Annotated in this window: 46 protein-coding genes (2 of these 46 cut by a window edge); 21 read left to right on the forward strand and 25 right to left on the reverse strand. The window is 66.7% G+C overall.

Features of this window, described 5'->3' with window-relative positions:
• The 3 genes from E1263_RS00250 to E1263_RS00260 form a co-directional block, all read right to left on the reverse strand.
• Positions 1-457 carry the 5' end (the start) of a sensor histidine kinase gene (locus E1263_RS00250; protein ID WP_132164001.1) on the reverse strand. 866 nt of this gene lie to the left of the window's left edge, so only the first 457 of its 1,323 coding nucleotides appear in the window; the start codon lies at positions 455-457; its stop codon lies off the left edge, out of view.
• On the reverse strand, positions 454-1,137 hold the full coding sequence (locus E1263_RS00255) for a response regulator transcription factor (RefSeq protein ID WP_132164003.1): 684 nt from the start codon (positions 1,135-1,137) through the stop codon (positions 454-456). Before E1263_RS00255 ends, E1263_RS00250 begins: the two co-directional genes overlap by 4 nt.
• A gap of 127 nt (positions 1,138-1,264) precedes the next feature.
• Entirely contained in the window at positions 1,265-2,107 is an 843-nt protein-coding gene (locus E1263_RS00260) for a helix-turn-helix transcriptional regulator (RefSeq protein WP_132164005.1), read from the reverse strand.
• A 162-nt stretch (positions 2,108-2,269) separates the two neighbouring features.
• Here E1263_RS00260 and E1263_RS00265 point away from each other — a divergent pair, with 162 nt between their 5' ends.
• The 4 genes from E1263_RS00265 (at position 2,270) to E1263_RS00280 (ending at position 6,059) form a co-directional block, all read left to right on the forward strand.
• A complete protein-coding gene (locus E1263_RS00265; RefSeq protein ID WP_132164007.1) occupies positions 2,270-3,031 on the forward strand; it encodes an SDR family oxidoreductase in 762 nt (253 codons plus the stop codon).
• Positions 3,032-3,170: 139 nt separating this feature from the next.
• Positions 3,171-3,998, forward strand: coding sequence for a DUF4397 domain-containing protein (locus E1263_RS00270; protein ID WP_132164009.1), 828 nt, complete (start codon positions 3,171-3,173; stop codon positions 3,996-3,998).
• Positions 3,995-4,687, forward strand: a complete 693-nt coding sequence (locus E1263_RS00275; RefSeq protein ID WP_165956404.1) for a class F sortase — start codon at positions 3,995-3,997, stop codon at positions 4,685-4,687. Before E1263_RS00270 ends, E1263_RS00275 begins: the two co-directional genes overlap by 4 nt.
• A gap of 37 nt (positions 4,688-4,724) precedes the next feature.
• Positions 4,725-6,059, forward strand: coding sequence for a TIGR01777 family oxidoreductase (locus E1263_RS00280; protein ID WP_132164013.1), 1,335 nt, complete (start codon positions 4,725-4,727; stop codon positions 6,057-6,059).
• Between the two features lie 4 nt (positions 6,060-6,063).
• On the opposite strand, the gene E1263_RS00285 is transcribed toward E1263_RS00280, so the two are convergent.
• Both E1263_RS00285 and E1263_RS00290 read right to left on the reverse strand, forming a co-directional pair.
• Positions 6,064-6,795, reverse strand: coding sequence for an anti-sigma factor (locus E1263_RS00285; RefSeq protein ID WP_132164015.1), 732 nt, complete (start codon positions 6,793-6,795; stop codon positions 6,064-6,066).
• On the reverse strand, positions 6,776-7,351 hold the full coding sequence (locus E1263_RS00290; protein ID WP_238161006.1) for a sigma-70 family RNA polymerase sigma factor: 576 nt from the start codon (positions 7,349-7,351) through the stop codon (positions 6,776-6,778). The genes E1263_RS00285 and E1263_RS00290 overlap by 20 nt, the downstream gene beginning before the upstream one ends.
• A 143-nt stretch (positions 7,352-7,494) precedes the next feature.
• Between E1263_RS00290 and qcrB the strand changes: the two genes are divergently transcribed.
• From qcrB to E1263_RS00305, 3 genes are all read left to right on the forward strand, one after another.
• Positions 7,495-9,048, forward strand: coding sequence for a cytochrome bc1 complex cytochrome b subunit (gene qcrB / locus E1263_RS00295; RefSeq protein WP_132164017.1), 1,554 nt, complete (start codon positions 7,495-7,497; stop codon positions 9,046-9,048).
• Between the two features lie 82 nt (positions 9,049-9,130).
• A complete protein-coding gene (locus E1263_RS00300) occupies positions 9,131-10,465 on the forward strand; it encodes a glycoside hydrolase family 43 protein (RefSeq protein ID WP_132164019.1) in 1,335 nt (444 codons plus the stop codon).
• Between the two features lie 11 nt (positions 10,466-10,476).
• The gene (locus tag E1263_RS00305) at positions 10,477-11,904 is read left to right on the forward strand and encodes a family 43 glycosylhydrolase (RefSeq protein ID WP_132164021.1); all 1,428 of its coding nucleotides are present in this window, start codon (positions 10,477-10,479) and stop codon (positions 11,902-11,904) included.
• Positions 11,905-11,918: 14 nt separating this feature from the next.
• Here the strand turns inward: E1263_RS00305 and E1263_RS00310 are convergent, their stop codons facing one another.
• The 6 genes from E1263_RS00310 to E1263_RS00335 all read right to left on the reverse strand — a co-directional run bounded on the left by E1263_RS00310 (position 11,919) and on the right by E1263_RS00335 (position 19,156).
• Entirely contained in the window at positions 11,919-14,087 is a 2,169-nt protein-coding gene (locus tag E1263_RS00310; protein WP_165956406.1) for a family 43 glycosylhydrolase, read from the reverse strand.
• A 115-nt stretch (positions 14,088-14,202) separates the two neighbouring features.
• Positions 14,203-15,174 carry a galactofuranose ABC transporter, permease protein YjfF gene (yjfF, locus tag E1263_RS00315; RefSeq protein ID WP_132164025.1) on the reverse strand — a complete coding sequence of 324 codons (972 nt, stop codon included), beginning with the start codon at positions 15,172-15,174 and terminating at the stop codon, positions 14,203-14,205.
• A complete protein-coding gene (locus E1263_RS00320) occupies positions 15,171-16,184 on the reverse strand; it encodes an ABC transporter permease (RefSeq protein ID WP_132164027.1) in 1,014 nt (337 codons plus the stop codon). The genes yjfF and E1263_RS00320 overlap by 4 nt, the downstream gene beginning before the upstream one ends.
• Complete coding sequence (locus E1263_RS00325; protein WP_132164029.1) at positions 16,181-17,692, reverse strand: sugar ABC transporter ATP-binding protein; 1,512 nt, start codon at positions 17,690-17,692, stop codon at positions 16,181-16,183. Before E1263_RS00325 ends, E1263_RS00320 begins: the two co-directional genes overlap by 4 nt.
• A gap of 33 nt (positions 17,693-17,725) precedes the next feature.
• Positions 17,726-18,703 (reverse strand): ABC transporter substrate-binding protein, encoded by a 978-nt coding sequence (locus E1263_RS00330; protein WP_132164031.1) that lies wholly within the window; start codon positions 18,701-18,703, stop codon positions 17,726-17,728.
• A gap of 135 nt (positions 18,704-18,838) precedes the next feature.
• A complete protein-coding gene (locus tag E1263_RS00335) occupies positions 18,839-19,156 on the reverse strand; it encodes an aldo/keto reductase (protein ID WP_132164033.1) in 318 nt (105 codons plus the stop codon).
• Positions 19,157-19,647: 491 nt separating this feature from the next.
• Here E1263_RS00335 and E1263_RS00340 point away from each other — a divergent pair, with 491 nt between their 5' ends.
• Positions 19,648-23,895 carry an amino acid adenylation domain-containing protein gene (locus E1263_RS00340; protein ID WP_132164035.1) on the forward strand — a complete coding sequence of 1,416 codons (4,248 nt, stop codon included), beginning with the start codon at positions 19,648-19,650 and terminating at the stop codon, positions 23,893-23,895.
• 60 nt (positions 23,896-23,955) lie between these two features.
• On the opposite strand, the gene E1263_RS00345 is transcribed toward E1263_RS00340, so the two are convergent.
• The 3 genes from E1263_RS00345 to E1263_RS00355 form a co-directional block, all read right to left on the reverse strand.
• Positions 23,956-25,173 (reverse strand): glycoside hydrolase family 5 protein, encoded by a 1,218-nt coding sequence (locus tag E1263_RS00345; protein WP_132164037.1) that lies wholly within the window; start codon positions 25,171-25,173, stop codon positions 23,956-23,958.
• 149 nt (positions 25,174-25,322) lie between these two features.
• Positions 25,323-25,979 (reverse strand): response regulator, encoded by a 657-nt coding sequence (locus E1263_RS00350; RefSeq protein WP_132164039.1) that lies wholly within the window; start codon positions 25,977-25,979, stop codon positions 25,323-25,325.
• Positions 25,976-27,124 carry a sensor histidine kinase gene (locus E1263_RS00355; protein WP_132164041.1) on the reverse strand — a complete coding sequence of 383 codons (1,149 nt, stop codon included), beginning with the start codon at positions 27,122-27,124 and terminating at the stop codon, positions 25,976-25,978. The genes E1263_RS00350 and E1263_RS00355 overlap by 4 nt, the downstream gene beginning before the upstream one ends.
• A gap of 169 nt (positions 27,125-27,293) precedes the next feature.
• On the opposite strand from E1263_RS00355, the gene E1263_RS00360 reads away from it, so the two are divergent.
• On the forward strand, positions 27,294-29,453 hold the full coding sequence (locus tag E1263_RS00360; protein ID WP_132164043.1) for an MMPL family transporter: 2,160 nt from the start codon (positions 27,294-27,296) through the stop codon (positions 29,451-29,453).
• Positions 29,454-29,553: 100 nt separating this feature from the next.
• The gene (locus tag E1263_RS00365; RefSeq protein WP_132164045.1) at positions 29,554-29,766 is read left to right on the forward strand and encodes a hypothetical protein; all 213 of its coding nucleotides are present in this window, start codon (positions 29,554-29,556) and stop codon (positions 29,764-29,766) included.
• Between the two features lie 15 nt (positions 29,767-29,781).
• Here E1263_RS00365 and E1263_RS00370 read toward each other — a convergent pair whose 3' ends face one another.
• Positions 29,782-30,345, reverse strand: coding sequence for a TetR family transcriptional regulator (locus E1263_RS00370; protein WP_132164047.1), 564 nt, complete (start codon positions 30,343-30,345; stop codon positions 29,782-29,784).
• Between the two features lie 80 nt (positions 30,346-30,425).
• Between E1263_RS00370 and E1263_RS00375 the strand changes: the two genes are divergently transcribed.
• Together E1263_RS00375 and E1263_RS00380 are read left to right on the forward strand one after the other, a co-directional pair.
• The gene (locus tag E1263_RS00375) at positions 30,426-31,490 is read left to right on the forward strand and encodes a saccharopine dehydrogenase family protein (protein ID WP_132164049.1); all 1,065 of its coding nucleotides are present in this window, start codon (positions 30,426-30,428) and stop codon (positions 31,488-31,490) included.
• Positions 31,491-31,583: 93 nt separating this feature from the next.
• Positions 31,584-31,946: a nuclear transport factor 2 family protein gene (locus tag E1263_RS00380; protein WP_132164051.1), complete on the forward strand. Its 363-nt coding sequence runs from the start codon at positions 31,584-31,586 to the stop codon at positions 31,944-31,946.
• Here the strand turns inward: E1263_RS00380 and E1263_RS00385 are convergent, their stop codons facing one another.
• Entirely contained in the window at positions 31,947-32,888 is a 942-nt protein-coding gene (locus tag E1263_RS00385) for an AraC family transcriptional regulator (RefSeq protein WP_132164053.1), read from the reverse strand. It lies immediately after the preceding gene.
• 133 nt (positions 32,889-33,021) lie between these two features.
• Between E1263_RS00385 and E1263_RS00390 the strand changes: the two genes are divergently transcribed.
• The gene (locus E1263_RS00390) at positions 33,022-33,498 is read left to right on the forward strand and encodes a cupin domain-containing protein (RefSeq protein ID WP_132164055.1); all 477 of its coding nucleotides are present in this window, start codon (positions 33,022-33,024) and stop codon (positions 33,496-33,498) included.
• Here the strand turns inward: E1263_RS00390 and E1263_RS00395 are convergent.
• Genes E1263_RS00395 through E1263_RS00410 form a run of 4 tightly spaced genes read right to left on the reverse strand, consistent with a single transcriptional unit; the run spans position 33,495 to position 36,760 of the window.
• The gene (locus tag E1263_RS00395; RefSeq protein ID WP_132164057.1) at positions 33,495-33,827 is read right to left on the reverse strand and encodes an EthD domain-containing protein; all 333 of its coding nucleotides are present in this window, start codon (positions 33,825-33,827) and stop codon (positions 33,495-33,497) included. The two genes, E1263_RS00390 and E1263_RS00395, sit on opposite strands and share 4 nt — an antisense overlap.
• 4 nt (positions 33,828-33,831) lie before the next feature.
• Positions 33,832-34,776, reverse strand: a complete 945-nt coding sequence (locus tag E1263_RS00400) for a fumarylacetoacetate hydrolase family protein (protein WP_165956407.1) — start codon at positions 34,774-34,776, stop codon at positions 33,832-33,834.
• A complete protein-coding gene (locus E1263_RS00405; protein ID WP_132164059.1) occupies positions 34,773-35,561 on the reverse strand; it encodes a cyclase family protein in 789 nt (262 codons plus the stop codon). Before E1263_RS00405 ends, E1263_RS00400 begins: the two co-directional genes overlap by 4 nt.
• A complete protein-coding gene (locus tag E1263_RS00410; protein WP_132164061.1) occupies positions 35,558-36,760 on the reverse strand; it encodes an MFS transporter in 1,203 nt (400 codons plus the stop codon). Before E1263_RS00410 ends, E1263_RS00405 begins: the two co-directional genes overlap by 4 nt.
• 113 nt (positions 36,761-36,873) lie before the next feature.
• Here E1263_RS00410 and E1263_RS00415 point away from each other — a divergent pair, with 113 nt between their 5' ends.
• Positions 36,874-37,482, forward strand: coding sequence for a TetR/AcrR family transcriptional regulator (locus tag E1263_RS00415; RefSeq protein WP_132164063.1), 609 nt, complete (start codon positions 36,874-36,876; stop codon positions 37,480-37,482).
• A gap of 3 nt (positions 37,483-37,485) precedes the next feature.
• On the opposite strand, the gene E1263_RS00420 is transcribed toward E1263_RS00415, so the two are convergent.
• Positions 37,486-38,319, reverse strand: coding sequence for a helix-turn-helix domain-containing protein (locus E1263_RS00420; RefSeq protein ID WP_132164065.1), 834 nt, complete (start codon positions 38,317-38,319; stop codon positions 37,486-37,488).
• Between the two features lie 101 nt (positions 38,320-38,420).
• On the opposite strand from E1263_RS00420, the gene E1263_RS00425 reads away from it, so the two are divergent.
• Positions 38,421-39,320, forward strand: coding sequence for an alpha/beta hydrolase (locus tag E1263_RS00425; RefSeq protein WP_132164067.1), 900 nt, complete (start codon positions 38,421-38,423; stop codon positions 39,318-39,320).
• 24 nt (positions 39,321-39,344) lie between these two features.
• Here the strand turns inward: E1263_RS00425 and E1263_RS00430 are convergent, their stop codons facing one another.
• Genes E1263_RS00430 through E1263_RS00440 form a run of 3 tightly spaced genes read right to left on the reverse strand, consistent with a single transcriptional unit; the run spans position 39,345 to position 42,793 of the window.
• The gene (locus tag E1263_RS00430) at positions 39,345-40,103 is read right to left on the reverse strand and encodes a VOC family protein (protein WP_132164069.1); all 759 of its coding nucleotides are present in this window, start codon (positions 40,101-40,103) and stop codon (positions 39,345-39,347) included.
• A 2-nt stretch (positions 40,104-40,105) separates the two neighbouring features.
• Positions 40,106-41,353 carry an amidohydrolase family protein gene (locus E1263_RS00435; protein WP_132164071.1) on the reverse strand — a complete coding sequence of 416 codons (1,248 nt, stop codon included), beginning with the start codon at positions 41,351-41,353 and terminating at the stop codon, positions 40,106-40,108.
• Positions 41,354-41,365: 12 nt separating this feature from the next.
• Complete coding sequence (locus E1263_RS00440) at positions 41,366-42,793, reverse strand: FAD-dependent monooxygenase (protein ID WP_165956408.1); 1,428 nt, start codon at positions 42,791-42,793, stop codon at positions 41,366-41,368.
• Positions 42,794-42,902: 109 nt separating this feature from the next.
• On the opposite strand from E1263_RS00440, the gene E1263_RS00445 reads away from it, so the two are divergent.
• The 3 genes from E1263_RS00445 to E1263_RS00455 all read left to right on the forward strand — a co-directional run bounded on the left by E1263_RS00445 (position 42,903) and on the right by E1263_RS00455 (position 44,850).
• The gene (locus tag E1263_RS00445) at positions 42,903-43,502 is read left to right on the forward strand and encodes a TetR/AcrR family transcriptional regulator (RefSeq protein ID WP_132164074.1); all 600 of its coding nucleotides are present in this window, start codon (positions 42,903-42,905) and stop codon (positions 43,500-43,502) included.
• Positions 43,503-43,630: 128 nt separating this feature from the next.
• Positions 43,631-44,170, forward strand: a complete 540-nt coding sequence (rnhA, locus tag E1263_RS00450; protein ID WP_132164076.1) for a ribonuclease HI — start codon at positions 43,631-43,633, stop codon at positions 44,168-44,170.
• A gap of 500 nt (positions 44,171-44,670) precedes the next feature.
• On the forward strand, positions 44,671-44,850 hold the full coding sequence (locus E1263_RS00455; RefSeq protein ID WP_165956409.1) for a hypothetical protein: 180 nt from the start codon (positions 44,671-44,673) through the stop codon (positions 44,848-44,850).
• Between the two features lie 50 nt (positions 44,851-44,900).
• On the opposite strand, the gene E1263_RS00460 is transcribed toward E1263_RS00455, so the two are convergent.
• Positions 44,901-54,245 carry a Tc toxin subunit A-related protein gene (locus tag E1263_RS00460; RefSeq protein ID WP_132164080.1) on the reverse strand — a complete coding sequence of 3,115 codons (9,345 nt, stop codon included), beginning with the start codon at positions 54,243-54,245 and terminating at the stop codon, positions 44,901-44,903.
• A 271-nt stretch (positions 54,246-54,516) separates the two neighbouring features.
• Between E1263_RS00460 and E1263_RS00465 the strand changes: the two genes are divergently transcribed.
• The 3 genes in view from E1263_RS00465 to E1263_RS00475 are tightly spaced (each overlapping or abutting the next) and all read left to right on the forward strand, a layout consistent with a single transcriptional unit that may run on beyond the window.
• A complete protein-coding gene (locus E1263_RS00465; RefSeq protein ID WP_165956410.1) occupies positions 54,517-55,740 on the forward strand; it encodes a Kelch repeat-containing protein in 1,224 nt (407 codons plus the stop codon).
• The gene (locus E1263_RS00470; protein WP_132164084.1) at positions 55,737-56,885 is read left to right on the forward strand and encodes a Kelch repeat-containing protein; all 1,149 of its coding nucleotides are present in this window, start codon (positions 55,737-55,739) and stop codon (positions 56,883-56,885) included. Before E1263_RS00465 ends, E1263_RS00470 begins: the two co-directional genes overlap by 4 nt.
• Positions 56,882-57,671: the 5' portion of a Kelch repeat-containing protein gene (locus tag E1263_RS00475; RefSeq protein WP_165956411.1), read on the forward strand. 338 nt of this gene lie beyond the right edge of the window; the window shows 790 of its 1,128 coding nt (coding positions 1-790); it begins with the start codon at positions 56,882-56,884; its stop codon lies beyond the right edge, outside the window. Before E1263_RS00470 ends, E1263_RS00475 begins: the two co-directional genes overlap by 4 nt.

Consider the following 57,671-nt stretch of genomic DNA (forward strand, 5'->3'; position numbering starts at 1 on the left):
ATAGACGGAACCGCCAGATCTGGGCGATCTGCACGTTGACCTCGGCGGCCGGCGAAACGATCTGCACGACTGCCGTCGTACGGCCGGCCTCTCTGACCGGTAGGACGACGCTCACTGCTTCGGCCTGCAGAAGCGGATGCCGGCCCCAGACCGGTGCCGGGTTCGCGCCGCGGAGGGCCGCCAGAACCTGGGTGTCCTCGATTCCTGCGGTGCTGGTGATCAGGCGGACCCGGGAGCCGGTGGCACTCTCGAAGTCACGCGTCCGATCGGTGACCGCCTGGGCTGCGGCCGCGTCGTCGCGAACCACCAGCGGTGCGAACAGCTGGGCTTCGCGCTGGGCGGTCTGCTCGAGGGTCGAATGCAGGATCGCCGACGAGCTGAGGGCCACCGGGATCGTGAACAGAGCGAGGGCAACCGCAACGAGTGCGACGTAACTCGCGACGAGCCGGAGTTTCATCGGCCGGCCGGCTCGAGCCTGAACCCGACACCTCGGACGGTACTGATCTCGACCGCCGCGACGAGCTTCTTGCGCAGCGCACCGACATGGACATCCAGCGTCCGCGTTGAGCCGAACCAGTTGCTGTCCCAGACGCTCGCAATCAGCTGCTCACGGGTGAGCACCACGCCGGGTGACTCGGCGAGCAGGCTGAGCAGATCGAACTCCTTCGGCGTCAGCGTGACCTCCGCGTCGGCGACGAACGCACGGCGGGCGGCGCGATCGATCCGCAACGGCCCGAGTCGCTGCCCCACCGGCTCCGCCACGGCCTCGCTCTCCGCGGACCGCGGCACGCCCCGTCGTGTCACCGCACGCATCCGCGCCACGAGCTCGCGGAGCCCGAAAGGCTTCGACACATAGTCGTCCGCGCCCAGCTCGAGACCCACGACCCGCTCGATCTCGTCCGAGCGGGCGGTGATGATAATCAGCGGTACGTCGCTGGTGGTCCGGATCCGTCGGCAGATATCGATGCCGTCGGCATCAGGCAGTCCGAGATCGAGCAGCACCAGCTCGGACCCGTCGAACCGCTCCAGCGCGGCGGCGCCGGTCGTCACATGGTCGACGGAGAACCCGTACCGCGGCAGTCCCTCGCACAGCGCGCCGGCGATCGACGGATCGTCCTCGACCAACAACACCCGCATCAGGATCCTTTCCTGGTCTGGAGTTTCATCCTAAGGGCGCGACCTCAGCGAGATGCCCGGATTGTGCCAAGAGCAGGTCAACGTTATGACAAGAACCGCGACCGCGACTGGGTGTGTGGTCCGCCGGTCATCGTCCGCTCAGGCTCCAACTGTTCAGCAGCCGGAGGGCCTCGGCGGTGGCGGAGCCAGGCTCGACGTTGTAGACGCACAGCATCTGGTCGGGGTCATCGGGGAGATGCAGTGCTTCGTAGGAGAACTGGAGTTCGCCGACCTCCGGGTGGTGGTAGCGCTTGGCGCCATGGGTGCGCAGCAGCACATGGTGTTCTTTCCACCAGCCAGGGAACTCAGGTGAGCGCAGGGTCAGCTCGCCGAGGAGGTCGGACAACCGGCGATCGTTAGGGTGCCGGCCGGCGTCCATCCGGAGCATGGCGACGGTCTCGGCTGCGATCTGCTCCCAGTCGGCGACTCGCTCCCGGGCTTCCGGATTGAGCAGGTAATAGCGAGCGAGGTTTCGCTGGGGGACCGGGAGCGCCTCGAAGTCGGTAACCACGGCTCGGGCGAGGCGGTTGGCAGCCAGCACATCAGTACGGCGGCCCAGGATGAACGCGGGAACGTGCTCCAGCGTCTGGAGCAGCAGATACAGCCCCAGGCGGACCCGCTGCGGGGTGGCTGGAGCACGCCGTACCGGTGTGGGTCTGGCCAATAGATCGGTGAGGTGCTCGCGCTCTGCCAGGTCGAGGCGCAGCGCTTGGCAGAGCGCTTCGACGACCTCCGGTGACGGCGATCCGGCGCGGCCCTGCTCGAGCCTGGTGTAGTACTCCGTGCTCACCCCGGCCAGCCGACTGACCTCGTCACGGCGCAGTCCGGGCACCCGGCGAGCGCGGCCGTCCTCAGGGATCCCCGCCTGGTCAGGGCTGACTCGGGCGCGGCGAGTGCGCAGGAAGTCGGAGAGCTCGGCACTGCGGTCCATGTGTCCAGTGTCGGTCATCGAACGAACCGGTACGCCGCTCTGGGTAGCCCTGCCGGTACCTGCCTCGGCAGGCCTTGTTCGGGGCCTCGAAACGGCGCTCGGGACTGGTGTTCTGGAGATGCGGCACGAACGCCGCGACTACCTGCTCCGAAAGGTGTTTCCATGTCCAAGCCCCTCACCGGCCGCGTCGCAGTCATCACCGGTGCCTCCAGCGGTATCGGCGAAGCCACCGCCGAGCATCTGGCCGGCCTCGGCGCCAGCGTCGCCGTACTCGCCCGGCGCGCCGACCGGTTGAGCGACCTGGTCGCCCTGATCGAGAAAGACGGCGGTACGGCGCTCGCTATCGCCGCGGACGTGACGGATGTTGCCGCCGTACGGGAGGCTGCTGGTCAGGTGGCGGCCGCGTTCGGTGCTGCCGACCTGCTCTTCAACAACGCGGGCGTGATGCTGCCGGCGCCGATCGACGAGCTCGCCACCGACCAGTGGCAACAGCAGATCGACCTCAACATCACCGGCCTGATGAACGTCATCGGCGCCTTCGTCCCGCAGTTGGTCCAGGCCGGCCGCGAACGTGGCGTGGCCGACCTGATCAACACCTCGTCGATCGGCGCCCAGAACCCCTACCCCAACTTCGCGGTCTACTGCGCCACCAAGGCGTACGTCACCCAGCTGTCCAAGCAGATGCGCGCCGACCTGGGCCCGAAGAACGTCCGCGTGGCAGCCATCGAACCCGGCTTCACCACCACCGAACTCCAGAGCCACGTCACCAACGCCGGCATCTCCGACTGGCTGGAGGGTGCGAAGACCCAACTCGAGTGGCTGACCCCGGGCGACATCGCCGCGACCGTCGGCTTCATCGCGTCGCTCCCGCGCCGGGTCAACATGCAGCAGATCACCGTCATGCCGACCGGCCAGGCCAACTGACGCAACCTCGACGTGGACCCACCGGCCGACCGCCAGTGGGTCCACTCGAACGTTCAGCGAAACAGCCGGGCTCAGCCAGGTGCATCCGGACGCCGTGGTCGGACGGAAGTGTGACCAAAGCCCGAATCGAGGAGGAACCATGGCTGTTCGACGCGCCACCGCTCTCACGGCTGCCGGTCTGTTGCTGGTGGGAGTTCCGGCCGCAACTGCCCAGGCCCGGCCGGCGGCAACGGCGACTGTTTCCGTGCTGCACGCCGTACCGGGAGCAACCGTTGACGTTTATGCCAACGGCAAGGTGCTACTGAGCAACTTCAAGCCGGGCACGCTCACCGACCCGGTCAAGCTTCCGGAGGGCAGCTACGACCTGAAGGTGACGGCTGCCGGGGCGGGTGCCAAGGGCAAGGCGGTGATCGAGGCCGATGACGTCAAGGTTCCCGGCGGCGCGAACATCACCGTCGTGGCACACCTGAACGCCTCCGGTACGCCGGTGCTGACGCCGTACGTGAACGATGTCTCGAAGGTTGCCGCAGGCAAGGGCCGGTTGACCGTCCGGCATGACGCGGCGGCACCTGCGGTCGATATCCGCGCCGGTGGGACGCCGGTCTTCAAGGGACTGGCCAATCCCAAGGAGGCCAAGGCGGATCTGCCGGCTGGGACGGTGAAGGCCGATGTGGTCCTGGCGGGCACCAAGACGGTCGCGATCGGCCCGGCCGACGTGAACGTGAAAGAGGGGACCAACACGATCGTCTATGCGTGGGGGAGTGCCGGTGACAAGAACCTGAAGCTGGCGGTTCAGACGCTGAGCGGGCTGCACCACAACCCGTCCGGAGTCCCTGGTGGTACTGGCGGTCAGGCAGCCCAGAACGATTCTGTCCCGGTTTGGGCCTGGGGACTCGCGGTACTCGCGGCGATCGGAGTTGTCGGCTTCGGCACCCTTCGCCTGGCCCGGGTTCCTGCTCGGTCGTGACCAACTCTCCCCGTCGTGCGGTCGTCCTGGCGTCGGCCGCACTGAGCTTCGGCCTTGTCGTGGTGTCAGCTGGATGCACAGCCGCCGGCACCGATACGGGGACAGGGGCTGGAGGTGATCGGGCTGCTGCACCCACCAGCCAGGCGAACGTGTCCCCCACACCTCGCCCCGCGGGTGCAGCGCCCGTTTCGCCGTCGATCACGGCTCGACCGGCGGAACTGCCGTCGGTGGCGGCGCAATCGCCGACGCCGGCCAGGCTCGTCGTACCGGCTGTTGGGCTCGACCTGCCGATCGCTGCGACGGGCGTTGCCGAGGACGGCCAGATGGCGTTGCCGCCGGATCCTCGGACGATCGGGTGGTATCGGTATGGGTCAGGCCCAGGAGATCGGGTCGGCTCGGTGGTCCTGGGCGGTCATGTCGACAGTCGTGAGTTCGGGGCCGGTCCACTCGTGCGCCTGCGGAAGGTGCGGCGCGGCGACGTGGTGGAGGTGCGCAGTACCGCCGGTCCGGTCGTCCGCTACCGGGTCGTGGAGGTCCGCGACATCCCGAAGAAGAAGCTTGCCGTCGGCTACCTTTTCGACCGCGCGGGGCCTAGGCGCCTGCAGGTCGTCACGTGCGGCGGGCCCTACGACGCCGGCAACGGGGGATACCGTGACAACCTGGTCGTGACTGCCGATCCCATGCCGTGAAGGCATTTCGATGCTCTGTCAGGGAAGGTTGATGTTCATGGGTCTGAAACACTCGAGTGTCGTCGCAGCACCGCGGGCCGAGGTTTATGCCTGGCACGAGCGGCCGGGCGCGGTCGTGCGCCTGACGCCGCCATGGATGCCGGTCACCATCAAGCAGGAAGCCGATGACCTGTCCGGCGGCGTCGCCGTACTGGGGTTTCCGCTGGGGTTCGACTGGATCGCCCGGCACAGCTCGGCCGAGGTGCCGAAGCAGTTCGTCGACGAGCTCGACAGCCCGCTCATGCGGCACGTCGTGAAATGGCGGCACACACACAGCTTCACGGCAGAAGGCGAGCAGTCCACCAGGATCTCGGACGAGATCGACAGCAACGTTCCCGGTTTCCTGCTGCGCTCGATGCTTGAGTACCGGCATCGGCAACTGGCCGACGACCTCGCCGCACGTCAACGAGCGGTCGACGCCGGGATGCGTCCGCTGACCATCGCGATCACCGGCTCAAACGGCACGATCGGTACGGCGCTGGCGGCGTTGCTGACCACGGTCGGCCACACCGTCATCAAGCTGGTACGACGACCTCCCGCGAATCCCGGTGAACGCCAGTGGGACCCGGCGCAGCCCGATCGCTCGCTGTTGACCGGCGTCGACGCGGTCATTCACCTGGCGGGCGCATCGATCGCGGGCCGATTCACGCCCGCCCACAAGCGCGGTCTGCGCGACTCACGCATCGGTCCGACCCGAGCCCTGGCTGAGCTTGCGGCCACAACCGAGGGCGGTCCGTCGGTCTTCGTCAGCGCTTCGGCCATCGGCTACTACGGCGCCGATCGCGGCGACGAGATCCTGACCGAACAAAGCTCGCGGGGCGAAGGATTCCTTGCTGGTTTGGTCGAGGACTGGGAGCAGGCCAGCGAGCCGGCTCGTGAAGGCGGCCTGCGCGTCGTCCGCGTCCGAACGGGTCTGGTGCAGACGCCGGCCGGCGGGGTCCTGAAGGTGCAATATCCCTTGTTCGCCGCGGGTCTCGGCGGCCGGCTGGGATCAGGTGACCAGTGGCAAGCGTGGATCGGTATTGACGATCTGCTCGATATCTATCACCGAGCCCTGTACGACTCCGAGCTTTCCGGACCGGTGAACGCGGTTGCTCCGGAGGCGGTCCGCAACCGCGAGTACGCCGCCACGTTGGCACGCGTACTGCATCGACCTGCCCTCGTCCCGGTGCCGTCATTCGGGCCGCAGCTGCTCCTCGGAGCCGAAGGCGCCCGTGAGCTTGCCGAGGCCTCTCAACGAGTCGTCCCCGCTCGGCTGACCGAGCTCGGGCACATCTTCCGCTACAGCGCCCTCGAACCAGCTCTACGCCATCTGCTGGGCCGCAAAAGCTAGGCAACTAAGCGGGAAGAGTGCCCCGGATGATGCTGTCGTGGGAGTGCTCAGGGTTGCCGTCGTCGGGCTCGAGCGAGATGTCGATGATGCGGTAGCCCTGAGCGATGATCTGGCCGGGGATCTGGAACGTGCCGCCGCTGCTCGGGTTGAGCACACCGAGCGAGACCATCCGCTTGCCGTCGGTGTTGATCATCCAGACCTCGTAGAAACCCTGGTTCGCGGACAGGCCGGAGGCGGTGACCTTCAGTTGGCCGCCAGAGGTGGCTTGCACGAGGTCCGCCGTACCGGCTCCGGCTTTGCCTTCGAGTGGGTCGAGTTTGATGGCGACCTCGACCGGCGGGGCCTTCTCATCGTCGCGCAGCAGCGCGGTGCCGCCGACTCCGACGCCCGCACCGAGCAGCGCGGCAACGGTCGCGGCGACCGCCAGCGTCCGACCACGGAAACGTCGCGAAGCCGCCGTACGGCGCTCCTCGGGCAGTCGTGTCACCGGGGCGACGGGTGCGTCCTCGGCGTCCTCCGGGTCCAGGCTCAGCTCGTCGGTGATCCGGGCCCACAGCTCGGCCGGAGGAGTTTCCAGCTGCGGCAGATCGTGCATCTCGCCCAGCATCAACTGCAGTTCGGCCAGTGTGGTCGTGCAGCGGTCGCAGGACGCAAGGTGAGCGGTGCCGGACTCGTCCGGGCCGCCCTCGCCCATCGCCCATTGGGCGAGGAGTTCGTCATCGAGATGTGTCGTCACCAGTCACCTCCTTCAGTTGGCCCCGCAGGTGCAAGAGGCCACGGCGGATGTGGCTCTTGACGGTTCCCAGCGGCAGATCCAGCTGTTCCGCGATCTGCGGATGCGTAAGGTCTTCGTAGAAGGCCAGCCTCAGGATGGTTCGGCGGGGGTCGCCGAGCCGCGCCAGTTCGTCGGCGATCACCACTCGGTCGACGGTGCGGTCGTCCACGACCGAGGCCGGCCGTTCTTCGGCCAGTTTGGCCGCCGCCTCGGAGTTGCGCAGTTCGCGGCTGCGGGCGGTCAGCCGGTCGGCGATCCGGTGCCGAGTGATCCCGGTCAGCCAGGCGCCGAGCTGACCGCTGTCCGGATCGAAGTTCGCCCGGCCGCGCCAAGCGGAGACGAAGACCTGCTGGGTGACGTCTTCGGCGTCCGCACGGTTACCGAGTGCTCGCAGCGCCAGCGTGAAGATCATCGTCGACCAGCGCTGATAGGCGTCGGACAGGCTGTCCGGACGCCCCTCCGCGAAGGCCTTCGCGATCTCGGCCGGCGTTGGGGTGTCGGCCTCCCTGCTGGTCACGGCGCACACTCTAGCGAATCCCAACGGTTCTCCTTCCGGCCTGTGGGTGGTCTTCGGCCGAAAGTGGGTCGCTGGATGCATCCAGCCGGCCGGTAGCGGCGGAAGTTCGCTGTGCAAGGGCCTGGCGATGCAGCGGAGGACCGATGGCGAAGCAGGAGTTCCCCGGCGCGGTGCGCTGGCTCGACGACCGCACCGGGATCGGCAAGGTCGGCAAGAAGAACCTGCGCAAGGTCTTCCCCGACCACTGGTCGTTCATGCTCGGCGAGATCGCGCTCTACAGCTTCATCATCCTGATCCTGACCGGCATCTTCCTGACGCTGTGGTTCAGACCCTCGATGGCCGAGGTCGAGTACCAGGGCTCGTACAGCCTGCTCAAGGGTCTGCACATGTCCGAGGCCTACGAATCCGCGCTGAACATCTCGTTCGACGTACGGGGTGGTCTGCTGATGCGGCAGATGCATCACTGGGCGGCGGTCCTGTTCATCGCCGCCATGAGCATCCACCTGCTCCGGATCTTCTTCACCGGCGCGTTCCGCAAACCGCGCGAGCTGAACTGGCTGATCGGGATAGTGATGTTGTTCCTCGGCGTCGTCGAGGGCTTCATCGGCTACGGGCTGCCCGACGACCTGCTTTCGGGCACGGGTCTGCGCATCACCGAAGGTCTCGTCCTCGCCTCGCCGATTGTCGGTACGTACCTGAGCTTCTTCATCTTCGGTGGCGAGTTCCCCGGTGACGACTTCGTCTCCCGGTTCTACACGGTCCATGTGCTCCTGATCCCTGGCATCCTGCTCGCGCTGATCACCGTGCATCTGTTCCTGGTCGTCTATCACAAGCACACCCAGTTTCCTGGTCCTGGCCGGACCGAGAAGAACGTCGTCGGCTACCCCCTGATGCCGGTCTACATGGCCAAGGCCGGTGGCTTCTTCTTCGTCGTGTTCGGCATCACCGCGCTGATGGGTGCACTGCTGCAGATCAACCCGGTGTGGCTCTACGGGCCGTACAACCCGGCCGAGGTGACCGCGGGCTCCCAGCCCGACTGGTACATGGGCTGGCTGGACGGCGCCGTACGGTTGATGCCTGGCCTGGAATCAAGTTTCTGGGGCATCACGATCAGCTGGAACATCTTCCTGCCTGCACTGATGATCCCGCCGCTGTTCATCGGATTCGTTGCCCTCTACCCCTTTATCGAGGCCTGGGTCACCGGCGACAAACGGGAGCATCACCTGCTCGACCGGCCGCGCAATGTCCCGACCAGAACCGGCATCGGCGCCGGCCTGGTCACCTTCTACGGCGTGCTGTGGCTGAACAGCGGCAACGACCTGATCGCCACCCAGTTCCATTCGTCCATCAACACCATCACCTGGGTCTGCCGCGTGCTCGTCATCGTCGGTCCCGTCCTCGCCTTCTGGATCACCAAACGCATCGCACTCTCCCTGCAACGCAAGGACGCCGAGCGACTGCTGCACGGCATCGAGAGCGGCATCATCACCAGATCCCCGGACGGCGGCTACTCCGAGAGCCACGTCCCGCTCTCGCCGTACGAGGCCTACACGCTGTCAGCCCGCGAACGCACCACCGTCCTCGAACTGCCGCCCGCAACCGACAGCAACGGCGTACCGGCTCCACACCCCCGCCGAGCCCGACTGCGCGCCGCCCTCTCCCGCTTCTACTTCACCGACGAGGACGGGAAAGCGTAGTCGGGCCATTGCCGGAAAGCCGTTCGTACCACAAACTGTTAGCGCTAACTTTCCTGCGCCGCCCCACGTAAGGATTCCGTTGATGCGCTCGTTGCTGACCGCCCTTGCAGCCGTTCTTGCCTCGTTGGCAAGTGCCGTCCTTGTTCCATCGGCCGCCTGGGCGGCCGGTCCAGCGACGCACTATCTGATGACAGCGTTCACCAACAGCAGTGAGTCGAACATGTACGTCTATGACTCGGCGAACGCGACAAACTTCACCCAGGTCCGAGCGAATGCCTACACCCCACCGTCGGGCCTCATTCGCGATCCCAGCGTCATCAGGCACACCGACGGCTACTACTACATCGTCTACACGACGAACTGGACCGGCGACACGATCGGCTTCGCCCGCAGTGCCGACTACGTCAACTGGACGTTCCTGCGCAACGTCCGGGTCGGCCTCAACGGCGCCACCGGCAGCACCTGGGCGCCGGAATGGTTCAAGGACTCCGACGGCAGTGTGCATGTGATCTTCTCCGCGTCCACAGCCGGTACGGCGGGACAGTTCCGGCCGTACCGGATCACCGCGACGAACTCGGACCTGTCGGCGTGGACCAGCCCGGTCGCTCTCGGCATCGCTGCGAATTTCATCGACAGCTTCGTGGTCAAGTCCGGCAACACGTACCACAACTTCCTCAAGAACGAGACGACGAAGTACATCGAGCACGCCACCGCCACTTCGCTGAACGGGCCCTGGACCTTCGTTGCCACGGGCAACTGGGCTGGCTGGGGTGCCGGGTTGGAGGGGCCCGCCGTGGTCCGGCTGCCTGATGGCCGCTGGCGGATCTACTTCGATCAGTACGGCCAGAAGCGGTACTTCTACGCCGACAGCTCGAACCTGAACTCCTTCGGCGGAAAGGTCGAGCTCCCGGGGCTATCCGGAGTGGCGCGGCACTTCACCGTGTTGCGTGAGGACTCCGGCGACAGCACCGCCGTACCGGCTGGGAACCGGTCTTTGCGCTCGGTCAGCGATCCCGATCGCTACGTCCGGCACCGCGACAACCTGGCGTACGTCGAGCCGGTCAGTTCTTCGAGCAGCCTCACGACTCGGCAGGACGCGACTTTCACAATCGTGCCTGGGCTGGCGAACAGCAACTGCTACTCGTTCCGGTCGGTGAACTTCCCTGATCGCTACCTGCGGCACTACGACTTCCGCGTCCGGCTGGATACGAACCCTGGTGATTCGGTGTTCGCCCGCGACGCCACGTTCTGCGGCCGCGCCGGTCTGGCTGGTGGTGGCAGCACCTCGTTCGAGTCCTACTCCCATCCCGGCCGGTACCTGCGGCACTACAACTACGAGGTGCGTGTCGACTGGCGCACCACCGACGCGGCGTTCATCCGTGACGCGTCGTTCACCCTTTCCGCGCCGCTAGCCTGAAGGGACAGTCGATGATCCGTCGTCTGCTCGTCCTCGTACTGGCCACCGCCGCCTGTGTTGCCGGTCTACCCGCGTCGCAGGCAATCGCCACGCCGGCCGTGCGGAACACCAACCCGATCGCAGAGCGGCGTGCCGACCCGCACATCTTCAAGCACACCGACGGCTACTACTACTTCACCGCTACCGTGCCGGAGTACGACCGAATCATCCTGCGGCGCGCGACCACGATCCAAGGCCTGGCCACCGCGGCGGAGACAGTGATCTGGCGCAAGCACGCCAGCGGTGAGATGGGCGCCCACATCTGGGCACCGGAGATCCATTTCATCAACGGCAAGTGGTACGTCTACTTCACAGCGGGCCGCCGCGACGACATCTGGCGGATCCGGATGTACGTGCTGGAGAGCTCGAGCGCCAACCCGGTGACCGGCTCCTGGACCGAACGCGGCCGCATCACGACACCATGGGACACCTTCTCCTTGGACGCCTCGACGTTCGTCACCAACGGCGTGCGATACCTGACCTGGGCCCAGCAGGAGCCGGGCATCTCCACCGGCTCCAACCTGTACGTCGCTCGCATGGGTGCAACGCCGTGGACGATCACCGGCGCGGTGACCAGGTTGACGGTGCCGACGCTGGCCTGGGAGACCCGCGGTCACAAGGTCGCGGAGGGGCCGACTGTCCTTCAGCGCAACGGAAGACTCTTCCTGACATACTCGGCCAGCGCGACCGATGCGAACTACTGCCTCGGCATGCTGACCGCGTCGGCCACGGCGGACCCGCTCAACGCGGCGTCGTGGACCAAGAGCCCCGACCCGGTCTTCGCCAGCAATGACGCCACCAGCCAGTACGGCCCAGGCCACAACTCGTTCACCGTCTCCGAGGACGGCCGAAGCGACGTCATGGTCTACCACGACCGCAACTACCGCGATATCAACGGCGACCCGCTGAACGACCCGAATCGCCGTACCCGCGTGCAAAAGGTCTACTACAAGGCCGACGGCACACCGGACTTCGGCATCCCGGTCGCCGACGGCCCGACGCCCGTCCGGCTCAAGTCGTACAACTCGGATAGCTTCGTGCGGCACTGGGAGTTCCGCGCAAGGCTTGAAGCGAATGTGGCTCCGTTGGCCGACTCGCAGTTCAAGGTGGTACCCGGTCTGGCCGGCTCCGGCGCAGTCTCGTTCGAGTCAACCAACTTCCCCGGCTACTACCTGCGCCACCGCGACAACGAACTCTGGGTCCAACGCAACGACGGCACCGCCCTCTTCCACAACGACGCCAGCTTCACCCAGCGTCCCGGCCTCGCGGCCAACTCGGCCCTGTCCTACGAGTCCCTGAACTTCCCTGGCCGCTACCTGCGCCATACGAACGGCTTGATGTATCTGCAAACCCCGGCCGATGCCCAGGCCCGTGCCGACGCCACGTTCGTACTGGAATGAGGACCTGGGTAGGTTTAGACGAGCGCGCAGGTTTTGAGTACGCCGTAGATGGGGTCGGCGCCGAAGGTGGCGGCATTACAGGTGAACGGTCCATTCACGAGGCGTGAGTAGAAGGCGCCTCGTGCGCCGAACACGGCCGTTCGCGGTCCAGCGACCGTGCAGGTTTGATTCTCTGCTGCACAAGAGGCCAGACCGGGTGGGCTGCCGGCCGATGCGACGTAGCAGGCCTTTTCGACTCCGGGGAGCGGGTCACGGCCGAAGGAAGCGTTAGTGCAGGTGATCGATCCGGCACCGACCAGCTTGTCGGCGTAGTTGCCGGCCGCCCCGAAGGTCACGATCGCCGGACCGCCCACCGCGCAAGTCTGCCCCTCGGTGACACAGCGGGTGGAGCCGCTTGGTCCGCCTGGCGGCGAGACATAGCAAGACTTCAGGACGTTCAGGGCTGGGTCGGCGCCGAAGGCAACTATCTTGCAGTCCACTCCGCCGGCGGCGACCTTGGCCCGGTACGACGCGCTCGCCGTACCTGCGCCGTACAGGACTTTTCTCGTGCCTGTGAAGCTGCAGCGTTCTCCTTCGCCGGCGCAGCGGGTGAACCCGGCGGGTACGGCGGGCTCGCGATAGGTCGGCGAGGTCCCGACATCGGTCGTGAACTTGAGGTCGCGGCCGGCCTCGACGACAAAGGTGGTGCCGCCGGTGGTGCTGTAGGCCTCTTGCCCGGCCGCATAGGGGTTGTTGTTGCTGTACTCCCAGCCGTAGCAGCCTGAGGTGGTGGCCGAGCTCAGGCGCAGCGCGTAGGTCTTGCCGGCAGTCACCGCGATACCGGGGTAGGCCTTGAGCGCAGTCGGCGCCCAGGGCACGCTACCGACCGGGAAATCGGTTCGGCTGAGGACCTCGTTGCTGCCTGCGTCGACAACCTCGAACGTCAGTGCTGCGTTGGGATTGCCGTTCTGGAAGGTCGTGACCGATGCGACGGTGAGCTGCCCGTTGCGCGACGGAACGAACGTCTGCTGACGTTGAATCTGCCCTGCGACGTCGCAGTAGTGGTGGAACCCGTCGAAGCCGCTCGACTGGTCTTGATCCGGAGAGATGTCGTAGCCGCCTCGTGGTCCAGGCGGGGTTAGCGGGAAGCTGTTCGTGCACTCAATGTCCTGCAGTTTGCCGGAGGCATCGAAGCTGAGCGGCCCGATGAACAGGTTGGCCAGGGACTCGTTGGGGGCACGGTTGTTCCAGCGGTCCGAGACGAAGTAGAAGGTCGTTTGCCCGTCTGGTCCTTGTAACGGCAAGACCTTGAGGGGCTGGCCGCCGCAGTTGTTGGGATTCACCAGCCGAGCTCGCCACCGCGGCTCTGCCCTGCCGCTTTGGTGAACCCCGTTCGGGTCGTACCAGGCACCGGACCAAGGCCCCAGCATGGAGGGCGCGGTCATCTCTCCGGTCGCTCCGGCGCAGTACGCGCACGACGGGTCCGACATCAACGCGTGGTACACCCCGTTCCGTTTGAACACGGCGAACGCTTCGACGTCGCCGAGTCCCAGCCGAACGAACTCGCCGGTCGTGGACAGGTAGTCGGCGGTGAGCTTTTCCACCACCATGTCGGCGGTCAGGCCCGGCTCGACCAGCGTGGTGTTGTGTACGACGTATCCAGTGCCGTCAGTGTCCACGAAGAGAGCCATGTCGACGGCGCCACCTACTGCCAGTTGTGGCGTTGGCTTCTCGGTGAACAGCCCGGTCGGGGAAGGGCTGGTCGCAACGAGGTAGCGTCCGCCCGCATCGGACCACAGCACGTACATTCCGGTCGAGGCGTTGTAGACAACGTGCGGTCGGAAGCAATAGCCGCACGCGCCGGGAGCGACGACGTACCCGCGGTCGGTCCAGTGGACCAGATCCGGTGAGCTGTAGACCTTGAATCCGCAGAAGCTGCTGTTCTGCTGGTACTTGTAGCCGCAGGCGTAGCTCGTGCCATACAGGTAGAAGGTGCTGCCGACCTGGATCATCGACCCGTCATGGGCGTCCAGCGCGTTGCCGGCGACGTCGTACCGGCTGACTTGCCCGGTCGAGTCCGAGTTCACCACGGTCACGACATCGTCGGCCACGGCCGGTCGCGCTTGCGCGCCCGACGGTGCCGCAAGGGTCCCCAGCAACACCCCAACCACCACAAGCAGTCGTGCAATCGAACGTGTCAGCACAGCTCTCACCCGTTCTCCGGCAGACCGCCGCGGGCCGACAGGCGAGGACGGGTTGCCACCGATGATCATCACCTTCATCGGGCACCGTCAACGCTACTGACCGCTACCGGTCAGGCTACTTCTTCCGGCCGGAGATCACGCGCTGCAGCAGGATGAAGGCGCCGAGCAGCAGGCCGACGAAGATCTTGGTCCACCAGGAGCTGAGCGTGCCCTGGAAGCTGATCACCGTCTGGATCAGACCGAGGATGAGGACACCCAGGACAGTACCGATCAGGAATCCCGACCCGCCCGTGAGCAAGGTCCCACCGATGACCACGGCCGCGATCGCGTCGAGCTCCAGGCCGACCGCATGCAGTCCATAGCCGGACAGCATGTAGAAGGCGAGCAGCAGTCCGCCCAGCGCGGAGCAGAAGCCGCTGATCGTGTAGACCCCGAGCTTGGTCCGGGCCACCGGGAGTCCCATCAGTCGCGCGGACTGCTCGTTGCCGCCGGTCGCGTAGACGGTCCGGCCGAACCGGGTCTGGTGCAGGACGTACGCCGCGATGCCGACGACGGCCACCGCGATCAGGACGCTGGGGGAGATCCAAAGTTCGCCGCCAAGGGGGACCTGAGTCTGGGCGGCGGCCGTGAAGGTCGGGTCGGTGATCGGGATCGAGTCGGTGCCGATCGTGTAGCAGAGGCCGCGGGCCAGGAACATCCCGGCCAGCGTCGCGATGAACGGCTGGATCTCGAAGAAGTGGATCATGCAGCCCATGCCGAGGCCCAGACCCGCGCCGATCAGCAGGACCACCACGATCACCGCCACCGGCGGCCAGCCGGCGTTCAGCAGTACTGCGGCGACCATCGTGGCCAGTGCAACCATCGATCCGACCGAAAGGTCAATACCGCCGGTCAGGATCACGAACGTCATACCGACGGCCACGACCAGCAGGAACGCGTTGTCGATGAAAACGTTCAGCACGACCTGGGCCGAGAAGAACCCCTCGTAGCGGGTCCCGCCGGCGATGAACATGGCCAGGAAGAGTCCGGCCGTCACCAGCACCGGCAGGTATTTGCGCGGGACCACCGCGCCGGTCAGGGCAGTCACCGCGCAACCTCCGTCGTGTCTTTCGCTGCCGGCCGTGCGGCTGGTCTTTCTCGCTGTGGGAAGACCTTGGACCGGAAGGCCGCGGACTGCAGCAGGCAGACCGCCGCGACCACGAGCGCCTTGAACAGCAACGTGGTTTCGGGCGGTACGCCGATCGAGTAGATCGTCGTGGTCAGGGTCTGGATCACCAGCGCGCCCAGAACTGTGCCGCCCAGCGAGAACCGGCCACCGGTCAGCAAGGTGCCGCCGATGACGACGGCGAGGATGGCGTCCAGCTCGATCCACAAGCCCGCATTGTTGCCGTCGGCACTGGAAACGTTGGAGGCCACCATCACACCGGCGATCCCCGCGCAGAGTGCGGCGAAGGCGTAGACGGTGATCAGGATGCCGCGCGAGCGTAGACCGGCCAGCCGGCTGGCCTCGGCGTTCCCGCCGACCGATTCGATCAGCAGGCCGAGTGCGAGCCGCCGGGTCAGGAAGACGGTGGCCGCAAGCACGACCAGGGCGAGCAGAATTCCGAACGGCAGCATGAACAGGTAGCCGCCGCCGATGACCTTGAAGCTCGCGTCAGTCACCGTGATGATCTGGCCGTCGGTGATCAGCTGCGCCAATCCGCGCCCGGCGACCATCAGGATCAGCGTGGCCACGATCGGCTGGATCCCGACCACAGCGACCAGGAAGCCGTTGAACGCGCCCAGCACCAAGGCCACGGCAACAGCCAGCGCGACCGCCGCGAAGACGCCGGTCCCTTCGCTGATCGCCAAGCAGGCAAGGGCTCCGGAGATCGCCACCACGGATCCCACCGACAAGTCGATACCGCCGGTAGCGATCACCAGGGTCATCCCCAGCGACACCAGTACCAGGGGAGCGCCGAAGCGCAGGATGTCGATCAGGCTGCCGTAGAAGTGGCCGTCCTTGACCTCGATCGACAAGAAGCCGGGCGTGAAGAAGAGATTGAGCAACAGGAGCAGGGCCAGGACGACGGCCGGCCAGAGCAGCCGCCGGTTCATGACCGGCCGCCGCTGGCGATGGTCTGCATCAGTACCTCGGTGGTCAGGGTGTCGTCGTTGGGCAGTTCGGCGATCAGCCGGCGGTCGCGCAGGACGCCGACCTTGTGGCTGAGCCGGAGGACTTCCTCGAGCTCGGCGGAGATGAACAGCACCGCCATCCCGCCGTCGGACAGTTCCGCGACGAGCCGCTGGATCTCGGCCTTCGCGCCGACGTCAATACCGCGGGTCGGCTCGTCCAGGATCAGCAGCCGCGGCTCGAGAATCAGCCAGCGGGCGAGCAGAACCTTCTGCTGGTTCCCACCGGACAGATTGCGGACCAGTTGCTCGGGGTTGGCCGGGCTGATCTTCAGGGCCTTGATATAGCGATCCACCAGCTGGGCCTGTTGCTCGCGGGGGATCGGCCGGGTCCAGCCACGCCGGGCTTGCAGCGCCAGTACGACGTTCTCCCGCACCGTGAGGTCCGGAATCAGTCCGTCGGCCTTGCGATCCTCGGGGCAGAAGGCGATCTTGTGCGTCATTGCGATCTGCGGAGTCCGCAACGACACCGGTTCGCCGTCGAGCGTGACGGATCCACTGGTGGCGTGGTCGGCGCCGAACAACAGCCGCGCGACCTCGGTCCGGCCGGAACCGAGCAGACCCGCCAGGCCGACCACTTCGCCTTCGCGGATGGTCAGGCTGAACGGTTCGATCCCGCCGGTGCGGCCAAGTCCATCGGCCTGCAGCAGCGTGCCGGTGGTCCGTGCGGGTGGTCGTTCCTCGAGCCGCTCGAGCTCAGCCAGGTCGCGGCCGATCATCTTGGCGATCAGCTCCACCTGACTGAGCTCGCCGGTCGGATAGTCACCCTCGCGCCGTCCGTTGCGCAGGATCGTCATCCGGTCGGCGATCTCGTACACCTGATCCAGGAAGTGCGACACGAACAGGATCGCGACGCCCTGCTCCTTCAGAGTGCGCATGACCCGGAACAGTTGCTCGACCTCGCCGGTGTCCAAGCTCGAGGTGGGTTCGTCGAGGACGAGCACCCGGGCCTTGACCTCGAGTGCTCGTGCGATGGCGACCATCTGCTGGATCGCCAGCGAGTACTGCGAAAGGGGAGCAGTCACGTCCAGGTCGAGGTCCAGCTCGGCGAGCCGTTCGGCCGCGCGCCGGCGCATCGCCTTCCACTGGATCCGGCCGAACCGGCGCGGCTCCCGCCCGATCAGGACGTTCTCCGCGACCGAGAGATTCGGGCAGAGATTCACTTCCTGGTAGACGGTGCTGATCCCCGCCTGCTGGGCATCCAGCGGGCTGCCGAAGGTGACCTCCCGGCTGTCCAGCAGGATGGTCCCGCTGTCGGCCGGGTGGACACCGGTCAGCACCTTGATCAGCGTGGACTTGCCCGCGCCGTTCTCGCCCATGAGGGCGTGCACCTCACCGGGCAGCACCCGGAGGTCGACGTCGTCCAGCGCCGTGACGCCGGGGAACTGTTTGCCGATCCCGGTCAGCTGCAGGATCGGTGCGGCCGAAGTCATTCGCCTGCCTTCCGTCGGTGCCGTCGGGATGGGTCAGTACTGGCGCGAGGCCAGGACCTTCTTGGCCTGCTCCTGCGTGAAGGTCGTCTCCTCGGTAACGACCCGGGCCGGGACGTCTTCCTTGGCGAGCACCTTCTTGGCCAGGTCCATCAGCTGCGGGCCGAGCAGCGGCGAGCACTCGACGATGTAGCTGATCTTGCCGTCGGCCAGCGCCTGCATGCCGTCCTTGACCGCGTCGACGGAGATGATCTTGATGTCCTTGCCGGGAACCTTTCCGGCGCCCTCGATGGCCTCGATCGCACCGAGTGCCATGTCGTCGTTGTGGGCGTAGAGGACGTCGATGTCCGGGTTGGACTTGAGGAACGCCTCCATCACCTCTTTGCCCTTGGCCCGGGTGAAGTCACCGCTCTGGGAAGCGACGATCTTGAACTTCGGGTCGGCGCCGATGACCTCGGCGAAACCGGACTTGCGGTCGTTGGCAGGGGCGGAGCCGGTGGTGCCCTGCAGCTCCACGATGTTCACCGGTCCGGCCTCGGACTTGGACTCCTCGGTCAGCCACTTGCCGGCCTTGCGGCCCTCCTCGACGAAGTCCGAGCCGAGGAACGTCTTGTACAGCGTCTTGTCGGCCGAGTCGACGGACCGGTCGGTCAGGATGACCGGGATGTTCGCGTTCTTGGCTTCCTTGAGGACGGTGTCCCAGCCGGACTCGACCACCGGCGAGAAGGCGATGACGTCGACCTTCTGCTGGATGTACGAGCGGATGGCCTTGATCTGGTTCTCCTGCTTCTGCTGGGCGTCGGAGAACTTCAGGTCGATCCCGGCAGTCTTGGCCGCGTCCTGGACGGACTTCGTGTTCGCGGTGCGCCACCCGCTCTCGGCGCCGACCTGCGAGAATCCCATCGTGGTCGTGCCGCCACCAGGCGCGGCCGTACCGCTGTCACCCTTGCCGCACGAGGTCAGTGCCACGGCTGTCACGCCGACCAGCACGAGTGCGGAGATCTTCTTGAGCATGGCGATGCCATTCCTTCCGTAGGTCAGCGCTACCGATTGCGCTGCCTAACTGTGAGCGCTAACATTTTCGCCGTCAAGACTCCCTGATCACGTTCCAGCAACGGCGTCACCTAACTGTTATCGCTAATAGAGGGGCTAGTACCAGTACGGCTCCTGCGGAACGTACGGCGTTTCGAGCGTCTGGATCTCCTGGTCGGTGAGGCCGAGATCCAGCGCGGTGACCGCTTGGGCGAGGTGGTGGGGTTTGGTGGCTCCGACGACCGGTGCGGCGACGGCCGGTTTGGTGAGGAGCCAGGCGATCGCAACCTGAGCCATGGGGACTGCGCGGGCTTCGGCGATCGCCTGGACGGCGTCGACGACGGGTTCGTCGGCGGGGGAGTCGAAGGTGCGGGCGACTTCGTCGTTCGACGAGCGGGCGGTCTGGGCTCCCCAGGGGTTGCGCTGATCCTGCATCGCAACGAACGGCGTCCAGCCGTGCAGCTTGGCGGTGTACTGCGTTCCCCGAACTCAACCGTTGACCTAGCTCAGTTGCTTGCCTAAGGCAACCCACTGGGACTCGCCGCGACTGAACCCACTCGGCGCCGCGCCGAGTGAACCCACTGGGCGGCTGGTACGCGAATGTGCGGACCCGGTCGCGGGATATCGATTTCCAGCGACACGGTCCGCGCACTCGGTGGGCACAGAAGGCACAGTCGCCGGGTGGGTTCACTCGCGGCGACACAGTGGGTTCACTCGGCGAGACCGGGTGGGTTCATTCGCGGCGACACAGTGGGTTCACTCGGCGAGACCTGGTGGGTTCACTCGACGGTAGGCCCAGTGACGTCGTCGACGGAGTGGGGTGCCAGCTCAACAGTGGCGACACTCTCGCTGTTGTGACGTGGGCGTGACGTCGCACCTCTACGATCAGGCGGCTTCTGCAACTGAGAGTGATTGACGGGTGAGTAATGGCGACGAGTTTCTCCACGTGGCTGATCGGCGAGAACTCGCTGGTGGTGGAGTGTGCTTCGGTGCTGGCGGAGCGGGGACACCGGGTGTGCGGGGTGGTCTCGGACGTTCCGGAGGTGCGGGAGCTGGCGGCGGCTCGCGGGTTCGCCGTGGCGGAGTCGCTGCGGCCTGACGGTCCGTTCGACCTGTTGTTCAGCGTGGTCAACCTGAAAATGCTCGCGGCCGACGTGTTGGCCTTGCCGTTGCGGTTGGCAATCAATTTTCACGATGCGCTCCTGCCGCAGGATGCCGGCGTCAACGCTGCGGCTTGGGCAGTTGCAGATCGTCGAACTGTGCACGGCGTGACCTGGCACATGATGACGGAGGAGGCCGATGCGGGCGATGTCCTGGCCCAGCGTTCCGTCCCGGTGGCCGCAGACGAGACCAGCCACTCGCTGAACCTCAAGTGCTTGCAGGCCGGCTTGGAGTCGTTCACCGCCCTGGTGGACGAGCTTGCCGAGGGCAAGGAACGGCGTACGCCGCAGGATCTCGCCCGGCGCACGTATCACGGTCGGACAGACCGGCCTGGGTTGATGATTTCTTGGCAGCGTACGGCGATCGACCTGGCCGCGCTGGTTCGGGCGACGGACTTCGGCCGGGGACCGAACCGGTTCGGTTTGTGCCGAGTGTGGACCGGCAATGAGTGGCTGTTGGTGTCGAAGGCAACCGTGTGCGCACCGCCGTCGGAGGCGCGACCGGGCACCGTGGTCGCCGTCGAGAAGACGCACGTCCGGATCGCGACGGGCGACGGCGACCTGATGGTGGATGTCGGCCCGCATGACCTTTCACCGGGGATGGTCCTGCCTGAGCCGGGTGAGGACGCTCATCAGGCAGAGCGAATCGGCTTGCAGCACGAGCCGTTCTGGCGACGGCGCTTGCAGGAGTTGCGGCCGCTGGCCAGGTTGGGCGCACTCGGTAGCGCTCGACAGGTCGACGTACCGGCTGGGATGACCGAGCAGGAACTGGTCGAGGCGGTCCTGGCCTATCTGGGCGAGCTGACGGACGAGGAGACCTTCGATGTCGGACTGCGGTTGCCGGCCCACGGTTTGTTGTCCCAGCTGATTCCGTTCCGGGCGGGCCAGCGCGTTCGCACCGGGTACCTGCGGGACTTGCTGATTCGGCAGCCGGGCCTGGTCGAGCCGCGGCTTCCCGTGGTGATCGAGATCGGCGCCGAGGCTATGCCGGCACCCGGGACCGAGTTGGTGATCCGGGTTCGCGAAGGTGTCTGCACCTGGTTGACCGACAACCCGGAGCTCGCGGACGGTTTCGCGGCGTACTGTGCGGCTCTTGTTGCCGATGGTCCGAGCTCGGCGCCGCTGGTGTCGGCGGCGACAAGCCGGAGGCTGCTGGCAGCGACTGGAACGCAGTGCCCGCGCGATCGCCGTACAGATGAGCTGTTCGCGCAGCAGGTCGAGGCCCGCCCTGAGAGCGTCGCTGCGGTCTCTGGCGAACAGCAGTTGAGCTATCGCGAGCTGGATGAGCGGAGTGGTCGGCTAGCGGCTCTGCTGGCCGAGCGGGGTGTTGGCCCCGGCGACCGGGTCGGTGTCTATCTCGAGCGGTCAGTCGATCTGCTGGTGAGTCTGCTGGCTGTGTGGAAGGCCGGTGCGGCCTACGTGCCGCTCGATCCGGTCTATCCCGCCGCACGGATTGCCTACATGCTCAGCGACGCTGAGGTAACGCTCCTGATCACTCAGGCCAGCCTCGAGCACAATGCGTCCGGTCCCAAGGTGATCCTCGATCGGAGCACACTGCCCGCCGTACCGCTTCCGGCCGGGGAGGCCGATGACCTCGCGTACGTCATCTACACCTCCGGGTCGACCGGGCGGCCTAAGGGCGTCCAGGTCACGCATCGCGGACTCACGAACTTCCTGTGCTCGATGGCTGCGACTCCTGGGTTCACGGCTGCCGACAAGATCCTTGCCATCACCACGATCTGTTTCGACATCGCCGGCCTGGAACTGTTCCTGCCCTTGATCACCGGCGGGACAGTCGAGATCGCCCCGCCGGGAGTCGTCGGTGACGGACCTGCGCTGCGCGACCTGCTGGCCGCCAGCGGCGCGACCGTTCTGCAGGCCACCCCGGTCACCTGGCGAATGCTCATCGACGCCGGCTGGAAGGGCACTCGCGGTCTCCGCGTGCTGTGCGGCGGCGAAGCCTTGCCTCGCGACCTTGCCGACGAACTGCTGGCGCGCGCGGACACCGTGTGGAACCTCTATGGACCAACCGAAACAACCATCTGGTCGACCGCCGCTCGTGTCCTCCCAGGTGAAGACATCACCATCGGTACGCCGATCGCCAACACGACCTGTCACGTCCTCGACCGGCAGTTGCGGCTACTGCCACCGGGCATTCCAGGCGAGCTGTACATCGGTGGCGACGGCGTCGCGAAGGGATATCGCAACCGCCCCGACCTGACCGCCGAGCGGTTTGTCGCCAACCCCTTCGGCCCTGGCACGCTCTACCGCACCGGGGACCTGGTACGACGTCTGCCCGACGGCGCCCTGGAGTGCCGCGGACGAGCCGACCATCAGATCAAGCTCCACGGTCACCGGATCGAGCCCGGTGAGATCGAAGCAGTCCTGCGCGAGGTGCCGACCGTCCGCAACGCGGCCGTCGTTGTCCGCGATGACCGCCTGGTTGGCTATGTCAGCCCGACCGGTCACGACCTTGCCGCTCTCCGCGAGATCCTGCGGGCCAAGTTGCCCGGCTACATGGTTCCGGCGGTTCTGGTCGAGCTGGATTCGTTGCCTGAGACACCGAACGGCAAATTGGATCGGAACGCGCTGCCCGCCCCCGCCTCGGTGCAGCCTTTGCCCGTGGCCAGCGTCGATCTTTTGGAGGCCTTGGAAGATCTGCTGGAGGCGGTCTGCGGTGAGAGCGCGGCGGTTCTCGGCACCCTCGAACCGGTTGAGGCCGACCAGCGCTTCCCCGATGTCGGCATCGACTCCCTCGCTGCGGCTGCACTGCTCGGCCGTCTGCACACCCGCACCGGAATCCGACTGACGGTCACCGCGACCTACCAGCACCCGACGCCCCGCCAGCTCGCCAATCACCTTCACCAGTTGCTGTCCGGTGCCAGCGAGTCCGAGCAGCGGCCGGACCTCGCCGTACTGCTTGATCCTGAGATCGTTCCGGCCAGCGTCACCTCCGGTGGGTCCGCTGGAGAATGCCTGGTCACCGGGGCGACCGGATTCGTCGGCGCCTTCCTCGTCCGCGAACTGGCCGACCGTGGCCAGACCGTCCACTGCCTGGTCCGCGGCGACGGTCCAGTGACTGCTCGCCACCGCCTCCGTACGGCGATGGATGCCTACGAACTGTGGACCGACGACCTCGACGACGCGGTCCGCGTGCATCCCGGCGACCTGTCCCAACCGTTGCTCGGGCTCACCGAGGCTGACTTCGACCACCTCGCCTCCACCGTCGACGCCGTCTATCACTCCGGTGCGCACGTGAGCGCCGTACATCCGTACTCAGCGCTTCAGCTCGCCAACGTCGGCGGCACCCAGGAGGCTCTCCGTCTCGCTGCCAGGCATCGCCCGTCGACGTTCCATCACATCTCCAGCATCGAGGTCTTCGCCCAGCCGCCCACTCACGGTGGCGCGATCACGCCGGCCGACCTAGCCGGCCCGCCAGACGCCCTCCGCGGCGGCTACGCCCAGACCAAGTGGGCGGCCGAACACCTCGTGCGTCAAGCCGACCAACGAGGCCTACCCACGGCGATCCACCGGCTGCCTCGCATCCTCGGCCACACCCGAACCGGCGCCTGCCAGACCCGCGACCTGCTCTGGCAGATCCTCAAGGGCTGCATCCAATCCGGCACGGTTCCCACCGGCATCAACGCCGCCTACGACCTCGTGCCCGTCGACCACATCGCCCAAGCCATCGCCGAGGCCACAGGTGGGAGAGTCCTCCACCTGACCAACCCGCACCGCACTACCTTCGAGGCCATCACCAGCCACCTGCGAGCAGCTGGCTACGAACTAGCCGACCTGCCCCTGGATGCCTGGACCGGCCACATCCGCAACCAACCGGACAACGCCGCCGCCCCCGTCCTCGACATCTTCCTTACCGAGATGACCGGCCACGGCTGGAGCGGTCTCACCTTCGCCAGCACCCTCTCGACCTGCCCACCGCTCACCCGCGAAATCTTCGCCACCTACCTCGACCACTTCGCCCGAACCGGCTACCTCCCCAAACCAACTCACTAGCCTTACAGGTAAGGGCCCGACGTGTAGTGCACGCCGGGCCCTCTGTGTGTGCTCAGGCCTTCAGCTGGCCAAGCCACCCTTGATGGCATCGATGATGCCCTGCTGGGTCACCGCGGTGGAGCTGCGGTTGAAGAGGCCGAACCCGTACTGCCCGTTGACGCCGTTGTCCCAGTAGAAGGTCGCGGCGCCGTACCGCTTGGACGTCGAGACCACAGCGCGGGCGAAGTCCGCGCGGTACCGGTTGTTCGTGGAGTCGGCCGACGTCTTGTCGATCGATCCGTACTCACCGACGACCACCGGATAGCCGCTGACGACGAACTTGTCGTACATCAGCTTCAGCTGGGAGGTCAGGTAATCCTCCTGCCCCCAGGTCGACTTCCGTGCGGCGTTGGTCGCGTTGCGTCCCCACTGGGTGATCGTGCCGTTCTCTTCGCCTGCGAAGTCCCAGGGGGAGTAGTAGTGGACCGAGATCATGATCCGGCGCTCGTTGCTGGGGATCGAGGACGACCGGTACTGGTCGGTCGGTACGACGAAGCCGTAGTTGCCGGCGGTGTAGTCGATGTTGGTGTTCCAGCCCGGAATGAGCAGCCAGCGCGAGCTGTTGTTGCCGCCGGCCCGCCGGACGGTATCGACGAAGATCTGGTTGTAGGCGTTGATGTTGGAGTAGCACGGCTGCGTCGGCTGGCCGTACTGCCCGTCGAAGTTCTCGTTCATCGACTCGAGGATCAGCCGGTTGTCGTAGCTCTGGAATCGGGTCGCGACCTGCTGCCAGACCTTTTGGTACTTCGCTCTGATCTCGGTCTGGTTGGCCGCGTCGCAGATCAGCCAGGCGTTCGGGATGGTTTTGTAGCCGTCGCCGTGCATGTTGATCAGCACGTTCAGGCCGCGGTTGTAGGCGTAGTTGACGACCGCCTGGATCCGGTTGAGCCAGGCGGCGTCGACGGTGTAGTTCGGCCCGGCGCCGATGGCGCGCAGGTAGGAGACCGGGATCCGGATGGACTTGAACCCGGCCGCCTTCACCTTGTCGATCATCGCCTGGGTCACGGTGGGGTTGCCCCAGGCGGTCTCGCTGGGATACCCGTTGGAGTTGGCTTCCAGTTGGTTGCCGAGGTTCCAGCCGGCGCCGAGATCGGCCACGATCTGCGCGGCACTCGCCTGCGCGGTACTGGTCTGGGCGGCGGCCGGCTGGATCGCGGCGGCGGTGCTCTGCGCCGGTGCGGTGACGAGAATCGCTGCGAGCAGCCCGAAGATGGCTGCAAAACTCAGTCGTTTGGTCATCCGTTCCTCCTGTGGAACGTCGCTGAATCATGGGGCGGGCAGCTCATCGAAGCGCTTCGACAAGGCACTTCCTGCAGATGGAACCGCAGGGGAGTGCAGCAGCACAAGAGCTCGTCGACATAAATCTGTAACGAGCGCGACACAGCGGGCTAGCGGGTGACGCGGCCGGTTTCGTAGGCCCACATGACGATCTCGACCCGGTTGCGGGCGCCGAGCTTGGCCATCACGGCGGCGAGGTGGGTCTTCACGGTGCTGAGGCTGATGTGCAGCTCTTCGGCGATTTCGGGATTGGTCCGGCCACGGGCAACCGTGATCAGCACCTCCTCCTCCCGGCTGGTGAGCGGCTCGACGGGCTGAACCGGCGGCCGGCCGAGCCGGGTGTCGGAGAACGCCGCGAGCAATCGCGCGGTGATTCGCGGAGCGATCAACGCATCGCCCTCAGCCGCGGCATGGATCGCCTGGACCAGCAGCTCGGGACCGGCGTCCTTGAGCAGGAATCCGCGCGCGCCCGCCTTCAGAGCGCCGTGGACGTATTCGTCGAGGTCGAAGGTGGTGATCACCACGACCGCAAGCGGGTCGGCGACGTCGGGCCCGGCCAGCTCGCGGGTCGCCGCGATTCCGTCGATGCCCGGCATCCGGATGTCGAACAAGCACACATCCGGGCGGAGCCGGCGCGCGAGCGTCACCGCCTCCAGCCCGTCGACCGCCTGGCCGACCACCTCGATCCCCGGCTGTACGTTCAGGATCATCGACAACCCGGTACGAATGAGTTCCTGGTCGTCGGCGACCAGCACGCGGATCGTCATCTGGCCGCGCCCACCTTCGGCAGTACTGCTTCGACGGTCCAGCCCCGGTCCGGTCCGGGCCCGGCCTCGAACGAGCCACCCAGGAGCGCCGCCCGCTCGCTCATTCCGACCAGCCCATAGCCCGACGGGTTCTTCACGGTGGCACCGGCGTCTCCGTCGTCGCAGACGGTCAACCGCACGCAGCGCTCTTCCGCCGCAACCCGGACATCGATCCGGGTGACGTGACGCGCGTGCCGGACCGCGTTGGTGATGGATTCCTGGGCGATCCGGTAGACCGCGGCGCCGACCGCAGGCTGCAGATCGACAAGATCGCCGGACAACTCCAGCTCCACCCGCGGCTGGTCCCCGACGCTACGAGCCAGTTGTTCGAGGTCGGCCACGCCTTGTTGGGGAGCCATCGCAGCCATCTCGTCTTCCCGCAGATTGCCCACCATGACGCGCATCTCGGCGAGCGTACGCGACGCCTCCGCCTCGATCACGGTCAGCGCCTCGACGGCAGCGGACGGATCGATCGCGGCGACCACCCGCCCGGCCTGCGCCCGGATGGCGATCGCCGAGACATGGTGAGCAACCGTGTCGTGCAGTTCGCGGGCCAGTTGCGCCCGCTCCAGCAGCCGCATCTTGTCGAGTTCGCGCGCCCGGGACGTCGCCCAGTACCGCACCGCGTGCCCGATCGAGGCCGGGAAGAACAGAACCACTCCGCCGAGGAACACATTGAGCAGACCGGTGTACTCCACTGCGAAGCCCGTGACGAGAGCGACCACATAGATCCCGAGTCCAATGCCGATCTCACGACCGGATCCCCAGCGCAGCAACGCGTAGGGCAGCAGGATCACGGCGATCATCGTATTGAGGCCGATCACCGGTAGGTCGCCGATCAGGCTCGCCAGGCTGCTGGCGATCGCAACGCCGAACACGACGGCCGACACTGCCAGTGGATGCGTACGCCGCCACAGGAGCGCGAGGATCGATCCCACGGCAATCACGATCGCGACAGGGCGCCATACGACGTCCTCCCGCAATACGCCTTCGAGGATCGCCGTGGGGAGCAGCAACGCGATCAGGGCCCAGTCACGCCATACCCGCTGGGGTGGTTGCGGCGCACGCGGCTCGGCCAACAGCGAGCGCACCACGTTGTTTGACATGGCTCTCAGCGTAGAGACCTGGAGCGGCCGGCGGATCGGCCGGAAGTACGGCACGCCAGTCGGTCGGTCGGCCGGGTCAAGTCCGGCCCATCGCCCGAGGTGTGGAGCGCCGCGGCTGACCACGCTGAGAACACTGTCCCGCTGGGCCGCTCAAGGAGAACAATCGATGATGTCGAACGCTTTGTACCGCTTAGGCCGGTACGCCGCCCGTCGCCCCTGGACGGTGATCGGAACGTGGATCGTGCTGGCCGTACTGGTCGTCACCGCGGCCGGCGTCTTCGGCCAGAAGCTGGAGAACACCTTCGGAGCGCCCGGACTCGACTCGCAGCACGCGACCGAGCTGCTGACCGCAGCGGGCAACGACCAGGCCGGCCTCACCGCCCAACTGGTCGTCACCGCTCGCGACGAGCAGGCGACTTTCTCCACCTCCACGCAGGCGCAGGCGGCCTGGACGAAGCTACAAGCAGACGTCGCCGGTCTGCCCAAGGTGCTCGGCATCAGCGGCGCAACGATCTCCCCCGACGGCCGGGTGGGGATCATCCGGCTGCAGTATCCGGTGATCGAGGACCTGGCCGTGGCCGACCTGGAGAACCTGCAATCCTTCGCCGCCAAGGAGGCAGTTGGCTCGCCACTACGCATCGAGATGGGCGGCGACCTGTTCTCGTCGTTCGAGGAGGCGGAGACCGGCCGCGGTGAGCTGATCGGTCTGGTCGCCGCCGTGATCATCTTGCTGGTTGCGTTCGGCTCGCTGATCGCGATGGGGCTGCCGATCGGACTCGCCGTGTTCGGCATCGCCCTCGGTACCAGTTCGTTGTCGCTGATCACCTATCTGATCGACATACCGAGCTGGGCGCCGGTGATCGGCAGCATGGTCGGTCTCGGTGTGGGCATCGACTACGCGCTCTTCCTTGTCACCCGGCACCGCGAGTACTTGTCGCAGGGGCTCGCGGTCGACGAGTCGATCGGACGGGCGGTCGCGACGGCTGGTCAGGCCGTCGTCATTGCCGGTGGCACCGTGGTGATCGCGATCCTCGGTCTGGCGACCGCCGGCGTACCGTTTCTGACCGGTGGTGGCGTTGCCGTCTCGGTCATCGTGCTGATCATGGTCGCTGCCTCGATCACCTTGCTGCCCGCGTTCCTCGGCCTCGCCGGTCACTGGGTCAACAGGCTCGCCGTACGGCGCCCGCGGACCACCGGCGGTGCCGGCTGGCAGCGGTGGGGCCGTCATGTCACCAGGAACGCCAAGACGTACGCCGTCGCAGCGACCGTCGTACTGCTGGCCTTGGCCGCCCCGGTGGTTGCTCTCCGCGTTGGTACTCCGGACGAGGGCACGCTGCCCGACAGCCGGACGGAACGGCGTGCCTACGACTTGGTTGCCAAGGGCTTCGGTCCCGGCCTGAACGGACCGCTGGTCGTTGCCGTCGACATCTCGCGAGACGCCAGTGTGGTCCAGCCGCTGCTCAGCGCCATCACTGCAGACAAGGGCATCGCCGCCGCCACGCCGCCACAGGTGAACGCGGGTGTAGCGACGATCGTGGCCTTCCCGACCACCGGCCCGCAGGACGACGCAACCGTGGACACCATCCACCGGCTCCGCGCCGACGTCTTCCCCGCCGTACTCGGCCAAAGCCCGGCGCGAGCTCACATCGGCGGTCAGACAGCGCTCTCAGCCGACCTCGGCGGGAGGGTCAGCGACCGGCTACCACTGTTCATCGGTGCAGTGGTGCTGTTGTCCTTCCTGCTGCTGATGCTGGTCTTCCGCTCGGTACTGGTGCCTCTGAAGGCAGCCCTGATGAACCTCCTCAGCATCGGCGCCTCCTTCGGCGTAATGGTGATGGTGTTCCAGTGGGGCTGGGGCGCGAACCTGATCGGCCTGGAGTCGACCCTGCCGATCCTCCCGTTCATCCCGATGTTCATGTTCGCCATCGTCTTCGGCCTGTCCATGGACTACGAGGTCTTCCTGCTGTCCCGCATCCGCGAGCGCTACCTGGCCACCGGCGACAACGTCACCTCGGTCATCGACGGCATCGCAAGCACCGGCCGCGTCATCACCTCGGCCGCCCTCATCATGATCTCGGTCTTCCTGGGCTTCGTCCTCGGCGACGACCCGACCGCCAAAATGTTCGGCCTCGGCCTGGCGGTAGCCATCTTCGTCGACGCCACCATCGTCCGAATGGTCCTGGTCCCTGCATTGATGAAGCTGATGGGCAACGCCAACTGGTGGATCCCCACCTGGCTCAACCGCCTGCTGCCACACGTCAACCTCGAAGCCGACTCGCATCAGCCCGACCCCGACCCCGACCCGGTCCGCGAAGAGGTACTCGTCTAGCGATCTCGCAGTGCATCTTTGAGAACCCACCAACCATGCAAAGCGCGCCAAAGCGGTTGATGGGTTCTCAAAGTGCGTCCGTTCGGCGCGTGGGCTTGCCATGGCGACGAAGAACCAGCTCCGGCGCTCCGGGCTCGAAGAGCACGTACCCGAACACCGGACCCGAGTGGCGATGCGCCCCCTCACCCGCGTCACCGGGCGGAAGCTCGATCACCTGCCCGGCTACCCGGTCCCGGATCTGCCGATCAGCCTCGCGAACAGCTACGACCTGCTCATCCACCTGAACCAGGTCTCGGCCGTGCACCTGCGCTGATTCCGCAGTGAGCTGTCAGATCCCGATCAGTCGCTCTAGCCGCTCGGCGGCCGCTGCCAGGCAGGTCTCGATCGGCTGTCGGCCGGCTTCGTCGACCCACTGGGTGAATGCCTGCTGGAAGACTGCTGTCCCTGCGTGGGCGAGTAGCGTTGCGTCGGCCGACGGTACGGCGCGCTGCTCGAGAGCCGTCTGGATCGCTAGCGCGATGGCCGCCGACTTGGTCCGCTCGCGTTCCCGTAGTTCCGGACTGGCCTGGATGACCTCCCGGCGTCGTACGGCGTCCGTGGCGTGCTCGACCAGGAGCGCACCGACCGAGTCCAACGCGGCCAGAACCGTAGGCCAGGGCGCGACGTCCGGACTGACTGCCGCGAACGCCTGGCCGACAGCCGCCGGCAGTTGCTCTGAACCCGCGAAGAGGACCTCGCGCTTATCGGGGAAGTAGCGGAAGAACGAGCGCCGTGCGAGCCCGGCCCGCTCAGCGATCTGGGCCGCCGTCACGTTCTCGAAGCCGTGCTCCTGGAAGAGCTCGAGCGCGGCCGCCCGCAGCCGGCCTTCTGCGTCCGGATCCCATCGCGCCATAACGGCAGCCTACCAGTGATGGCACTGAGTGCTATGGTGGGTGAAAGCACTCAGTGTCATCACTCAGTAGGAGGCTCTCCATGTCCGATCAGATCTGGCTGCTCGGAGCGACCGGGCGCACCGGTACGGCGATCGGCGCCCGGCTGGTCGCCGCGGGCCGTACCCCTGTCCTCGTCGGCCGGAACGCCGACCGCCTTCGAGCGGCCGCGAGCGAGATGGGCATCGATGACCCGCAACTCGTGGTCGAGGCCTCGATCGAACGCATCGTGCAGGTGATCCGCGAGCAGCGGCCGGCTGTCGTGGTGAACACGATCGGCGGCTACGCCGAGACCGCAACCACGATCGCCCGGGCCTGCCTGCCCGGCGGCCACTACGTCGACCTGGCCAACGAGTTGGGGGCCATCCCGCGCTTGCTCGAGCTCAGCGATGAGGCCGCAGACAACGGCAGCACCTTCGTGACCGGCGCCGGCTTCGGTGTTCTCGGTACGCAGGCTGTGGTGGCCAAACTCTGCGAAGGGCAGCCGACGCCGAGCGCCGTACGGGTGGATGCGATGGCATCGTTCGCCATGGAAGCCGGTCCGCTCGGCACCGCCCTGGCCGAATCGATCGTCAGTGGCCTGACCACCGGCGGTCTCCGCTATCAAGGTGGCCGCCTCGTGAAGGCACGGCTCGCCTCAGAGGCGCAGCAGTTCAACCTCCCCGACGGCGAGACCGCCTCGACCGTCCTGGTGCCGACCGGTGACCTTCTGGCTGCTCAGCAAGCCAGCAACGCTCCTGCAGTCGTCTCTGCCAACGCATTGCTGCCAGGCGGCGCAGTCCGGCACCTGCTCCCGCTCATCGGGGGGCTCCTCGCTATCCCCGCCCTGCGTCGACTCGCGGTCCGACGGCTGGCCGCAGTCACTACGAAGGCGGCGCCTCGTGCTCGTGAACACTCCTGGGGTCACGCGGTCGTTACCTGGCCGGACGGTACGACGCGCGCCGGCTGGCTGCGCTGTGACGACGCCATGGATTTCACCTGCGCCGTCAGCACCGAAGCTGCCCTCGCGCTGGCGCGCGGCGAAGCCAAACCCGGCGCGCATACCCCGGTGTTGGCCTTCGGTGCGGACCTCGCCGTAGCGGCCGGCGCGACGTTCATCCTGGAGTAGTCGCCACCATCAAGTAGGAAGTAGTTCCTAGGAGTACTGCACCCTGGAAGTCCCGTCCTGTCTGCCGGGCCCCAGCATCGGCATGATTGGGGTGTGATCTCCGAACTGCAGGTGACGAAATGGGTCAAGCGCTATGTCGAGGCCTGGCGAAGCGGTGAGGCGAAGGACGTCGCGGCGCTGTTCACAGCGGATGCGGAGTATCACGAGCAGCCGTATGTCACCGACTGGATCGGCCGGCCCGCGATTGTCGAAGGCTGGCTGTCGCGCGAGGACTGGCAGCAGGGCGGCTGGGAGTTCGAGTGGTCGATCCTGGCGATCAACGGTGACACGGCCGCTATCGAAGGCACCGGGACCTATGCCGAGCTCGGAACCTTCGCCAATCTGTGGACGGTGACTCTCGACGGTCGCGGCAAGTGCGGCATGTTCCGGATGTGGAACACCCAGGTGGAGAACTGATCAGCCGGTACGGCGCCAGACCGACGGGCTGACACCGTGGATGCGTTTGAAGGCGACGCTGAAGGCAAAGGTGTCGTGGTACCCGACCTTGTGCGCGATGGCGGCGATCGTCGAGTCGGTGTCGCGCAGAAGATCCGCGCCCAGCGTCATCCGCCAGCCGGTGAGGTAGGTGAGCGGCGGTTCGCCGACCAGTTTGCTGAAGCGTGCGGAGAAGGCGGCGCGGGAGAGGCCGACTTTGTCGGCGAGGTTCGAGACCGTCCACCGGTACGACGGATCTTCGTGGAGCAGGCGTAGTGCTTCGCCGATGGGTGCGTCGGCCAGGGCGCGATACCAGGCGGGCGGCGTCGCGTCGGGCTTGGCCCACCAGGCGCGGAGCGAGACCACCAAGACCAGATCGAGCAGCCGAGCGAGGATGGCATCCTGCCCGGGCTCGTCGGAGCCGGTCTCGGTGGTGAGTAAATCCAGTACTGCCTGGGTCCGCGGACCCGCTGGGATGATCGCCACCGGCGGGAGCATCTCGAGTAGGCGGTCGCTGAGGCCGTCGCGGAGCTGGTAGGCACTCCACAGCATGGTGGTCGCGCCCGGCAGACCGCCGTCCCCGCAGGTGCGGGCAGGGAGATCGGGGCCGGCCGTCGCTTCCTCGCCGGTCTTCAGGAAGTACGGCTTCCCCTGCTGGAACACGACTTCGGGTTGGGTGGAAGGGCTGTCGCCGATGGTGTAGCGACTCGTTCCACTGATCAACGCGATGTCGCCCGCTGCGAGGCTGTACGGCGTTCCGTCGGCGTCGTCGATCCGGATCGAGACCGGGCCGCCGAGCGCAGCCACGACCGTGAGGCTCGGTGCGTCGGCGAAGGTCATCGCCCACGGCGGCTGCCGGATCAACTGCCGGACCGTGGCGGTACCGGCTCCGGCGCGTTCCAGCACATCACTCAGGACGTCCATACTCTCCACGGTAGACGATCACAAAGGTATCCCCGACGATGTCCCATGGATCATCTCGGTCGGTCGCAGTTACCTAGAGATAGGAAGAACTTTCTGATCCTCGGCAGTACCGAACAAACCATGGAGGTCTGACATGTCCGAATCCGCACCGGCCACAGCACAGCAGGACGGCTATCGAGTGGTCGATACCAGCGAGACCGCCGGGGGCCTGTCGACGATCGGCAAGGATCGTTTCGTGCCGGTCAACCGGGTCCCGGACGGCCGCGGCCTCGCTCGCCTCTGGGAGGCCGACGGGGTGCTGTTCGGTCCTGCCCCGGACAGCTCGGTGGAGTCGCCGCTGTTCCCGACGGCTGCCGGGGTGCGGTTCTGGACCGTCACCGTTCCCCCCGAGGCCCCCGGCACGCCGCTACCCGCGGAGTTCCACAGCACCGAGACGCTCGACGTCGGCATCGTGCTGTCCGGAAGGATCGTGCTCGAGATGGAGGACGGCACCTCGACCGAACTGTCGGCGGGCCAGGCGTTCGCCCAGCAGGGCACACCGCACAACTGGCGGAACCCGCACACCGAGGATGCCGTCATCGCCGTCGTCATGATGGGCTGGGATCGCTAGATGAGCTGGTTGATCTCCTCGACCACCGCGGAGTGGATGCCCACCGAGGTCTCGCGCATGTAGGCCGCCCGCAGTTCGTGAGCCTTCTGGTAGCTCTCGGACTGCAGGGCCTCGTGCATCTGCTCGACCGAGTCGAAGCTGATCTGCACGATCGCGTCGATCGGATCCTCGGCGTCGTCGATCGCGAGGTCGGCCAGGAAGTACTGGATGTAGGCCCTGGTCTGGGGGAGTGCCTGGTACGTCGGGCCGTAGTCGTCCTTCATGAAGCGCCGGAATTCGGCGGTCTCGATCTCGGGCTTCTTCCGGATCACGGTCAGTAAGGTGTGCACGCTCTTAGTCTGCTCCTTGGCTGCGGCGGCGGGCTTTCGGGACCGGGTGGATCGGGTCGCCGGGGGCGACGGTGTTCTCGAGGGTGCCGAGGCCTTCGACCTCGATGGTGACGGTGTCGCCGATCGCGAGGGGCGCGGGCACTCGCTCGCCGCCGTTGCGGCCCCACAATTCAACCAGGCAACCGCTTCCGCAGGTGCCGGAGCCGAGGATGTCACCAGGCCGTACGACGGTTCCACGGCTGGCGTAGGCGATCATCTCGGGGAACGACCAGGCTGCGTTGGCGAGTGAGTCCTTGCCGATCGCGGTGCCGTTGATCGAGACCGAGAGTGCGAGATCGAAGCGATCGCCTTGCCGGTAAGGCTCGAGCTCGTCCGGGGTGACCAGGTAGGGGCCGAGGGTGGAGGCGGTGTCCTTGCCCTTGGCTGGGCCGAGGCCGATGCGCATCTCGTGGATCTGGATGTCGCGGGCCGACCAGTCGTTGAAGATGCTGTAGCCGGCGATGTGTTTCCCGGCCTCCTCGACGGGCAGGTTGCGGCCCTCGGTGCCGATGATCGCGGCGACCTCCAACTCGAAGTCGAACAGGTTGCAGCCGGGCGGCAACGGAACCGGCTGCCGCGGGCCGATCAGGCTGTAGGGGTTGGTGAAGTAGAAGGTCGGGATGTCGTACCACTCGGGGACGACGGCCGGCTCGCGGATCCCCTTGAAAGATCCTTCGACGTGCTGTTCGAAGATCATGAAGTCGCGGATCGACGATGCCTTGATCGGTGGCAGCAGAGTCTGCTCATCCAGTACGACGGGTGCGGCACAACGGGTCAACACTTCCTGCTCACTCGGTTTCGCGGCCAGTACGTCGTACAGGTCGGTGCCGGCGGGGAGTGGGTGCAACCGGTCGTCGTGGACGAGTGCCTGCCGGTACTGCCCGTCCAGTTGCAGTGCTGCGAATTTCACGAGTTCTCCTCGGGGGTGTCGATGATGGCCACGGCGCGGGTCCAGCCTGCGGAGGCGGCGTGGATCTTGTGCGGGAAGCAGGAGATCTTGAAGCCGGTGGCGGGCAGGGCTTCGAGGTTGTGCAGTTTCTCGATGTGGCAGTAGCCGATCTCGCGGCCGGCCTTGTGGCCTTCCCAGATCAGCGAGCCATCGCCGGTCTCGGCGTACTTGCGGGCTGTGTGCACGAACGGCGCGTCCCAGCTCCAGGCGTCCGTGCCAGTGACCCGAACCCCCTGCTCCAGCAGGTGAATCGTGGCGTCGCGGCCCATCCCGCAACCACGTGCGAGGTAGTCGTCTTCGCCGTACCGGATGCCCGCGGCGGTGTTGATGACGACGATCTCGAGTGGGCTGAGGGTGTGCCCGATCCGCTTGAGCTCCAGATCGATGTCGTCGGGCGTGACCACGTAGCCGTCGGGCAGGTCCCGGAAGTCGAGCTTCACACCGGGCTGGAAGAACCACTCGAGGGGGACCTCGTCGATGGTGATGGCACGCTGGCCATTGTCCATCGTGGAGGCATAGTGGTACGGCGCGTCGACGTGGGTGCCGGTGTGGGTGGTCAGGTGGATCCGTTCGATCGCCCAGCCCTCACCGTCGGGCAGGACCTCGAGGCCGGCGCCGGGAAAGTGCGTGAGCATCTCGGCTGCGCTGTCGTGGTGGTTGATGTATTCGATCTCCGGAGTGTTACCGGGCGGGTCGGAGGCGATCCCGGACATCAGCGGCACGGAGATGTCGATGAACGTGGTCATGAGGCCCCTTCGAGCGCCGGCTGTGCGGGAACGCGCGCCGGGTTGCTCAGGTTGGGCAGCGCTGTCATCACGAGTGCGCCGCAGAGGAAGATCCCGGCGCACAACAAGAGTCCGGTACCGAGACCCGCGCCGGTGGCCAACGCGCCCAAGGCGAAGGGGGCGAAGGCGGAGACGCCGCGTCCGACATTGAAGCAGAAGCCCGCGCCGGTCGCCCGGACCCTGGTCGGGTAGAGCTCGCCGAGGTAGGCGCCGAAGATTCCGCTGAAGGCGGCGAAGAACGCGAACAGCGGCCCGAGCCACAACAGCGCCGTACGGTCTGCTGCGACGACGTACAGCGGCAAGGTCAATCCGACTCCCAGGAGCGACAGGACGAGTGCGTACTTCCGGCCGATCCGGTCAGCGATCAACCCGAACACGTTGTAGCCAACGAACATGCCGAGGTTGAGGACCGTCATGAACAGTGCGACGGTCGCGGTCGAGATACCGCGGTCGGAGTGCAGGTACGTCGGCAACCAGGTCGACGCGCCCCACCAGCCGAACAGGGCCAGCGACGCGACCGCCGTACCGAGCAGGGTCTTGCGGCGAAGGTCGGGGGCGAAGATCTCGGTCACTCGCACCGGTGTGCTCTTCTGCGCGGCCCACTCGGCCGATTCCTTGAAGAAGAAGCCGATGATCAGCATCGGCACGATCACGCCCGCCCCAGCCAGGAAGAACAGCAGTCGCCAGTCGGGCAGCAAGGCTCCGGCGACGACTGCCGCGATCGCACCGCCGGCCGGGAATGAGCTCAGGACGAACGCCGCCGCACGACCGCGTTGGGCAGCTGGCCAGGTCTCGACAACGTACGTCGACACCACACCCCAGACACCACCGAGACCGAGCCCGGCCACGAACCGCAGGATCAGGAACACCGTGAAGTTCGGCACCAGGGCGAGCATCGCGGTGAAGACTCCGAAGACCGCCAGCGAGTACATCAGTGCTCGCTTGCGGCCGTAGTTGTCGGCGAGCCAGCCGACGGTCAGGCTGCTCACGCCGATACCGAGCAGGGTGGCGGTCGCGAGGAGACCGCCTTCAGCCTTGGTCAGCCCGAACTCCGTGCGGATGTCGGGCAGGGCGAACGACAGCAGCAGGATCTCCAGGGCGTCGAACATGTAGGCCACGAACGCGCCACCCAGCACCACCCATTTACCGGAATCTCTCATCCGGACCAGTCCCTTCGGTAAACCCCGTGTTACGGCCCCGAGCTCCAGACTGTACGTACGTTCAGTCAGCTCGGCAAGACCCAAACTGTACGTACGTCCAGTAAGGTGGGGAGATGACGGAGACTGCCGAGGGTGGGAAGCGGATGACGATCCTGCGCGCCGCGGAGAAGGTGTTCGCGCAGGACGGCTACCACGGGACGACGATGCGGCGGATCGCGGCCGAGGCCGACGTGAAGTTGTCGCTCGTCGTCTATCACTTCACGTCGAAGCTGGGGTTGTTCGTCGCGATCTTCGAGCACCGGCAGTACGTCAACGAGCAGCGGCTGGCCCAGTTGCACGCGATCGCGGATCTACAGGCGGACGACGCCGTCGAGCAGATCGTCCGCGCCTTCGTCGACCCGGTCCTCGCCCTGCACCACGATCCGGACGACGCCTGGTTCGCCAAGCTCGTACTGCGGGAAGCCGGCGACCCGTCGAACCAGGACCGGCCGGTGCTCAAGGTGCTGTTCGATCCGATGGCCCGTGAGTTCATCGATGCGCTGCGCGAGGCGCTGCCCGGCAAGCCGGATGGGTTCTACCAGTGGGGCTACCTGTTCTCGGTAGGCGCTCTGACCCAGAGCGCCTCCGAGGATCGCGTTGCCAATCTGACCGACAAGACCTACCTGGAGCAGAAGCACGACCTGCTTCGCTCCTACATCATCGCGGCGCTACGCCACGGCTGACCCTCACGACGGCAACGACGCGCTGGACCACTGCAGCAGGAAGCGAAGAGCGTCGTACGACGGGGAGTCGGGTGCGGCCGTGTAGGCGATCAGGAACTGCTCCGGATCCGAATCGACCGTGAACTGCTGTACCTCGAGGGTCAACGCCCCGGCGACCGGGTGGAGATAGGTCTTGGTCAACTGGTGCGGTCCTCGCACCTGATACGTGGCCCACCAGGTGCGGAAGTCGGCATCCCCGGCGTTCAGTTCGTCGATCAGCGCTGCCAATCCTGCGTCGTCCGGATGACGGCCCGCCTCCATCCGCAGTACGGCGACGCACTCGCGGGCGGCGCGCGGCCAATCGGCGTACCGGGCTCTGAAGTCCTCGTCGAGGAAGGTCAGCCGGATGAGGTTGCGGTGTGGCGCAGCGAGCTGTGCGAAGTCGGTCAGCAGTGCAGTTGCGCCGCGGTTCCAGGCAAGGACATCCATGGTCCGGCTGAGGACCATCGCCGGGACGTCATGCATCGTGGACAGCAGTTGCTCCAGCTGAGGCGAGGCTTGGTGACGTCGAGCCATGGCAACGCCCGGTGCGACGTCTGCCAGCGTGAACAGGTAGTCGCGCTCATCGGCGGCCAGTTGCAGCGCATCGGCCAACGCGTCGAGTATCGGCCGTGACACCCGCCGGCTGCGTCCCTGCTCCAGCCGTACGACGTAATCCACGCTCACGTGCGCGAGCAGAGCCAGCTCCTCGCGCCGTAGCCCGGCAACACGACGTAGCCGGCCGTCGTCCGGTATCCCGACCTGACGTGGGTCGACCGCAGCGCGACGCGCACGGAGGAAGTCGCCGAGCTCATTCATGCTCCCAGTGTCGCCGTGGCCGGCAAGAACTGCCTGGTACTGGTCTGCATAGGCACAACTGTCCCTGGAGCGCGCGGCGCGCGACGGGGAGCGTAGGCGTCATGAGAATCGATGTCACCTTCCCCAGCGCCGGGCTCCAACTCGCCGGGCATCTCTACACGCCGGAGACCGCCGTACCGGGTCCGGCAATCGTCGTCGGCCATCCGGGCAGCGGCGTCAAGGAACAAGCAGCAGGCCGGTACGCCGAACAGTTGGCCGCCCGAGGTTTTGTCACGCTCGCCTTCGATGCTGCCTACCAAGGGGAGAGTGAAGGCCTGCCCAGAGGACTCGAAGATCCGGCGCACCGGGTCGAGGACCTCAAGGCCGCAGTGTCCTTCCTCACCACGCGCGACGAGGTCGACCCGGGGCGGATCGGCGTACTGGGTATCTGCGCCGCCGGCGGATACGGCATCGCCGCGACCGGTACCGATCACCGGATCAAAGCGCTGGCGACCGTGAGCGGCGTCGACATCGCGCGGCAGTTCCGGTTCGGTGCCGACGGCAACCAAGATCCTGCCGCAGTGCAGCACCTGCTCGATGCAGCTGCGGACGCCCGCACGGCGGAAGCTCGCGGCGCGGAGAATCAGACCTTCCCGCTCTTCCCGGCGACCGAGGAGGAAGCGCGGCGCGGAGGTCGGCACGTCTTCGAAGGCTGGCAGTACTACCGCACCCCGCGCGGCATGCACCCGCGATCGGCTGAGGTGATGCCGTGGACAAGCGTCGATCGCATCGTCACCTTCGACGCCTACCGGGCCGCCGACCTGATCGCCCCGCGGCCGGTGCTGATGATCGTCGGACGGGCCGCGGTCACTGCCTGGATGGCCGTTGCGGCCTTCCAGGCAGTGACCGGCCCGAAAGAACTTCACTGGATCGAAGGCGCAACCCATGTGGACCTGTACGACAGGGAGGAGTACGTCGTCGCTGCGGTCGCCAAGCTGGCCGACTTCTACTCGAGTCTGTGAAAGCCTCGCCAAGGGTGCGGTGGGTCAGTCTTCGCGGATCAGCGATACGACGTCCGGCGTGCCGGCGATCAGCGGGCCGGCCTTCTCCATGAAGGCGGCGAATCCGGGCGCGTCCTCGCGGTTCTCGAGAGCCTTCGGTTCGGACCACTCCTCGTAGATGACGAACCCGTCCGGATCGTCCGCGGTCCGGTGGACGTGGTACGCCAGGTTGCTGGGCTCCTTGCGCGCAACCTCGGCCAGCGAGATGAGCAGTGACTGCAGTTCATCGGCCGCCCCCGGTACGGCGGTGATCCGGCCGACGGCGGCGATCGTGCCGCTGCGGCCGAACGGGCCGTTCTCGAGCCAGGGGGAGCGGAACTGGATCTGGCTGTGGTCGAGGTTGTGGTTGGCGTTGGTGTAGATGCGGAGCTTCAGGCCGTCGGGGTCGGGGACCACGATGACCCAGCCGACGATGCCGACCAGGACCGGCGAGTGCTCGACGCCGATCGCGTCGAGGTGCTCGACCCAGGCATCGAGGTCGGCGGGGTCCTCGACGGCCAGGGCCAGCGGTCCGCAACCGGCCATCCCCGCCGCCGCGGTGGGGTTCAGGCGGAGCTCCAGACCGGCCCCGAGACCGGGGACCTCGAGAACGACGGCGAACAACGGCGCGTCACTGGGTTTGTGGTCGACCTCGCTGCGGCGACGGGCACCGAGAACCTTGCTGTACCAGTCGATACTGCGGTCGAGATCGCTGACCGGGATCTGCAGGTGGTGGATCCCGGCGAACGGCGGAATGCTGGTCATGGTCAGTCCTCGCTGTCGGAGAAGGTGGCGGTGCGGTCGACGAGTACGCCCTGCTTCCAGATCTTGGTGATCCCGTAGAGCGCCGTGATTTCGGCGTTCGGAGCGCCGGCGGCGAGCAGCAGGTCGGCGCGAAGGCCTGGTGCGATGCGGCCGCGGTCGCTCAGACCGAACGCGTCGGCCGCTGCGGAGGTGGCGGTGATCAGCGCCTCGGCGGGCGACAATCCCGCCTCGACCATCAGTGTCAGTTCGCCATGCAGGCTGATCCCGTGCGTCGTCGGATGTCCGGCGCCGCCGGTTCCATCGGTTCCCGCCACCAGCGGTACGCCGGCCCGGAATACCCGGATCGCGAAGTCGGCCGCGTGCCGGACGTCCATCGCCATCGGGCCCATTCGCTGGGCCGGATCGGCGGGCAGGTTCTTGAGATCCTCCAGCCACTGCGGATCGGCGTACGGGCGTAGTCGCGGATCGGCGGCGAGCCGGAACTCGATCGGGTGCCGGCTCATGCCGGCCAGCGTCGCCAACGTCGGTACGACGAACAGTCCGGCGTCGGCGACTGCATCGATGAGCGCCTGGTCGGAGGGGCCGTCCGCGGGAGCATGGGCCAGACCGTCGACACCGGCATTGACCGCCGTCCAGGTCGCGGAGCGAGTCATGGTGTGTGCGATGGCTTTGAGACCGCGGTCGTGGGCGGCCGCCACCAGCGCCTTGATCGTCTCCGGTGCGAGCAACGGCATCGGGTGACCGGCCGCCGTACCGTCCTCGATGAAGATCTTGAGGTGGTCGGCGCCGTCGGCGATCCGGTCGGCCACGAAGCGCTCGGCGTCCTCCGGTCCCGCGACTGTCGGGAACGGGGGCATGAAGCCCAGCTCGACCAACTGGCTCGGGTGTCCGCCGGGTGCGGTGGCGCCGGTGGTGGCGATCCGGAAGTCGGCCAGGTCAGAACGCCTTTGGGCAGCGGCGCGGAGTGCTCGCGAGTGCTCGGGCACGCCGCCCATGTCGAGCTCGGTCGTGACTCCGAACACCAGCGCCTGATGGAGTTGCGCGGTGCTCATAGTGTGCGTGTGGGCGTCGATCAGACCGGGCAGCAGCGTGTACCCGAGGCCGTCGATGACGGTGGCGCCGGCCGGTACGGCGAGATCGGGGCCGACGGCAGCGATGGTGGGACCGTCGATCAGGACGTCTGCTCGCTGCTGGAGGTGAACACCGTCGAAGACGGCGACGTTGCGGATGATGGTGGGTGCGGTGGTCATGGGCGGCATCTCCTAGGCGATCGGAAGGTGAGTGAGAAGTTCGGTCGGTGCTCCACTGGCAGCCAGATAGCCGTCGGGGCGCACGAGCAGGGCGGTGTCGAGACCGGGGATGTGCCGGACGGTCACGTCCGCGGGAAGTCCTTGAATCTCTTGCAGGTCAGGCGTGGCGAGCGTCCAGGTCAGATCGCTGCCGGGTACGGCCGTGGGCGGGACGCGATCACCGATGCGCAGTCGGCCGGCGGGACCCTGCGCATAGCTGACATCGAGTTCAGACAGCTTCGCGGCGATCCAGTCGGTAACCCCGAGCGTTCCGGCCGCCGCAGCCAGTACGTCGTTGCGCAGCCGCGCGCCGAGCGGATCGCGAACGGAGGCGAGCTTGGCGAATGTCGCGGTGAAACCGACCATCGCAGTGGCGATCGGATGCCGTTCGGCGTGATAGCTGTCCAGCAGTTCGTTGCCGGCGGCACCTGTTAGGACGGTGTGCAGTTTCCATGCCAGGTTGCCCGCGTCCTGAATGCCGGTGTTCATACCCTGCGCGCCGGCCGGACTGTGCGTGTGCGCGGCATCCCCGACCAGGAAGACCGGGCCCTTGCGGAAGGTCTCGGCCACTCGCTCCTGGACGCGGTACGTCGAGGCCCGAACGACCTCGGTCACTGTGGCCTGACCGGACAGCGGCCCGCGTTCGGCCAGCAGCATCTGTACGTCGTGCTGCGTCGGCTCGCTCATCCCTGGCGGTGCCGGGCTGACCACGCGGTACTGCCCGTCGGCCAAGGGTGAGAACAGCAGCATGCCGGCGCCGGAGAGAAAGAACGTTGTGTCCTGGGCGATCAGTTCCTCGGCCACGGTCGAGAGCCTGATGTCCGCAATCGTGAACCGCGACTCACGCGCCGTACCGGGGAACTCGATGCCGGCGTTCGCCCGGACGCCGCTGCGAACGCCGTCGCAGCCGACGAGATAACGCGCCGAGATCGCGCGCAGTACGCCGTCCGGGCCGGCGACCGTCGCGCTGACACCGGGGAAGTCGTCAGTGAAGTCGATGAACCGGTGGTCACGGTGGACCGTGCCGCCGAGGTCCAGCAGCCGGTCGAGCAGACACTCTTCTGTCGTCTGCTGCGACACCAGCAGCACGAACGGGAACGGCGTGTCCAGATCGGTGAAAGACGCCCGCAGCAGGGTCTTCTCGCAGTCGTGCAAGGAGAATCCGGGACTGCGAACACCGATCTTCACCAACGCGTCGGCGACTCCGATCCGGTCCAGGTACTCCAGGGTTCGCGGCTGGACGGCGGCCGCCTTGCTGCCTGGCTGAACGGACGTGGTGCGGTCGATCAGCACATGGTCGACGCTCAGCTGCCGCAGGCTCGCCGCCAGCGCCAAGCCGGCCGGACCGGCGCCGACGATGAGGACATCCGTCCGGGTCGGAACCTCTGCTGACGAGGTCATGATTCCTCCCATCTAAAACCGAAACGCTCGTTCTCGTTTACAGATCGAACGTAGCACGCTCGGTGGCTTAACGCCAACGATCGTTTCGCTTTGAGCTAGGGTGGGTGACATGCCGCGTCTCAGTACGGAACTGTGGGAACAGCGTCGCCAGCACGTGCTCGTCAGTGCCTGGCGTTGCTTCACCCGCGACGGTTTCCACGCCACCTCGATGGATGACATCATCGCCGCCACCGGCATGTCCTCCAGTGCCGTGTACCGCTACTTCCGCAGCAAGAGCGAGCTGGTGGACGCGACCGCGGCGGAGTCACTCCAGCGGATCCGGGACCTGCTGGCAGGTCTGCTCGCCCAGGAGCCGACCCCGTCCCTGGCCGAGGTCGTCGAAGCGCTGGTGGACTACGTTGCCAAGCGCAACAAAAATGAGGACTACGACCTGTCCAAGATCGCCGTGTACGCCTGGGCCGAGGCGCTCCGCCGGCCCGAGGTGCGGACGCGGACCCATGACTTCTACGCCGGCGTCCGGGTCCACCTCACCCAGCTAGCGCAACGCTGGCGCGACGACGGCCGGCTCGCGCCGGACGCCGACCCCGACGCGGTGGGCGCCGTACTGCTGACGATGCTGCCAGGGTTGATCGTCACCCAGCACCTCGTCGACGGCGCCTCCGCGACCCAACTTGTCGAAGGCCTGGCCGGCCTGGCGAGTGTCCGCTAGGCGGTCTTCGCCCAGTTCCCGCAGCTGCCGGGCGGAGGCCGGGCTGGGCTGGGCTGGGCTGACGCATGTCAGCGCGTCGTTGCCGACCGTTCGGCTCGAGGTCTCGATCCCGGCGATAGGGTTCGGCGGTGACTGACAAGCAGGTTGTTGAGATCTTTACCGACGGGGCATGCAGTCCCAATCCGGGGCCCGGTGGGTGGGGTGTGGTGCTGCGGTACGGGGAGCACGAGAAGGAGTTGTACGGCGGCGAGCCGGCGGAGACCACCAATAACCGGATGGAGCTGATGGCTCCGATCATGGCGCTGGAGGGGCTGACCCGGGACGGCGAACTGGTGAAGGTCCACACGGACAGCACGTATGTCCGGAACGGGATTACCCAGTGGCTGCCGAAGTGGAAGCTGAACGGGTGGCGGACGTCGGCCAAGCAGCCGGTCAAGAACGCCGATCTGTGGCAGCGGCTGGACCAGGCGAACGCGCGGCACGAGGTCGAGTGGTTGTGGGTGAAGGGCCACGCCGGGCATCCGGAGAACGAGCGCGCCGATCGGCTTGCAGTCAAAGGTCTTGAAGAAGCCGTCGGACATGCGGTGGTCCAGCCGGGCGCCCAGTCCGCCACGGCCTTCCGGCCGGCTCCGGTTCAGCCTGACCCGGAACCCAGCCTTTTCGACTAGGTCGTAGCAGTCACAATTGGCGCCGGCGGCCCCGAAGAAGACCCACCAGTGATGGCCGGAGACAAGAACTAGTGGGCGGAGACGGCGCACACCATGTCCCAGGCCACCACTTTCATGTCTCCGGCCCCAACTCCTGGTCACACCTTTCAACTGCTGAATCTGTGACATCGGAGTCTCTTTCGGTCGGGAACCTTCCGACGGCTCGAACTGGTGCCCATCCCCGCGGGACGATGGTGCAACCGGCGTCGGCTGGCTCTACGCGAGGCGCCGCGGCGGGCTGTGCGTCGTACGGAGTGAAGCTCACCCGGCCGAGCCGTCATCCAGGTGAGCGGCGCACTGCCCAAGGACGAGGACGAGTTGGAGCCGACTGACCTGTGGCAGCTGGACTTCTGGCCAGTCGGCGTCGCGGAGCGACCGCGTTGGAGGTTAGCTTGCGGTCATGGTGAACCGTGTGGGCGCGAATGGTCCGGCCGACAGGTACGACGAGCTGATGGCGCGGCATGCGGCGATGGAGCAGGAGGTGCGCCGGCCACTGGCGCAGTATCTCGAGCGGCCGGCTGCTGAACATCTGGGCCACGCCGTCCATCAAACTCACCTTTGCCGACGAGGTCACGACGGCGAAGACGACGCTAGCCACGAGCGGTCGGTTGAGTGCGCAAGCCCGCCGGGCCGGGCAGTAGCCCGGAGGGCTTGACCTCGTCCACCAGGAGTCCTCTCAGAGCGCTTGGGGCTACTCGGATGCGGGTTCGCGCAGAGTGAAAGGGCACACGAGGAGCAGGTCGAGGAAGGCAGCCGGATTGAGACCGCCGCCCTCCGTCCGCAGGTCGCCGGTGACGCCGTCGAGCGAGACGGTCACGGTCCATTCGTCGTCCTTGCCGCCGACCGGCGCGGTGAGTCCGGACAGCGTTGCCCGGGGGAGTCCCGCCAGGTTCGGGTCGGTGACCAGCGAACCTGTGGCCGACAGGCCGGTACCTGTTCGAGCCTGAACTCCGAGCGCGTCGTCCGGATAGAGGTCGACGTACCGACGTGATCCGTCAGGGACGAGTTCGTGCGACAGCACGAGCACCAGCTCCGGCTTGACGACCGAGAAGCGTTCGCCCCGGAACAGTTGCGCGAAGCGGTCCTTGGCGATCGTGAACTGAACGGTGCCGCTGGTTCCGGTGCTGGACAGGAACCGGCTCCATTGGTCTCCGAATTCGCGGCGAGCGCTGAAGGTCCGGCACAAGCCCTTGCCGCCACCGGCGCGGACCCAGTCTGTGAGCCCTTTCCGCAGCTTCTGTGTAGCCGGCCCGGCCAGCGCGTCGCCACCGTCACGCGCGGTGTAGCGCACGTGCAGTACGACGTCGGTGATGGACTCGTAGTCGAACTGCCGGAACTCGTCCGGCAGGCTCAACTGCCATTCACTGATCACCCCTGTGCCCTCGAAGGGCAGGAACCGCTCGTCGTTGAGGCGGGCCTCGAAGAGTCCGGAGTCGTCCTGCCCGGTACTGGTGACGATCGATTGGATCGGGCCGGCGAAGTCGCGGAAGCGGGTGTCGGGTTTCTTGCGCGGGTAACTGTCCGGGTCGGTGACGCGCGGGTCGACCCGCACGCTGCTGCGCAGCAGTGTGGCCGTGAGATTCACCGGTGTGTACGGCCCGGCGACGCACGGAACGCTGATGCTCAGGGTCTTGATGCGACGCATGTAGTGGCCGGGGGTGTCGAGATCGAAGAGTGCCTCCGGCAACGATACGTAGCAGCGGCCGTTCTCCTTCAGCGCGACCAGAGCCTTGGGGTCGATCTGGGCGAGGGAGATCCGTTTCGACAGCTCGAACTCGCGGCTGTCGGCCTCGAGATAGGCGGCGTCCATCCGGTTGATGTCGGCGGTGAGTCGCTCACCCGCGAGCAGGCCCTTGTGCAAGCCGTCCCAGTAGCCGAACCGGATGAAGTCACTGTCCTCTACACCGAGCTCGTGGCGGAACGAACGCTCGGCCCGCTTCGCGACGTCGTACGCGAGCTGATAGCCCTGGAAGTACACCGTGGCCAGCTGACCGGTCATCCAGTCGTAGAGCTCCTTGTTGGTGAACTTGCCCCGCAGGAATTCGTCCTGCTCGGTAGCGTTGGCGATCAACCGGTCCTGCTGACCGAGCTCGAGCTCGGCGGCGTCCAGCCGGAACTCGGCCGCGGCGATCTGGCTCTGGATCTGGTTCAGCTCCAGTTGCGCCTGTTTCGCCTGGAACTGCCAGTCCTCGAAGCGCTGGTCCCAACTGCCCAGCGTCGACGAGAGCTGGGCCCGGCTGTGCTTCATCGCCGCTCCGGTGGCGAGCGCTTCGGCGATACCGCGCAGACCCGCGATCACATTGGAGCTTCCCCAGGTCCAGCCGGTCGTGGTGGGTGAACCGACCTTGATGTCCGGCAGCGCGCTCACCACGCTCGCGATCATGTTGAAGGTCCGGGAGACCTCTTGCTGGTCGAGAGCCTCGGTAGTGAGTCGCTCGAACGCATCCTCGCGCTCGTTGGTGCGCTTCCGGCCGGCGTAGTAATTGTGCTTCTCCTCAACGGATGTCCGTTGCCGGTTCACCGCCTCGAGCGCCTGGCGTTGTTCGGAGACCTGCCGCACCCTGATGTTGCGAGTGGCTTTCAGGACCGACAGTTCGTGGGTGGCGCTCAGCCGGGCGAGTGCCTCCGCGTCGCGTTTCTCCAGTGCGGCCAGGAGCGCGGCCCCGAAGGACTTCACCTCGTTGGCGAGTTCCTTGGCCTTGTTGATCATCACGGCGAAGCGGTGGTGCGGCAGCGGGGCGGTGATGTCGTCGAGGATCGTGTTGATGTCGAGGCCGGCTGCGGTGGCCCGGACCAGAAGGTTCGGGTCGATCGGCGGCCCGAACAAGGCGGCAGCCCGCTGGACGCCGTCGATGTTCTGGCTGTTGCGGATCTTGAAGAGTCTGTCGGCGACCGTGTCCCAGTAGCCGACGAGCTTGTCGTTGCGGGGGATCCGGAAGTAGGTGAGCGCCTTCGGTGTGAGCCCCGGAGCGATCGTCGGTGCCAGCGACCGGTCGTCGGCTGTCACCAGGTGCTCGGCCTGGACGACGGCGTTCTCCAGCGAGTCAGGCGTGAGTTGGAGCTTGCGGTAGCTCTGCGGTACCAGGGTGTTCTCGGTGACCTCGTCCGGGCGCCTGCCGAGAAGTTCCGCGGCCAGGATGTAGAGCTGGCTCGCCGCGTTGATCGTCTCGAGCGTGTCCTGGCGGAACAGCTGATCACCCCAGGCGATCAGGTTGTCCAGGTACTTCATCACCACGGCCTTCTGGTACGCCGTGGTCCGCAGCCTGGCCACCACATCCGGCTGGAAGGGGTTGGCGAGCCAGGCGTTCACGGCCGCCGTTGCCGCTGGGTCTGCTTTGCCCAGCGAGTCGAGAATCAACTCGATCCGCTGCTTGTAGTAGTTCTCCCCAGTGGTCTCGAAGAAGGGCTTGGTCTGCCAGAAGCGCTGTGGCGAGTCGAACCCGTCGGAGTTGGTCGGATCGAAGATGAAGTGGAACCACCGTTGTGCTTCCGCGAAGCGCTGGTTAGCCGCCAGCTTCTCGGCCAGCAGCAGTGGGATGTGGAAGAACAGCTCCCAGTTGTAGTCGGCGTACGCCGTACCGAGGGTGAAGTCCACATCCTCCTTTGGGAACGGAGTGGTGACCACGCAGGCCTGGCTGAGGTCCTCCTCCGCCTTCGGGTTCGGGGCGTACCGGCCCTGGAAATCGTCGTTCTCGCGATAGATCTGGCTCCACCGGGACAGCACCTTGTTCACGCCGCCCTGGTTGAGATCGGTGACGAGCGTTGTGACGGAGGGGTGGTAGGCGATGATGACGTCGTGCGAGCCGATGATCAGGGCGTTGATCGTCGCCGCTCCGAGCGTGCTCGACGTCGCTGACAGCTGTTCCAGTTCGCTGTCGAAGACTTCCTGATGATGGTCGACCGGCCCGGTCGCCAGCATCGACCGGACGGCCGGCTCGACGGCGGCAGCGGACGGCCAGGACCAATAGGTCACGTGCGGCTTGATCAGGTAGCTGCGCGTGCCGTCGGTGAAGAACATGTAGTAGGACTGCCAGTCCGTCTGGTACTGGTGCGGATAGAGCAGCCGGTACGGCTGGGCACCCGGGGTGGCGCCCAGGGCGGTGAGGAATGTCGGAGTCTCGGCAGGCGTGTCGGCCCGAGGCAGGAGCAGCGGGTAAGACGTTCCGATCCAGCTCGGGTTCTCCACGAACTCGTTGTTGTTGGTGAAGGTGTTCGGCGGCGGCATCATCACCGTCGCGTTCTCGTAAAGCTCGGCCGAGGGCGAGTCGGGATACAGAATCAGCCGGCGCACCTCAACCGATTCCGACTGCTGGCTCACCGCGAACCGGCCGACGGCCGTCCCGGTGAACGGGATGTCTTTCAACGGCGGCCCCGGGTACACGAAGACCCCGTTGATCTTCTTGTTGTAGGTGAAGTAGATGTGCAGATCCCCGTTGCCCTGGTGACGCAGCCGGAAGACGTACTCGCGCGCGGCCGCCGCGTCGAAGCTCGATCGCTTCAGTGGTCCGGCGAACGGGTAGAGCGGCAGGGTGTACGCGGCCTGTTTCGCGATCTTCTTCGGCTGCCAGCGGCCGTTGAAGTGCTGACTCCAGCTGAGCTGGATCTTGTAGTACGACTTGACTGGCTCGATCGGCTTGCTGGCTGTCGGCAGGGTGACGCTGGCCGCGCTGGCCTCTTCGGAGAAGGTGGCCCAGAACAGGTAGAGCCGCCCCTGCCAGACGGTCGGCAGCAGGGTGTCGCTGTCGATGTCGAGGTCGATCCGCTCCCAGGTGGTCCACACCGATTCGTTGACGCGCTTACGCCAGTAGTAGGCCCGCGGGTCGGTCTGGGTCCTGGCGAACACGTACAGCGTGTTCGTCGCGGTGTCGGTGTACGTCCCGCACGGAGTCAACCGGGCCACGGTGTCGAGCTTCTCGAGGTAGTTCCGGAAGGTGGACTCGGCGACTTCGGCCGTCACCTCCTGCTGCATGAGCTCGCCCTCGAGTTCGGTGAAGAACGACGATTTCCCGGCCCGCAGGCTGGGGGAGAAGTAGTTCTCCGGGTACAGGAACACCTTCTGGTTCGCTTCCCACAGCCGGTACTGCTTCATCCATTCCCATTCCGCCCGCGGTCCTGCTGCGAGATAAGGCACCTGCGGCTCGAGGTTCAGCAGGCACCGCTGTACGAAGAGCTGGACGCTGTAGACAGCCTGGGCAATCCGGGTGGTCTGCTGCAGCGGCCCCATCTCCACGTCGAGGAGGAAGTAGTCGTGCAGCCCGTTGGCGTCGGTCCACTCCGGTGCACCGTCGGCCGCGCGGAACGGATTCGCGATCAGGAAATCGACCAGCGCGCCTCGTTGCCGTTCCCGGATGCGGTCCTGGAGCGGCGCTGCCACTGTGGCCCAGTCCTCGCTCGGGTAGCGGGACTTGGCCGCCTGCCAGGCAGTCTGCGCTGCGTCGGGCGTGAGCGTCCCGGTGCGCCACGCCGCGACCCGCTCAGCGGCGACTCCGAGCTTCCGCACCACCTTCATTGCGTCGTTCACCGCACGCAGCGCGCGCTCGTCCGCGAAGTCCAGGGCAGTCACCAGCCCGAGGTCGGTGGCTACCCGTTGGACGTCGGCGCGGTTCCATCCGGTCCGCGCTGCCAGTTCGTCCACGACCTGACCTGTCGCCGCGTTCGAGTTGAGTGCCGAGGCAAAGACCGGCATCAGGGTGCGGGCGGCACCAGGGATTCCGTCGCGCAGGCGGATCAGTTGCAGGAGCCGGACGAAGCGGCCAAACAGGGGCGATGCCCCGACGACCGGCCGGGTCGGCAGCGTATTCGGATCGAGCCAGCCGGCAGCGGCGGCGCTGCCATAGACGAACGGAACCTCGGCCGGTGTCACGCGCAGCCGGTCGAGCAGCAGCGCGACGCGATGGAGGAGTCCGAGCGTGGCGAAGGGCGCGGGAAAACTCTGCGCTGTCAGCGCGACGGCAGGATCACTGCCAACGAAGTCCGCAGTGAGGAAATCCTGTACGGCGCTCGCGCTGGTCGGCGTACGCATCCAGGTGCCGAGCAACAGGTCTGCCGTGGCCGGGAGCAACCCGGCGGCCTGCCCGAGTTGCTGCTTCACAGTGGTCTCGCTCAGCCATTGGCGCAGGTACGGCCCGATCTTGGTCAGTACCAGATGGAACCGATCGGCTGGTCCACCAGTGGCGAACAGTCGCTCCGCTTCCTCGGCGGTGAACAGCATGTTGTCCCGGGCGACCGGTGCCTCCTGCACTGTCTGAAGCCCGCGGACCGCCTTCTGGAACGCAGGGTCCTGCGAGGCTGCCAGCAGCGCGTCGCTCTCCTCTTCCGAGAGGTATCCGCGACAACACAAGGTGTGTTCGGTCGTGTCGTAGTACACCCGGCCGCTCAGTGACTTCGGCATCGGGAATTCTGCGGCGAGCGAGGCCAAGGGGGCGGAGTAGACCTGTACGCGCAAGGCCTTCATTCGCGTGGCGACGAAGGTCCGCGGCGCGCGGTAGAGCGTGGCGAGGGCCGCACGGTAGGCAGCATCGACGGAGAGCGCCTGCAGCACTTTGAGCTGCTCAGGACTCATCGGACCGGTGAAGGTCAGCCGGCCGGTCTCCGGTGAGTAGAGGATCGGGAACCCGGCGGGGAAGACGATGCCGGAGGCAAGGGTTGTGAGGTCGGCTGCGTAGGTCACGGTTCCGAGCAGCGTCGAGACAGCCTGCTGCACAAGGCCGGCATCCCAGCCGAGCTGTGCCAGTTCCTTGCGGGTGAGGTCGCCCTTCTCGTCGGTCGTCTGAGCGGTTTGGCGGTAAACGGCCTGAAGCGCCAGCCGCAGCGTGCTGAGCGTCGCGGCCATACTCCGGTCGTCGGGCACTGCACCGCCGTCGGGTGCGACGACATCAGCCAGGACAGCATCGACATCGGGCACTGACAGCCCGGTGGCCCGGATGGCCTCGACTGCGTCGAGGAACTGTTCCGTGCTCGCGACGAGCGCGTCGGTCGGCGGCTGTACCGCGTCGTCCACCATGGACGGCGCGGTGATCGCCGCACCACCGGACACCTCGGTTTCGGCGCCTGCTGGGAACACCGGTAACGCGCCGCCTGTTGAGGGCGTCACAGGGGCTCCGGCGGCGGGCTCGGACTCTCCACGGGCCAATGGAGCCAGGCTGAACGGCCCACCGAGACCGTAGAGCTCCATGAGCCGCAGCAGCTCCGGGACGGAGAGTCCAACCGCCCGGGCCAGCCGCACGGTCCGAACCAATGCGGACAGGTTCCTCAGATTGAGAATCCGGTTCGGAGTCACGGCGCGCCGGCTGACGGTCAGATCGGCAAGCTCGACATCAGTGACCTGCAGGACGCCGAGCAGCGCCGCAGTGACCACCGGGTCCCGCAGGCTACGGGGTACGGCGATCTCGGTCCGGTCGGCGTTGAGGACGAACGGGTTCGGGACGTTCTCGGGAACGACAACCGGGTCGAGGAACAGTTGGTTGTACTCGCCGAGCCCTTCCTCGCTGGGATAGGGGTAGGTGTCGATCGTGCGGTAGAAGCACAAGACGTCGTCGACGGGTAGTTCAAGGCGGCTCGCGAGTTTCCGGACGGCTGCGATCGAACGCAGCGTGACCCGGTCGAGCCGACCGGCGTTGTTGGCGGCGAGGATGGTCCGATCCAGCTGCGCGGTACTCCAGCCGAGTGCCCGCTGCAGGCGCACGAATCGGTGCACCCGGTCCACCAGACCGAGGTCGGTTCCCTGTAGCCGCAGGTTGTTGGTGTCGTACGGAATCTTCGGGTCCACCGCGACGATCGTGACCGCACGGCCCGGATTGACGAAGCGGGTCTCCAGCAGAGCGGCCAGGTCGGCGTACCGCATCTGGGTCCGATCCAGCAGACCGCGGACCACGCTGAGCTCCGACAGCAAGGTGGCGTCGGCCGTCGCGGCTGGATAGCCGTAGTACTCCGCGAGTCGTCTGACCGGAGCAAGCGGCTCGCCTGCCACGATTCGGGCGGCCACCGGCGGCAGACCGAGTCGTTCGTCGACGAGCAGGGTCGGTGATGTGGCGTCCGGACCCAGAACGGTGAGGAGCGTACTGCGCGTGACGCCGAGCTGCTGCAGGAAGGTGTTGACCTGCTCGCGCCAGAGGTCGAAGGGCAGGTCGAACGGGTAGACGGCTGTCCGCAGTTTGTCGTAGGCCTTGGGATTGACGTGCTGAGGCCGTAACCGGAGTCGGGTCTGGTCTCCCGTGGTCTGCCGGTCCGTCGCCGGAATCGGAGCCTCCGGTACTACCGCGGACTCGAGAATCTCGTTGACCAGGTCGACGTACGGAACGGCGAGATTGGTGTTGTCACAGGTCAGCTCGATGTCGACGAGATCTTCGCGCCGTGCGTACAGGGCGGCTGCGACCCGGCCGACGTACGGAACGGCTGCGGTCGTGAGGCTCGGCTCGACCCAGAGCCGCTCCAGGTAGCGCAACAGGTCGACCAGGTAGGCGGCTTCGCTGTAGATGTTTCGGCATGACGGGCAGGCGCAGTAGTCCGCCGAGCCGAACAGTTCCTCCCAGTCCGGAATCTGCGCGGTCGCCGATTCGAGTTTGGGCAGCCATGGGACATCGAACTGTCCCGCGGTCCGGAAGTCGGCGACCAAGTTGGTGGCCAAGCCGTGGACCTGCGTGGCACGTGCGTGCACCCGCTCGGCTTCAGCGGCGTCGAGGACGGAACCGAGCCGCTCGGTGAACGCCGCGCGGTCCGTCCGGGCGATGGCGAGCGCCGAGTCGAAGCCGTTCTCCCGGAGCGCTTGGACAGCGGCGAATCGGGGTGCGAGCCGGTGGACCCGCTGGATCACGGCGAGCTCGGCACGAGCATCCGGGTCGGGCACGGTATTCGCGTTGACCGGAGTGGTGAGTACGTCGAAAGCCGGAGTCGCGGCCAGGAACAGGGCAGCAGGTGACTCGCCGGGCAGCCGCTGGGCGAGCGTGGCGGTCGGGTAGGCGAACTCGACGGACGAGCGAATGGCGTCCTGGTAGGCGCTGTCCGCGGTGCCGTCATGGCCGGTTGTGTCCAGTGCCTTCGCCGCGGCCTCGGGGACGCCACCCGCGGTGGCGATCAGCGCCGGCCACGCATCATCGAGGCCGGCCAGTTGGTCAGGATCGCTCAGGTCACCCTTGTCGAATCGCCTCAGCAGTTCGCCGACCAAGGCGGCGTTGTTGCCCGTCAATGCGCCCAGGCGCAGGGCCAGCCGGAGCCGGTCGGCGTAAGGAGCGGTCTGGTCGTCACGCCGCAAGCGGGCCCAGAAGCGGACTTCGCCGCCGCCGGTCAGGAAGGTCCGGTAGATCCGCTCGCGGATATCGACGTCCGGAACCGCCACCGCGAACACGGCCATCAACGGAGATGGCGAGCTCGCCTGGACGGCCGCTGTGATCTCCTGGGTCCGCAACTGGTCGACGAACTGGTCGATGTCGTCGAGCGGAGCGATGGTGTCTGCGTCGATCGCCGCGGCCAGCCCGCCTTGGAGACTTTCGAGAGGCTGCTTGGCCAGGCTGGACAGATCGGGGCCGAAGCCTTGGCGGAGCAAGCCGTAGAACGGCTCCGACGGCAGATCGGTCGCAGTCGCATGCCGATGGGCCAGAGCGAGGTAGGCGACGTGCAACGCGTCCGTGCCGGTGCCGCGGGCGAGATAGCTGAAGTCGCGCTGCTCGCCGGATTCCGTCAACTCGTCGACTCCGGCACCGTCGAGAAGTGACGTGACGTCGTCGAGCAGCACCTGGTACTCCGACCGCGGGGTGCCGGGAATCTGCAGGAGCAGAACTGGTTCGTCGTCGGTGTCCTGTGCTGTTGCCTCGGCGACGACCTTCCCGTCACGTCGCGCCCGGACGATGATGTCGGCCGGAGCCGGCGGGTGCGGATACTCGAGGCGGAAGTCCCCTTGCGCATCAGTGGTGGCGGTACCGAGTGGCGTCTCGGAGCGCAGCAGCCGAAGCGCCGCGGTGACCTCGATCCCCGCGACCGTGCTGCCGTCAGGAGTGGTGACGGAGCCAGTGAGGACAGTCTGAAGCGTGCTGCCTGGCATGCGATTCCTCTGTGGTCTGGGGAAGTGAAAGGTGCGTCCATCAAAGCGGCTCGCGGGCGGTTGTACCGGGGCCTCACAGCCGGAATTTCGGTCAGTGCCGAATGCCCGTTGGGACAGTGCAGACGGCTTCCCGATCAGGTGGCCGATGATGTCCGATCAGCCGAACGCCCGACCCTTACGCGACGCCTGCCGAACCGGCAAGGATCACGTCAGACCTAGTCCTGCCGATCTGCCCGTCGCGGTCCCGTTCCGGCCAAAGGAAGACGCATCGATGACCAGTTCACTCAGAACAGCCAGGCGCGGACCCGGCGGGCCTGTGGCCCTGACCGACGAGACCGCCGCCCTCCCCGCCGCCGCGGCGGGCAGTTGGGCTGACGGAGGAACCCTGCCGCTGGCGGGTTTCTGGGGTCAGCCCGATACCTCCGCCGTCCTGCTGAACAACGGAAAAGTTCTGCTGGCCGGTGGCGAGGACGGCCGACGGAACGCGCTGAACAGTGCGATGCTTTTCGACGCAGGGTCGTCGACGTGGACGCCGACCGGCTCGTTGCAGACCGGCCGACGGCTGCACGCGGTGGCGAAACTGGATGATGGTCGAGTGCTGGTGTCCGGCGGTGTCGCGGGTGCGCTCGCTGCGCCCGCGACGGGGATCGCGACAGCTGAGATCTACAACCCGGACACCGGCACGTGGTCGCCGGCCGCGCCGATGCGCACCGCCAGGTTCTCCCACTCCGCGACAGTGCTGCCCGGCGGCAAGGTTCTTGTCGCCGGTGGCTGCGCGGTCCGTTCCGGCGACAGTCATCGGGCGCTGCGGTCCGCAGAGATCTACGATCCCGCGACCGATCAGTGGACCGAACTGGCACCCATGACCGACGGCCGGTTCGGTCATCCGGCGGTCTATCTCCCGACCGTCAAGAAGGTGCTCGTCGCTGGTGGAGTCATCACCGCCGGCCGTGGCCAGTACGCCGCACTGGGGTACTGCGAACTCTTCGATCCGGTGACAGGCACCTGGACGCCTACCGGAAGTCTGGCCGCGCCCCGTAAAGCACATCAGGCCACGGTGCTGGCCGATGGCACGGTCCTGGTGACCGGCGGCGACATCCCAGGTGTACTGCTCGATTGGACGATTCAGCCGTACAGCCAGTGGACGTGTGAGCGTTTCAACCCGGCAACCGGTACCTGGAGCCGCGACACTGATCTGCCCTGGGGACTGAGCCACCACCGAGTAGTCAAGCTGAGCTCCGGCAAGTTGGTGGTGATCGGCGGCACGGACGACGGCACGTTCGACATCGGCTACCAGACGGTGGCTGCCTACGACCCGGCGAGCAAGGTCTGGACTCCTGCAGCTGATCTGAAGACCGGTCGATGGGCTCCGGCGGTCGCTCTCCTCGCGGGTGACAAGGTTCTGGTCGCAGGCGGGGTCACTCGCTCTGGTTCGGCCGCGCCAGTGATCGGCGAGAGCCTGTGCAGCGAGACAGCAGAGGTGTTTACGCCGTGAGCACTGGATCCTGGGCACCCACCGGTCCGCTCCCGACTGCACTGCAGTGGCAGGGCTCAGCCGAGGGCGGGGTGCTGCTCGCGGATGGCCGAGTGCTGGTCGTCGGTGGTGGCGACGCCCGCTACCTGGCGATGGCCGACTGTCTGCTCTTCGACCCGACGACTGTCTCCTGGGCCAGTGCGACGCCACTTCCCGAAGGGCGCAGCCTGCACAGCACTACCGTGCTGGACAACGGAACGGTGCTTGTCGCCGGCGGCAGCACGGGTCCGCAACGGTATCCGGCGTTGCCATTGGAGACTGCGGTGCAGCTGAGTCCTGACACTGGGATCTGGTCACCCGCAGGGACTCTGGTCAAGCCACGCGTCGGTCATTCGGCGACCCGCCTGCCCGACGGCCGAGTGCTTGTCGCCGGCGGCTGGGGTGCCCGGAATCCCCAGACCGGTGAGACGTTCGCCGCCGCAGAGATCTACAACCCGGCCGACAACACATGGACTGCCACCGGTGACATGGTCGACACGCGCTCCGGGCACCAGGCGCTCCTGCTCACCAACGGCAAGGTCCTGGTCATCGGTGGCACCACCGACATCGGGCGGGGCCAGTACGCCGGCCTGGCGTTCTGCGAGCTCTTCGACCCGGCGACCGGCACCTGGACGCCGACCGGCTCGCTGGCCAACCCGCGCTGGAACAACACCGCAACGGTGCTGCCCGATGGGTCCGTCCTGGTGACCGGCGGCGGCGGATTCCAGGCGATGTTCGCCGATTGGGTTGTCGCGCCGCACGGTGACTGGACTGCTGAGCGCTATGACCCAGCGACCGGGCGATGGGCGCGCGACAGCGATCTGTCGGCCCCCAGAGTCTGGCACCAGGCCGTCGCACTGAAATCCGGAAAGCTCCTGGTCACCGGTGGCGGCGCTCCTCCGATGCTGAATGCCGGATTTCACAGCACCGCCGTGTACGACCCGAACGCCCGGGCGTGGAGCCCCGCGAGCGGTATGGGTACCGGGCGGTGGGCCCATCTCGCGGTCGGCCTTGCCGACGGCCGAGTCCTGGTAGCGGGCGGTTCCGACCAGCCTGCAGCAGGCGGGGTCGGCTACCACCTGACGACATCTTCGGAGATCTTCACACCCGCAGGAGCCGGCCGATGAACGCGGTACAGATGATGACAGGCGCCTGGGCAACGGCCGGGCCGCTCCCTGAAGGAACCGTGACCTTCGATCAGAACAACCAACTGGTCCGGCTCGACGACGGACGAGTCCTGCTGGCCGGTGGCACCGACGCAGTCTTTGCTGCCACGGCGACCGCCGCGCTGTTCGACCCTGCAACGGACACCTGGTCGACGACCGGCTCGATGTCGTCGACCCGGCGGATCCACACGATGACGTTGCTCCCGGACGGGAAGGTGCTTGCTGCCGGCGGGATCGCCGGCCCGTTCCGATTCCCGACCCCGAGCGTCGCGTCGGCCGACTTGTTCGACCCGAAGTCCGGTACCTGGTCCCCGACCGGTTCCATGACCGAGCCACGGCTGGGGCATACCGCCACGCTGCTGGCCGACGGCCGGGTTCTGGTCGCCGGCGGCGGGCGAGTGAGAGGCACCGACTCCGGTCGGACGCTCGCGACGGCTGAGCTCTACGACCCCGCTACCGGACTCTGGACAGCGACCGAAACGATGACGGATGCACGGGTCGACAGCCAATCCGTCCTGCTGCCGGATGGACGGGTGCTGCTCGTCGGCGGCACTGTCGAAACTGGTCACGGTACCTTCGCCCATCTGGCGTTCTGCGAGCTCTTCGACCCCATCTTGGAGAAGTGGACCACGACCGGTTCGATGAGCGTACCCAGGAACAACCACCAGGCGACGCTGCTACCCGGCGGCGACGTACTCGTCACCGGAGGCACCGTGGCCGGTGTCGTGCCAGGGACGATCTACGACC

Origin of the sequence: Kribbella antibiotica, from assembly GCF_004349055.1 — a bacterium.
Taxonomy (GTDB): Bacteria; Actinomycetota; Actinomycetes; order Propionibacteriales; family Kribbellaceae; genus Kribbella; species Kribbella antibiotica.

Bases quoted from the DNA above. Each gene is read 5' to 3' on its own strand.
- E1263_RS00390 (WP_132164055.1), top strand. From the start codon at position 33,022: ATGTCCGAATCCGCACCGGCCACAGCACAGCAGGACGGCTATCGAGTG.
- E1263_RS00360 (WP_132164043.1), top strand. From the start codon at position 27,294: ATGTCGAACGCTTTGTACCGCTTAGGCCGGTACGCCGCCCGTCGCCCC.
- E1263_RS00345 (WP_132164037.1), bottom strand. From the start codon at position 25,173: ATGACCAAACGACTGAGTTTTGCAGCCATCTTCGGGCTGCTCGCAGCG.
- E1263_RS00425 (WP_132164067.1), top strand. From the start codon at position 38,421: ATGAGAATCGATGTCACCTTCCCCAGCGCCGGGCTCCAACTCGCCGGG.
- qcrB (WP_132164017.1), top strand. From the start codon at position 7,495: ATGGCGAAGCAGGAGTTCCCCGGCGCGGTGCGCTGGCTCGACGACCGC.
- E1263_RS00300 (WP_132164019.1), top strand. From the start codon at position 9,131: ATGCGCTCGTTGCTGACCGCCCTTGCAGCCGTTCTTGCCTCGTTGGCA.
- E1263_RS00270 (WP_132164009.1), top strand. From the start codon at position 3,171: ATGGCTGTTCGACGCGCCACCGCTCTCACGGCTGCCGGTCTGTTGCTG.
- E1263_RS00280 (WP_132164013.1), top strand. From the start codon at position 4,725: ATGGGTCTGAAACACTCGAGTGTCGTCGCAGCACCGCGGGCCGAGGTT.
- E1263_RS00350 (WP_132164039.1), bottom strand. From the start codon at position 25,979: ATGACGATCCGCGTGCTGGTCGCCGACGACCAGGAACTCATTCGTACC.
- E1263_RS00405 (WP_132164059.1), bottom strand. From the start codon at position 35,561: ATGACCACGTTCATCGACATCTCCGTGCCGCTGATGTCCGGGATCGCC.
- E1263_RS00460 (WP_132164080.1), bottom strand. From the start codon at position 54,245: ATGCCAGGCAGCACGCTTCAGACTGTCCTCACTGGCTCCGTCACCACT.
- E1263_RS00365 (WP_132164045.1), top strand. From the start codon at position 29,554: ATGGCGACGAAGAACCAGCTCCGGCGCTCCGGGCTCGAAGAGCACGTA.
- E1263_RS00465 (WP_165956410.1), top strand. From the start codon at position 54,517: ATGACCAGTTCACTCAGAACAGCCAGGCGCGGACCCGGCGGGCCTGTG.
- E1263_RS00385 (WP_132164053.1), bottom strand. From the start codon at position 32,888: ATGGACGTCCTGAGTGATGTGCTGGAACGCGCCGGAGCCGGTACCGCC.
- E1263_RS00325 (WP_132164029.1), bottom strand. From the start codon at position 17,692: ATGACTTCGGCCGCACCGATCCTGCAGCTGACCGGGATCGGCAAACAG.
- E1263_RS00410 (WP_132164061.1), bottom strand. From the start codon at position 36,760: ATGAGAGATTCCGGTAAATGGGTGGTGCTGGGTGGCGCGTTCGTGGCC.
- E1263_RS00435 (WP_132164071.1), bottom strand. From the start codon at position 41,353: ATGACCACCGCACCCACCATCATCCGCAACGTCGCCGTCTTCGACGGT.
- E1263_RS00375 (WP_132164049.1), top strand. From the start codon at position 30,426: ATGTCCGATCAGATCTGGCTGCTCGGAGCGACCGGGCGCACCGGTACG.
- E1263_RS00430 (WP_132164069.1), bottom strand. From the start codon at position 40,103: ATGACCAGCATTCCGCCGTTCGCCGGGATCCACCACCTGCAGATCCCG.
- E1263_RS00320 (WP_132164027.1), bottom strand. From the start codon at position 16,184: ATGAACCGGCGGCTGCTCTGGCCGGCCGTCGTCCTGGCCCTGCTCCTG.
- E1263_RS00265 (WP_132164007.1), top strand. From the start codon at position 2,270: ATGTCCAAGCCCCTCACCGGCCGCGTCGCAGTCATCACCGGTGCCTCC.
- E1263_RS00370 (WP_132164047.1), bottom strand. From the start codon at position 30,345: ATGGCGCGATGGGATCCGGACGCAGAAGGCCGGCTGCGGGCGGCCGCG.
- E1263_RS00455 (WP_165956409.1), top strand. From the start codon at position 44,671: ATGCGGCGATGGAGCAGGAGGTGCGCCGGCCACTGGCGCAGTATCTCG.
- E1263_RS00355 (WP_132164041.1), bottom strand. From the start codon at position 27,124: ATGTCAAACAACGTGGTGCGCTCGCTGTTGGCCGAGCCGCGTGCGCCG.
- E1263_RS00445 (WP_132164074.1), top strand. From the start codon at position 42,903: ATGCCGCGTCTCAGTACGGAACTGTGGGAACAGCGTCGCCAGCACGTG.
- E1263_RS00415 (WP_132164063.1), top strand. From the start codon at position 36,874: ATGACGGAGACTGCCGAGGGTGGGAAGCGGATGACGATCCTGCGCGCC.
- E1263_RS00260 (WP_132164005.1), bottom strand. From the start codon at position 2,107: ATGGACCGCAGTGCCGAGCTCTCCGACTTCCTGCGCACTCGCCGCGCC.
- E1263_RS00420 (WP_132164065.1), bottom strand. From the start codon at position 38,319: ATGAATGAGCTCGGCGACTTCCTCCGTGCGCGTCGCGCTGCGGTCGAC.
- E1263_RS00330 (WP_132164031.1), bottom strand. From the start codon at position 18,703: ATGCTCAAGAAGATCTCCGCACTCGTGCTGGTCGGCGTGACAGCCGTG.
- E1263_RS00255 (WP_132164003.1), bottom strand. From the start codon at position 1,137: ATGCGGGTGTTGTTGGTCGAGGACGATCCGTCGATCGCCGGCGCGCTG.
- E1263_RS00440 (WP_165956408.1), bottom strand. From the start codon at position 42,793: ATGACCTCGTCAGCAGAGGTTCCGACCCGGACGGATGTCCTCATCGTC.
- E1263_RS00335 (WP_132164033.1), bottom strand. From the start codon at position 19,156: ATGCAGGATCAGCGCAACCCCTGGGGAGCCCAGACCGCCCGCTCGTCG.
- E1263_RS00340 (WP_132164035.1), top strand. From the start codon at position 19,648: ATGGCGACGAGTTTCTCCACGTGGCTGATCGGCGAGAACTCGCTGGTG.
- E1263_RS00305 (WP_132164021.1), top strand. From the start codon at position 10,477: ATGATCCGTCGTCTGCTCGTCCTCGTACTGGCCACCGCCGCCTGTGTT.